Source organism: Flavobacterium sp. LC2016-13, assembly GCF_009707955.1.
Taxonomy (GTDB): Bacteria; Bacteroidota; Bacteroidia; order Flavobacteriales; family Flavobacteriaceae; genus Flavobacterium.
Window position 1 is genome coordinate 57672 of the sequence record NZ_WMDQ01000001.1, and the last position, 57671, is coordinate 115342.

Below are 57671 nucleotides of genomic sequence, written 5' to 3' on the forward strand. Positions count from 1 at the left end.
TGACACATGAAAAAAGTATTTTCTGCCAAGTTGTGCCCATTGGTAAATGCACTTTCTACCTACAGAGTCGTCTCTATAGCAACAAAAACTGATTTAAAAACGAGTGAAATACTGAGATAACTAACCGTTAAAGTTTATTATCAATGGGCACATATGGGCACAATAAACAAGCTTTATACATTTTGTTGGCAGGTCTTTAAGTAAGATGAAAACTAATTCCGGAGATAGCTATTCAGTTTACCTCGAAGTTATTAGATTTTGATTTGCGATTTATATGACGAGAATCTTCTTAATTTTGCGTACAAAAGTTTTTAATGCTAAATTCAAAACAATTACAATCAAAAAATTTAAATATGTTTGATAATCAAACCAATTAATATTTCAAATTGTGTATTTAATAAAGTATTTTTGTAACTTGTAATCAAAATAATTGGAAATGGAAAATGTATATGCAGTTGCAAACGAATTCTTGGAACTCTCTAAAAATTCCGGAAAACAATTAACTAACTTACAATTAGCCAAATTGTGTTATATAACCCATGGTTTATCTTTGGCAATATTGAATAAAAAAGCTTTTAGTGAGCCTGTAGAAGCTTGGAAATTTGGGCCAGTTATTCCAAAACTTTATCATGAATTTAAGGATTTCGGAAGTAATCCAATTGATAGAAAAGCTACTATATTTGATATAAGTGCTTTTCAAAATAAAACTCCTGAAGTTCAAGACGAAAATCTCAAAAAAATTATTTTGCTAACTTGGAATATTTATAAGGATGTTTCAGGACCTTCTTTAGTATCAATTACACATCAAGGTAATACTCCTTGGTCTTTAACATACGTTCCTAATGAAAACAAAGAGATTAGTGATGAATTGACTTTAAAATACTATAAAAAGTTTACGGAAAATTTAGAACATGAACTAGCTTAATATGGGGAAAAACAAACTTCTTGATAAGTTACTTGAAAAGTCTTCAGCTACGCCATTAGACGAAGAAAGAGTGCGAAATATTGAAGAGGAAAGTTCTCTGACATTGGAAGACATTAAAGATCGAATACAAGACAGAGAAGAAAGAAAAAAATACGCCAAACGCACTTTTTCGTTTCTAGTTGTATTTACATTTACTGTTCTTGGTATAGTTATCGCAGTTGGATTAGATAATTGGATTTGCTTTCATTTATCAGACACCGTATTAATCACTTTAATTACAACTTCATTAGCTTCTATAGTTGGTATTTTTGCAATAGTGATGCGTTACTTATTTAAACAATCAGCTAGTAATACATAATACAGTTTATCTGCTATTTTAAATTTTATACTATAAAATATTCACAAAAACTCCCATTTGGGAGTTTTCTGTTTAAACAATGGTGGCTCTGGGTATTGTTACAGCTTAGACTTTTAGTTGACTCTTCATTTATTAAGCAGCGGCCTTGTATTATGGTTGAAATTACTATAGTTCTTTATCCATATATTGCTCTAATGACAATTTCAAATGATCCAAAAAGGACGTTCTTGTTCCGGCTCTGTCTTTCATCCGGTGAAAAGAATGATGTACGTCGCCGAGCGGTACACGAAAAAGTATTTGAAAGACCAGGGTCATTTTGCGTATTCCAATCTTTCCATGCGATATCACTCCTGAAGCATGTAGCGCATAAATCAGTTCAATGAGTGCATTCTTAGAGTCTGTCCAGAAAATTTCTTTGGCAGAATCCGGATTTTGCATTAATGATCCGTAGCTATCATCAGGATTTATTTTAGTTATCAAATAGGAATAGATAAGTTCATTTGCAATAATTCGGGCTACTTTTGAATCGTAATACGTCGAAAATTGATGGTCTATTTCAAAGACATAGCTGTTGAGCCCGTCCTTGTAATTAATTTTTCCCCGAGTAAAATACTCATCATCCCTGTCATTTCTACCTGATCTATAATAGCGATAAAAATGTGATTCGCAAATATCTTCTTTAAATTCCTGTTTGAGTAGCTGAAGCTGGCTGGTAAAAAATTTCTGGTACATTTTTCCGTTTTTCACTGGGCAGGCAGTTTCAATTCGAAATAGTTTATTATAATAAATCAGCTGACCCAAAATTTGTGGCTTAATATTGCGAAAGAATTCTATTTCCTCTGCCTCATTTTTAAATCCTTCTTTTAAAACATATTCCCGGGTAGTGTGCAACAATTCTTTTAGGTACAATGTCATTTGGGAAGCCTCGTCAATAAGATGTGAAGTCTCCAGCGAAACTTTATCCTCTTTACGCCGGATTTCGGAAATAATTGCATTCAGTGATTTCATAGACATGATTTTAATGCAATATCTTTTGTCAAGACAGCAGGCGCTATAGCGACAATTCCTGTACCTAAATTATATATGAGCTTAAAGGAAAAAAAGGCGATTGTACATGCAAAAAACAGTCAAGAAAAGATATTAATGTTTTGGATTTAGTGTCATAGTATGGGATATGGTAAAGGAAACTAAATTAATGCCTTAGCTTCAGGCGATATTGGGTCGGTGAGAGTTTTGTATACTTTTTAAAAAAGATGCTAAATGATGGTAATGTTCTAAAGTTAAGTTGTTCGGCTATATCTGTAATGGAAAGATCATCGTCAGCCAGTAATAAGTATGCCTCTGAGACGATTGCCATCTCTATGAAATATTTGGCAGACATTCCTGTAATACGCCGCACAGCTTTACGCAAGTGCCCCTTGCTCACAAATAAAGAATCTGCATAAAATTTCACATCGTGATTTCCTGTACTGTACTCCTGTATCAGATCGATAAAATCCATAACAATTTTTTCTGTCCTGCTATAAATCGCCAATGCATTTTCATCTTTTTTATAATAGAGCGCACTGGTTTCATATAGTACGAGATTAAGACAAAGCAAAACCATCTCATCCTGAAAAACACCATACTTGTTGATGAAAATCTTTTTCTTTAGGAGTTCAGCCAACTGTATCATGTGTTCCATCTCATCTTTTGAAAGTGAGAGTACAAAACCGGACTGGTTGGTTATTACTCCTAAGTACCCGCTTCCATACCTTGCAATCCTGTTATTAATTGCAAATGCAATTGTACAGGATACCAGATAAAATCTTACCGGGGATACGATTGTTCCCGCTTTAGCAAAATTAGGAACAGCATAAAGTTGTCCTGTTGATAGTCGGACTGTAGAGGAGCCGACAATAAAATCTATTGTTCCTGATACCATCAGAATCATAGAAAACCAGCCGGGCTTCAAAAGTGCATTACATGCTTTTACTGATTTATATTTCGAAAAATATAGTACTTTTAGTTCCTTCGACCAGATATTATACGTTTGAATTTTCAAGATATTGTCTTTTTTTAGATTTAACTATAGAAGTCATTGAAATTAATTGCAGTTTGAAAACTTGCCGTTAGCGATCTTTGGTAATTCTGGCAAATAGCGCGACAAACACAAATAGTAGATTTAACACTATAGTGACAAGAAATATACTCAGGAAATCAGATAGATTGAAACAGTGAATCTTCTCATGGCTGAGATAACCTATTTCATCATAGCTCATAAAATCTATGATGAAGTATAGGTTAGCCAGATTAATTACAAGGAGAAGAACGCTTAGAATAATGGCAATTTCCCGCTCATAAACTACTAATATGTAATCAATCCAATTCATTATTGTGTGATATTATTGTTATGGCACAGCCCAACAGTTAGTGCCATTTTAAGTCCCAAAACCATACACTCTTCTGCACCTGAAACCGCAGCAGCAATTTTAGTAACACCTGTTTCCCAATCTTTATCTTTTCGCTTTTCGCCGTAAATTGAATATCGGGCAACCGAGGTAGTTGTCAGGATTATGCGTTTATCGTCACTTGTGAATTCCGTATTGCTCAGAATATCCGCCTCATAGGAAACTATCATCGAGTGAATATCCTCATAAGGACCATCGGAAGCCAGCACCAGAGAATTTACAAATGTCAGCAGGCTGGTTTTGGCATTTACTCCCAGGCTCGACACTGCCAGAACATCGTCGATGGCATTGTTGCTATTGACTATCCATATGATTTCTGATACCCTGGTTGACATTGTAGCATTACTCGATAATAATACCAACTCAGGAGGGTACACGGCTGAAACTGAATCGATCAAAATAGTGATCTCTTCGACGGATTGTGAATTAAAATTGGTCTGCTCCAGAGTTTCCAGGATTTCATTATGAATGCTACCTGCGATATCGAAAGGATTTGCAGTATTATCAGGTCCGATATCGGTTTTGTGTGCACTACCGGTTTTGTGTGCAGTTTCTATAACTTCGCCTGTATATTCTTCTGTACAGGCAATTGTAAACAATGGCAAGATTGCCAGACATAATTTTAAATTTTTCATGTGTACATTGTGTTAAATGTGACTGATTACTTTTTTTTCGTCAGTTCATTTTTCACCCGGGGAAAGCTGAACGAAATCTGAGAATTAATCCAGATTTTTTGCTTTGAATTCAAAGCCAAAACTAAAGGCGATAACTGACTCCCACAAATGGTTGTTTGGACATTTTCAGTATTCGGACTGTCTTTTTTCGGAAAATCGACACACTATTTTTGCACATTGCTTTTGTAGGTTTTTCCTGTTTTTATAATTATATTTGGCTTTTTACGCCTTTTTAAATCATTCATTACTAACAATATGCGTGAATATATTTTTGAATAGTTTCCTCCAAAAACCAACTTAAACCGAACCTATGATTTCAAAATATTTACTTATACTTTCATTATGCTCGATTCAACTTATAAACGCCCAGCAGTTTCACATTCCTGATTCGTTAAAGAATAAGGATTTTGACTATCTTTTTGATCGTATAGAAGACGGTAATAACACGACGGAGCGGAGGTCACTATACTTGCTATCCTTTTTAATCAAAGCAAAAGCAGAAGAAAATTGGGAGGAGCTTTCAAATGCATATAAAAACTACGTTCACTATGCGCCAGAAATGCTAAAGCTTAAATATGCGGATAGTATGGTAATAGCCGCTAAAAGATCAAAAAGCAATGAAATTATAGGATCAGCTTACCTATCGAAAGGCATTGCTTATTATGGCCAAAAACGTCTATCTGAGGCAATGGACATCTATTTGGTCGCTGATGATTATATTAAAAAAACCAATGATAAATATTTAATCTACAAAACGAAATATTATATTGGACAGATAAAATTGTATCTGGGCTACTATGAAGAAGCAATCGCGATCTTTCAGGAGTGTATCAGCCACTTTAAGAACACCAATGTAAGGGCATATTTAAACTCTCTGCATTCACTGGGCGTGTGCTATAACAAAGTTGGAAATTACGGTCTATGTACCTCTGTAAATGAAATGGGAATTGCCTACGGGATAAAAACCGGAAATTTAGATATGAAACCTTACTTCATACATTCGGAAGGAGTTAACCAAAGTATGCTTCACAACTATGCAGTAGGTATAGAAAAAATACAATCGTCATTGCCTGACATTCGCGAGAATAAAGATTTCTCCAATGAGACAGTCGGATACTTTTATATTGGAAAAAGTTACTGGGGCTTAAATGATAAGGAAAAAGCATTAGTTTATTTCGAGAAAGTTGACAAAAGCTTTATCGATCGGGGTTATATTCGTCCCGATTTAAGAGAAGCTTATGAGCTTATGATTTCTTATTACAAAGACAAAAATATGCTTCCGGAGCAGTTGCGTTACGTTGAAAAACTACTTGAGGTGGATAAGAAATTGCATGTTACCTATGCCCATCTTCAGGGAAAAATCCGCAAAGAATATGACACTAAGGAACTGGTTCAAGAGCAGCAAAAACTCAAGGATTCACTTAATAATCGAAAATATAATGATGAAATATTCATTTCTATCATTGGTGTTATGATTCTCATTATTGTATATGGGATCATTAGGCATTTTAAAAATAAAAAAGAAGCTAGAAAGAAATACGAAAAATTACTGCAAAAAATTGAAGATGTAGAAAAAGCCAGAGCCTCTAAAGGTGATGACACTGATTTTTCAATAAGTAAGAATGCTGAGGAGGCGGTTTTACAACGTTTACAAAAGTTTGAAAATAGCAAAAAATTCCTTGAAAAAGATTTAAATCTCACAAAACTGGCGAGCTATTTCAATACGAATACTAAGTATTTATCACTAATTATTGCGCGTCACAGAAACAAAAAGTTCAACGAGTACATTAATAGCCTTAAGGTTGATAATATTGCTCAAAGGATTCGAAATGATAAGGTTTTACAGAACTACACTCATGATGCTCTTGCCGAAGAGGCAGGATTTAGCACTACCAGAAGATTTGCTAAATCTTTTCTTCTCTATACCGGAATAACACCCAAGTATTTTATTGAAGAATTAAAAATGGAAGATATGCAGTCACAGTGATATGTATCAAAGCAAAGAATCTACATATTCAATTCATATTCTTCATTAACATTTTCTGCGTATTTTCTTAGTCGAAGTATTATATATTCAATTTCTTTACGCGCTTTGTTCTGTGTTTCAATTAGAATCTCAGTTAGTGATCTATACCCTTCCATATTTTCTTTCGGATCTGTCATCAGCAGTGTTCTTTGATATCCCCAAAAAACATTATGTAGATTTGAAATAATTATTATACTGTCATAATAATCAGGAAGCCTTGCAATAACGATACTTTTCAATTGAATCAGTTTTTCTAATTCATTTTCGTATTTAGTATCCCACTCATCCGGGGTTAATTTTTTTGTAGATTCAATTAAACTTTTAGTTGATGAAATATTGTGCTCGAAGTAACTTAATAATTGATATATCTCACCAACAGTTTTTATTAAATTCTCTTTATAGTTTACAGATTGTTCAAACTCTCTTTCTTCTGTTGCAATTTTCCTGTCATTTTCATATTTCATAATATCTCTTTTAGTTAGGGATTTATTATTAAAAAATGTTGTTATAATTGGAATTGCAGCTCCTGTTACCACCATTGGTAACCAACTTATTATATCTGACAAGTTCATTTTACTATTTTTTTTTTTATAAATTAAGTGTATAAATCTTATTTTGTATTATGCCCCAATTTCTAATTTTCATAGAAAATCAATCCATTCTTAACGTTGTTTTTTTCTGGATCATAACTTAGTTACAATGTGTATTAGATTTGTATGGTCATCTGTAAATATAAGATATGAAATATTAAATAACCTTCTAAAGGCATATAGACGATAGAATAAGTTATTATAATAAGAGTAGTGAGAAAATGATATGTATATTTTAACCGTATATTTTATATACAATTAAAGATAGAATATTAGTTAAAGAAGATTTAAAGAGAATTTTTTGTAAATATTCCGATCAACGGACGTCTGTTTTATTTATGTACATCTTCATTTTTTAACTCGAAGTCAAAATCAAAAAAATCTTTTGGATGCACATTCAATGCGGTAGCAAGATCGAATATAGTTTTTAACTGTATGCTCTTTTGACCTTTTTCCGTCTTACTAATTTGACTGTGATCAACATTACACATTTGCGCTAACTTTCTATAGCTAAGTTTTTTATCTGTTCGAAATTTATGTAATTGTTTGCCAAATAAAATCAAAAATTTTGAATTTTGTTCCTTTTCCATCCTATCATAATTAAGATAAGAAATTTCAATTATTTCAGAACAAAAATTGTAGCATTTAAATACTACTTAAATAATTTTTTGTTATATTTGTCTATTAATATTTATATTTGCGATTCTTCTCATAAAAAAATAGAAGCATTCGCTTTGAATCTCGTACTAGAAAATTGGCCTTTTCATAATACCACGAGACAATAAGTATGATGCTCACGTCATAGGCGTGGGCTCACTTATTTGTGGTAAGGTATGGCCAATACCTCTAGTGCAGTAAGCTGAGTTCCATGCCTTTTTTATATGCAAACTCCTCTTACATTCTTAGCACTGTTTCCTCATTTTTATATCGTCGCATTTAGATATTGTCTAACCAAACCTATATGCTTATGAATTAAAGATTAAAGCTCTTTTTACTGCCTGCACTGTCTTAATCTTTATTTGAATTAGTTCATTGCACAGTTTGCAGGCTTTTAAAAAGGCAAAATTATCAAGCTTTATAAAGCTAAAAAAAGCCCTCTAACTGGCGATCAAACAAGTTTAGAGAGCTGAATTAACAAAACTTTCGTTTCAAATTAACTAACCCAAAATTATGAAAACTTTTTCATTGAACAAAGGGTTGGCGGCACTTTGGTACCCCTTTATTTTCGGGTTCTACCTCTTTTGCACACCAACCTTAGCGCGAAATACTTTGCGGTTTTCCGCTTTACAACAACAAACACAGGTCACAGGTATTGTGACCGATGGTACTCTTCCCCTTGCCGGGGTCAGTATCTCAGTAAAAGCGCAAAAGAACAGCACGGTCACAGACTTCGATGGTAAATTTACCATAACAGCATCACCTGCTGATATTTTAATTTTTAATTACATCGGATTTAAAACTATAGAAATTTCTGTTGCCCGACGTTCAGTAATCAATGTCCAAATGCAGGAAGATGCTACATCTCTTCAGGAAGTAAAAATAAATGCGGGATATTACTCCGTAAAAGAAAGCCAGCGCACCGGAAGTATTTCAAAAATCAGTTCGAAGGATATCGAAAAACAGCCGGTGACCAACGTACTTGCTACGATGCAGGGACGAATGGCTGGTGTGAATATAACCCAAAATACAGGTGTAGCCGGTGGCGCTTTCGATATCCAAATCCGGGGACAAAATAGTTTACGTACTGATGGAAACAGACCTCTATATATAATCGATGGCGTACCTTACTCTTCTGATGCAGTAGGTTCAGATCTCACCGGAGTTGTACTTCCGGGACCTACCAGCCCCTTAAATAGTATTAACCCCAGTGATATAGATAGTATAGAAGTACTTAAAGATGCAGATGCAACAGCTATCTATGGTTCAAGAGGTGCTAACGGAGTAGTGCTTATCACCACAAAAAAAGGAAAAGAAGGCAAAACTCGCTTTACCGCAAATGTCTCAGGAGGACTTGGAAAAGTAACCCGACTGATGGATTTAATGAATACTCAGCAATACCTACAAATGCGCAGAGAAGCTTTCACCAACGATGGTATACCATATGGACCAACAGACTATGATGTAAATGGAACTTGGGATCAGAACCGCTATACCAATTGGCAGAAAGTATTCATTGGTGGAACTTCCGAGATCAATGATGTGCAGGCATCCTTAACAGGTGGTGCTTCAGGGACACAATTTCTTGTGAGCGGTAATTTCCATAAAGAAACGACAGTGTTTCCCGGTGACTATGATTACAAAAAAGGTAATTTGCTCGCAAACCTGAATCATGAGTCCCAGAATAAAAAATTCAATATCAATTTTTCAATGGGCTATACTGTACAAAAAAACTACCAACCGGGAGTTGATGTCACACAGCAGGCCATTCTCCTTGCCCCTAATGCTCCGGCATTGTATACCGCTGAGGGAAATTTGAACTGGGAGAACAGTACATGGAATAATCCCCTGGGTAATCTTGAAGGAAAATATAAGTCAACAAGTAATGACCTTTTTGTCAATGGTTTATTATCCTATGCAATCTTGCCCAACTTAATTGCTAAAACAAGTTTTGGATTTACCGATACACGATTTGACGATAGCCGCACTCAACCGTCTACTATGTATGACCCTGCCGCTGAAATAGGAAGCGAATCTTCATTTATCGATGTCAATAACACGTCACGAAAATCATGGATTATTGAACCGCAATTATCGTGGTCAAAAAAAATAGGCAAAGGAAAAACGGAAATACTCGTAGGTGCTACCTATCAACAGCAAAATTCAGACCAGCTTGTACAGGAAGCCATTGGATTCAGCAGCAATAGTCTGATTTATAATCTATCTTCTGCTTTTTCCGTGTTTAATGACACACATAGTCAGTCTATCTATAAATACCAAGCCTTTTTCGGGCGAGCCAATTTTTCATGGAACGAACGTTACATCCTTAATCTAACCGGACGCAGGGATGGTTCAAGCAGATTTGGTCCCGGCAAACAATTTGCCAACTTTGGAGCCATAGGAAGTGCGTGGCTATTTTCAAATGAACCTTTTGTAAAAAATAATCTTGATTTCTTAAGTTTTGGAAAGTTAAGGATAAGTTATGGAACAACTGGAAACGACCAGATTGGAGATTACCAATTTTTAGACACCTATGGATCTTCAGGAAATAATTATGGCGGTGTTATCGGCCTGCAACCCACACGCTTGTTCAACCCAAATTTTGGCTGGGAAATAAATAAAAAACTAGAACTGGCATTAGAAACAGGATTTTTTAAAGACCGAATTTTTATAACTGCCGGCTGGTACAGTAATCGTTCATCCAATCAACTCGTTGGGATTCCGCTTCCTTCATCAACCGGATTCAATTCTATACAGTCAAACTTAGATGCTACCGTACAAAACAAAGGAATCGAACTCACTCTTAGAACAGTCAATTTTCAAAGGCAATCCTTTAACTGGTCCAGCAGTTTTAATTTAACTATTGCCCGAAATAAACTATTGTCTTTTCCTAATCTCAAAGAATCCACCTACAAGAACCAATTTGTAATTGGAGAGCCTTTAAATATTAAAAAAGTATACCATTACACCGGAATAAATCCACAAACTGGCATCTACCAATTTGAAGATTACAATGCCGATGGTACAATTACAACGGTAGAAGATAAACAATCTATACGAGATTTGAATCCCAAATATTTTGGAGGTTTTCAGAATACGATTACTTACCAAAATTGGCAATTTGATTTTTTGTTCCAGTTTGTCAACCAATTAAATTATAACGGTGCTTACCGAACAGGATTACCCGGCAGTATGAGAAATCAACCGACTGCAGTAATCGACCATTGGCAAAATCCCGGAGATAATGCAACGTATCAAAAATATTCTACAGGGTTAAATAGTCAGGCATCAGATGCATTTAATAAATATTATCAAAGCGATGCCGTGATAACAGACGCTTCGTATGTCCGTCTCAAAAATTTGTCCCTATCGTACACTATTCCCGAGCAGTGGCTCAAAGGAGTAAAATGCCGATTGGTATTTCAGGGGCAAAATCTCTTAACAATTACGTCATTCAAAGGTGCTGATCCAGAGTCCAGATTTAGTATGAACCTTCCGCCATTAAAGGTATTTACTACTGGACTCCAGCTCACTTTTTAAAATTATAATTCAAAAATCATGAAAAAAAAATTAGTATTTCGATTTATGCAACAGCATAGAATCGAAACAGTAAACCATAAGTTTCTTATTGGATTACTCGTACTCTGCATGTTTCCCGCGCATGGCTGTGATAGTTTTGTCGAAGTTGATGTTCCTACTTCCCAACTTACTGCCAGTGCCGTTTTTGAAGATAAAGCTACCGCAAATGCTGCTATGGCAAGCATATATGCAAAAATGAGGGATTCCGGTATTCTTAGTGGTAATCTTTCAGGTTTGTCCAATCAAATGGGCAACTACACAGATGAACTGGTGTATTATGGAAGTATTACCGGTAAAACCCGTGATTTTTATAACAATGCAGTCCTGCCATCCAATGCAGAAGTTTTTAATTGGTGGAGCACCAGTTACAATCAGATTTATGCGGCCAATGCTATTATCGAGGGAGTAAGCGCTTCGACCGCACTGAATGAAGCGGATGTAAAACAGTTGACCGGAGAAGCATTATTTGTACGATCATTAATGCATTTCTATCTTCAAAATCTGTACGGTGATGTCCCTTATATTATCACCACCAATTATCAGCAAAATAAAGTAGCATACAGAATGCCCTCTGCCGAGTTGTATTCCCATATTATCAGTGATTTGGAACTGGCGGTGTCCTTCTTACCAGATGCCTATATTTCCAGCGACCGCATACGTCCCAATAAATCGGTAGCAATGGCACTGCTGGCGCGAGTGTACCTTTATAACAAAAAATGGGCAGAAGCTTCCAATGCTGCTTCATACCTCATTAATAATACACAGACTTATGCTTGGGAGACCAATCTGGATGCCATATTTCTGAAAGCAAGCAGCACAACAATTTGGCAGTTTATCCCACGCACCAGTGGACAAAACACTCAGGAGGGAGAAACATTTATATTCAACGCCGGACCACCATCACTTACTGCTTTAAGTGCCCAGCTCATAAATTCATTTGAGATGGGAGATCAGCGTAAACTTCGTTGGGTCAAAACAATCACTAAAGGTACAGAGAAATGGTATCACGTCAATAAATACAAACAAAAATCAAAGTCTCCAAGTTCTTTAGAATATTCCATTGTATTTCGTTTGGCAGAGCAATACCTGATTCGTGCTGAAGCGCGTGCTGAGCAGGGAGATCTTACAGGAGCAAAGGACGATTTGGATAAAATCAGAACTACAGCAGGACTTTTAGGTACAACTGCTACAAGCAAAGAAGATATCCTTAATGCTATCCTGCAAGAGCGACGAGTAGAGTTTTTTACGGAACTGGGAAGTCGTTTTTTTGATTTAAAAAGAGCAAATCTTTTGGACGTGGCGCTAGCTCCCGTCAAAGCAGGATGGAATCCAACAGATAGAATACTACCGTTACCGGAGTCGGAACTCGTACTCAATCCCAATCTAAATCCACCAAACCCCGGTAATTAAAATGAAATTCCATCACAAAAAATATGGTATAAATAATTGCGTTGCATTCGGATACAAAATAAAAACCTTCTTTTTAATTCTGGTTCTATTTTTCGTGTCATTTACCGGATTAAGTCAAAACAATTCTAAAAAAGTACTTACTGCCAATGATTATTCATTATGGGCATATCTCAACATTGATAAACTTTCTGAAAATGGAAAATGGGTAAGTTTTAATCTTCATTATCAAAATGGCATAGATACTTTGTTTGTTAAAAACAATAAAGGAACAAAGACCTATAGTTTCCCCGGTGCCAGTAAAGGTGAATTTCTCGCAGAGAACTGGTTTTTAATGATGAGCTCAAAGGAAGAGCTGAAAATTGTTAACTTACTGACTTCTAAACAGGAAATTATACAAGGAACACTGCGATACGATTTAGGCGCAGACCGCAGAAATGTAATAATCTTGAAGAAAACAAATGCCGGAAAAAAACAATTAGAACTAAAAAACGTAGCTAATGGTAAATCTCTTATTACATATAATGTTGACAGTTATTGGTATAATGCACAAGCTGATGCACTAGCATACAGCACAAAAGTTGACAATATTACAACAATCGCCCTGCTAAATTTGCGTGATAACATCGTCACTACCATTGCCGGTACAAGTACTGACTTTGCATTTTCTGATTTGGTCTGGCAAAAGAACGGAAATTCATTGGCGTTTTTGGAGCGGCCTTTGGATAATAAAGTAAAAACAACGCACACCAATGTCAGATACTATACCATAGCAGACCGTAAATTATATACTTTCAATCCGGTAACACAAAATAATTTTCCCGTAGATATGAAAATTATCTCCTCCTCTTTTGCAAATCTTAGCATTTCTGAGGATGGGAAAAGAATATTTTTTGGTTTACAAAAGCCGCTTACTCCTATTGATACCGCACAAACGCAAATTTGGAACACACAGGATAAGTTTCTATATACTGCCAAAGTGCAAAATGAAGGTTGGGACAGAATTGCAAAAGTAGCGGTATGGTGGCCCTTAGAGAATAGGTTTAATCGCATTACGGATAATGAATTCCCGAAAATGATGTTAAGCGGAGAACAAAAATATGCGTTTCTCTACAATCCACAGCATTATGAACCACAAACAAACCGAGAAGCACCGTTGGATATTTATATATTGGATCTGCAAACCGACAAGCGGGAATTATTGCTACAAAATCAATTAGGCGGTGAAACTGGAACTACTGTTTCCATATATGGAAAACAGCTTGCCTATTTTAAAGACAAAAATTGGTGGGTATATGATATAGAGAGTGGCGTACATAAAAACCTTACCAAAGATCTCGGTGTGTATTTTTCAGATGAAGGAACTGACTGGCCCGAAGAAGCAAGTCCTTTCGGAAATCCGGGATGGATACAAGAAAGTAAAACACTTTTTGTATATGACAAGTATGATATCTGGAGTATTGCGATCGATGGAACAAGTGCACTTCGATTGACCAAAGGACGTGAAAATAAAACAACCTATCGAATAGTTTCCCAATCAAAAGAGCAGTCTAAAAAAATGAATTACGACGGTAATTATAAAGGATTATTTGGGACAAACGAAAGGTTACTAATCAAAACCGAAGCAATAGATCATACAGGTTATTGTTTTTGGGATAAGAGAAACGGTTTACAGCCTTTGCTTGACAAAAATATGCACACCAGTCAATTTATGCCATCATCAAAGAATGGCAGTTATGTTTACAGGGAAGAAAATTATGATTTACCGCCCAGATTAATCATTAAAGAAAATTCCAATTCAAAAGAAAAAATACTTTTTCAAAGCAATCCACAGCATTTCAAATACCATTGGGGACATTCCAAACTGATCAGCTACGCTAATTCCAAAGGCACCGCTTTAAATGGTGTTCTATTCTTTCCTGCCAATTATCGCACTGATACAAAATATCCTATGGTTGTACATGTATACGAAAGGCAGTCTAAGGAATTATACAAATATGTAAATCCGTCGCTGAACAACCCCACAGGATTTAATATTACAAATTTTACTTCAAACGGATACTTTGTTTTTTTACCTGATATTGTTTATGAAATTGGAAATCCGGGGCAATCAGCTGTAGATTGCGTGGTCTCTGCTAGCAAAAAAATCATCGCCAGTGAAGCTATTGACAGCACCCGCATAGGTATTACAGGTCATTCCTACGGCGGATTTGAAACGGATTTTATCATCACCCAAAGCAATATGTTTGCAGCAGCAGTAGCTGGTGCAGCAATTAACGATTATGTCAGCAGTTATTTGTGGATCACATGGGGGTTTGAAAAACCTAATTTTTGGCATTATGAATTCGGGCAACTGAGATTAGGGAAATCTTTATATGAAAATTATCAGGGGTATCTGAGAAATTCTCCTATTTATCATGCTGACAAAGTAAATACGCCGCTGTTATCATGGGCAGGCGAACACGATGCACAGGTGCATTATTATCAGACTATTGAATTTCATTTAGCACTCAGGCGTCTTGGTAAAATAAATACCATGTTGCTTTATCCCGGAGAGGATCATGTGTTAATGAACAAAAAATATCAAAAAGACCTCACTGAGCGGATACAGGAATGGTTCGACTATTACTTAAAAGGAATTAAAAAACCCGAATGGTTTTAAAAAAACAACCTCTTTAAAAAACAATGCAGTTCCTTTTGGAACTGCATTGCCTTTCCTACTAGGAAGATAACTATGGATGGTAGATAGTGCGTACACAATCCCCAGCTGAATTTTTGCCGAATAATTGAGCACCAGACGGATTTAAATCGACTGTACAAACGACTCCATTGTTAACTGTTGAACATTCGTCATCTTGTTGTTCACAAGAATTTCCCTGTTCATTCAATTTAAGATAACCTTGAATTGGCGCCGCGGTTTTAGAGCGCTCGGTCATGGCATTGGTTGTAAAAGCTCCTGCTATCGCAAGAACGAATACGGCAACAGGTAAAACCTGTTTTGCAAATTTTGTTTTCATGATTTAAAATTTAAATGTTAGCGATCTACTCTATTACAGGTTTTCGATCTTTTCCCTGAAACTGCAGTTTATCTTTATGCTTGAATTCTATTTTTTTGTTTTGATATGAATTTATAAGTCCCTTGCTTAATTTGTAATGGACTAAATATTTGCCAATAAAACCGTAAAAATTATCATCAAGTACAGAAAAGTTCTTGAGCTTTTCATTTTTGATATGGTAGATATAGAAGCTGCCCTTATAAGAATTGGTGTTAACATCATAAATGTCAATAACACTGGCTTCTTTCCACATTTCAGCAGGTTCATATTTCCCGGGCAATACGGAATTCACAAACAATAAATTTTTACAAACAGCGCTTGCTTTATTGACTATTAAAGGAGGTGCCGCCAGTTTCCGTTCTTTTCTGCTTGTAACCTCAACAACTTTAATCTGGGCTTTACTAATGGTATCAATTGTTTTTCCACGATAGCTAAGATTAAGCTCATGATCTGCTACAATAAACTCATTACGATACAGGTAAGTGTATACCATTTTCTGAAGCGATTTGTCATAATGAAGTACGCCATCTACGTCAAAAATTCCATCAATCTGTTTTTGTAATAGATTTGGATTTAAATGTACTTTGGGTTCATTTCCAAAGTGCAGAGATCCTAAAATGCTTTCACCGTTTGTATTGCTGTTAGAGCGAAATACTAAAGTGAGCGAATCAATAAGCTCATAGTGAGAAAAAGTTGGAGTTCCGTTCCATTTTATAGCAGCCTTCCAATCTTTAACTAAACCTTTATACACTACAGGAACAGAACCGTCTATGAGATAAAAATCAGGAGGTGAAATTCGAAGCTGAGTAGACTGGAATTGAAAATCAGTACGATTAAGTTGAATCTTAAATTCACTTACTTTTTGTAAAACTGTATCCAGAGCAATAACTAGAAGAGGGGCTGTTTGATTACCTAAATATATTTTGTCGTCCGTCGAGCCTGCAAAATAATAAGAATTAACCTTTAGATCAATTTCATTCAATTTTACGGCACGACCGGGAAAACGACGCACAAAATTATTCCGATGGTCTATGATATCTTCCGATAACTTAAACAGCACTCCAACTATACCAAAACTAATCAAAACAGATAGCGCAAAAGCACTGACAAGTACGGCAGGTTTTGAAATAAGATGCGGTTTTGACACCATCCCGGCCAGTATCAGTATACCTGCCGCAGCCAGCATTATGAAAACTAAATTAAAAATAAGATGCTCCCTCCATCCTAACTTTTCAAGAATTCCTCCACAAGAGCACGGAACAAAAGAACTGTAATTTAAAATTATATAGATATATGCCGTAAACATTATCATCATACTAAAGGCGGCAAATAGGCCAATTAATCTGCATCCTTTTAGAACAAGCAGCAAGGAGATAAGCAATTCTAATATTGGCACCAGCCATGCAATCGATCCTGCAAAAGCACTTAACAAAGGAGATTGTCCCAACTGTACACGAAAGTTCTCAAAGTCAAGTAATTTACTTACTGCCGCATACACAAATAGCAGGATATAAAGAAAACAGATTGTTTCAACTATAATTCTTTTATAAGGTTCAGATAATTTCATGTTCTTCCCGTTTGAATTACAGATATAATTGACTCAATCAATTGGCATCGATAGTACCAGATCCAATCTATTTCCCTCAAATGGGTATCACTATATCTTTGAATTATTAATAAGGCTAAATTACCTCGGTTTACCTTAAGCATTGTTATCAAAAACGATCCAAAATTTACAAAAAACGATCCATTTTACTGTATACAACACATTAAACAAAAAAAATGGCTGGCATCGGCCAACCATTAAAGTTTTTAAAATATTAGAATAAAACCTTTTTTAAATGAAACTAAAAAGAAGTTAAAGGAGTTAGACTTTCGCGCCAATACTCGATTAAATTATTGATCATTGTTTTGTATTCCAGGAAACTTTCCTGTTTTTTAAAATAGCCCTGAATTTGGCATTCATATGCCTTTAGTACGTTTTCCGGATTCTTTGATGTGGACAAAAAAATATAAGGCAAGCATTTTTTCCTAATTTCCTCATTGGCAAGAATCTGTTCCCGCAACTCAAAGCCATCGATTTTTGGCATATTAATGTCCGAGATTATAATAAAAGGAAGCACTTCAGGATTTGATAAATATGGTATTGCCTGGGTAGGATCAGCAATAAATTTTATCTTATTTGGAAAATCCAGACTGTCAAATATGTCCTGAAGGAACATTTTGTCGTCCTCATCATCTTCAATTATTATTATTTCACCATTTTTTCTCATAGATAATAAATGTAACACAATTAATGCCGAAGAGCCAAAACCTGTAGCCAGTTTTGAATCAATTTTTTACGGAGATTATTATAATTATTTGTAATTTAGAGTGTTGAATAAAAATACCACATCATATGGAAGCACATACTCTTGTTTTATCCACAGCGAAGGTTGCCATACCGGAGATACTCACAATTAATTTTGTCACCAATTTAATTAATCGGGGATTAACCCAGGTGGAGTATTTTGGTGTGGAGATCGATAATCATTGTGACGTAGTCAGCGAGGACATGGAAGCAGTAAGCAAAGAAATTACGTATATTGATATGCATTTTGATTCTGAACAAAGCATTGCATATGAATCGATGAGCGAAACGGAGGTTGACCAATTTGCGCTAACGCTGTTGAAGGAATGTAATCCGGAGATCAGAGCTGACTTAAAAGACATTACAATTTATTTATAAGATGGAGAAAGAGAAAATAAAAGAACTTTTTACACAGGAAATTGAAACACTCATTTCTGAAGCGGAGCTGGCAATCGAAGAAACGGCGAGAGCTGCGCGGCTAAAAGCAAAGTATGAGTTACTGGAGAAATTTGATCTTTTTGTGAAAGCCATAAATGCAAAAATGAATTCTATACTTGACAGTAATGGTGTAGATTTTAAAAGTCAGGCCGAACTGGATGCCTTTATGAACTTTATGAGACCGACATTTGATAAAATGTATGAAAAATATACGAATCTGGGTAAGGATGAAAATTAAAGCATATATTGTATAGAGTAGAACTGATAAAATATCAGCCTGTTTTAAAAAATGATTTCAATAGCTTCCAAAGCTTGCAAAACCAAAGATGCATGACGTATTTTTGTCTGCATTCACTAGCTGGAGGATCTATGTAAGTAACATTAATTCTTTCAATATACTGGTCAATTCCACTTGGTCTGGATCGGATGATTTCTTCCCTTTTCGATTGGAAAATCGCCGTGAATTCCTCCTGCGTTAAAGTAATTCCATGGGCATACATATTGGCTTTCATCGTACTGCGTATAAAATTCAGTTCATTCTTCTGGCATCTCATTATATGTACGCCGTATTCTTGTTCTGGATCAAAAAAATCACTGGGGCTGTTGTATTGCACAAATTCCGTTACAGCATTAAGTTCAATGAAAAAACGCGAGTTAAAATCTTCGACTGAAACATTTTTAAATAAGTCCATACTGAAATTTTACAATGAGGGAAATGCTATTAGGTTCCCTTCATAAGGAAAGGCAAAATCTGTTATTTTTACCGAATGGTCCAGCCAGGCAGATTCATCCTGGCTTTTGAGCATAATTGGCATTCGCATCTTATGGTTGTGAATATATCGCATAGTATCATTGGCTTTTGTTGTAACCATGGTGTAGGTTTTTTTGATTTCTTCTGAAACTGGATCGGTCCAATGAGAATATAATCCTGCGAAGGTGAAAATTTCATCATCTTGCGAGTTGATCTGATATTTGTCTTTGCTCTTTCCTTTTTCATCATTCCAATGCCATTCATAATAGGCAGATGCTATTATGAGACAGCGGTTGTGCGTTATATTTTTAAAAGATGCTTTTTCGTCGATGGATTCAATCCTCGCATTGAGGGTATTTTTTCTAAATTCGATATCTTTTGCCCATGCCGGAAGCAGTCCCCATGTATAGTCCGTTGTAATTAAATGCGGCGATGAATTAAGGATTACAGGGATATTAGGATGGGAAAATCCATTTATAAAATCAGATTGAAGATAAGTTTCTTCATTATCCACTTCAGCATTAAAACGTCGTTTTACATTTTCAATAGCTGCTGACTGCTGGGTATAGTAACACATAATTTTTATGTCCGTTAAAGTTTAAAAAATACCTTATTTTAATAATGCTAAACCTTTTAAAGGCCCTTTGCTCAAATGTCCTGTCATAAATTTGGCATTAAAATTATTTAAAATGAGCCAGTACCAATTTGACGTAAGGCATATTGAAAGCCTCGTTAGGAAAAATACGGAAAGGAAAAATAATCTACGCCGGAAAAACAGCAACAGATTGCTAATTTATACGCTGATTTTCACCTTTATATTTTTCGCTTTATATCAAATTTAGTTCATAATTAGGACTTTACATAAATAAAAAACTAAAATTTCATTCGATGACGCGGGAGGTTGATTTCATGTTCCTGTGGATATGGTTGCCGATCCGTACTGCTGACATCTTCTTTTATTAGCTGCTGTGTTTTAAACTGGTTATTTGTATCCATGTAACGCGGATCAGGCATAAACGGCATTTTTGCCATTTTATGAACCGTAATAGTGGGGAAATGATAATCAATCTCGACTGTTCCAAGCAGCAGGTAACAGCCGCCTCCCTGAAACGGGTGTACGGCAAGACTGTCCGGGAAATGTGCAGTATCAAAGTAAGCACCTTCATTGTCTATCCAGGTTCCAAAATACATATTGCCTCTTTTGGTTGGTACCTGTTTGGTTGAAATAAGATAAGCCAGCATACGAACCTGTTTTTTATGGCAATTAACAAGATCCCTTACTTTTATATCACCTCTGTGCTTGGTTTGCAGCAGATCAAATACAGTGCAGGAAATCGGAAAACTGAGCAGTTCAATCTCATCAAAAGCATCTTCAAAAACTGATCTTTCCAGCGTCGGTAGTTTATACTCCTTCACTGGTTCCTGCAAAAGCAAAAGTCCTCTATTTTCAGGTTTAAAATTGTTAAGCAGCAGGCTTGCGATCACCAGAAGCTGGTTCTTAGTTTTTCCCGTAAAACGGAATGCACCTATAAAAATCAGGATTTTTACGCTTTCAATTCCCATTGGGATCCGGTTTATGAAATCTTCCAATGATTTGAACTCACCGTTCCTTTCGCGATCGGCTTCAATAAACTGTGCCATTTTGGAATCAAGGCTCATCAGGTGCATAAAACCCAGATACACGTCATTTCCGTACAAAGTAGTTTCAAACACACTTTTGTTGACGCAGGGATTGTGTATCACTGCGCCAGCCATGCGCGCCTCATGCACATATATCTCAAGACGGTAAAAGCCACCCTGATTGTTAATTACTGCTACCATAAAATCTATGGGAAAATGCACCTTAAGGTAAAGACTCTGATAACTCTCAACAGCATAGGATGCCGAGTGTGCTTTGCAGAAAGAGTAACCGGCAAAAGACTCGATCTGTCGGTAGATTTCCTCGCTGAGTGCCACGGGATGACCTTTTACAGCACAGCAGGCGAAAAAATTGTCTTTCACTTTCTGAAGTGCTGATTTAGACCTTCCTTTACCGGACATGGCACGGCGCAGGATATCCCCGTCAGCTGCCGGTAGACCGCCATAGTGCAGTGCAATTTTGATCACATCTTCCTGATATACCATAATTCCATAGGTTTCTCCTAACTGCTGCTCGAATACGGGATGAAAATATTCAAACTTGCTGGGATGATTGTGGCGGAAAATATATTCCTTCATCATTCCGGACTGCGCCACACCGGGACGAATGATAGAAGAGGCGGCGACAAGTGTTTTATAATTATCACATTTTAAACGTCTGAGCAGTCCTCGCATTGCAGGACTTTCAATATAAAAGCAGCCGATAGTTTTCCCTTCCGCCAAATACTTATTTGCTGTTTCCTCGTTTTTGGAAATTGTGGTATCGCGGATATTGATACGAATACCCCTGTTTCTCTCGATGATCTTTACACTCTCATCAATGTGACCGATACCACGCTGGCTTAGGATATCGAATTTTTCAAATCCAATATCCTCGGCTACGTGCATATCAAAAAGGGCAATTGGAAATCCTTTTGGAGGCATTTCCAAAGGAGTGTAATTGGTAATGGGTTCTTCGGAAATGATAATCCCGCAGGAGTGCATACTACGCTGATTGGGATATTTCTCAAGCATCATTCCATATTCCTGGACAAATTTCACAATGTTGTTGCTCTGATGGAATTTCATGGGATTTTTGGCCAGCATGTCAAGCTCTTCTTTTGGCAAACCGAAAACTTTGCCGACTTCGCGGAAAATAGAGCGGTATTTGAATTCCACGTTAGTACCACAAAAGGCTACATGCTCGTAGGTATAGCGTTTGAAGATATATTCAAGTATAATATCACGTTCCTTCCAGCTCCAGTCGATATCAAAATCAGGAGGGCTTTTACGGTTGACATTTAAGAACCGCTCAAAGTACAAATCCAATTCCAAAGGACAGATATCAGTGATACCAAGACAATAGGCAACAATGCTATTGGCACCACTTCCACGGCCGATATGAAGAAATCCCTGACTGTTGCTGAAACGAATGATATCTGCGGTAATCAGGAAATAGCCGCTAAATTCCAACTCGTCAATCACTTTGAGTTCCTTTTGCATGCGCTCGCGTGCCTGAATATTTTTTTTGCCATAGCGCCACGATAAACCCTGCTCGGCTAAAGAACTCAGCAATTCCATATCACTTTTCCTGCCGGATGTATAGAATTTTTTATTTTTGGGCGTACTAAAATCAAACGAAAAATTGCAGGAATCAATAACCTTTTGGGTATTCTCAATAATAAGCGGATACTCGCTGTAGAGTGAAAGCAGTGAATCCAGACTGATCATTTTGTCAGAAGTGGCACAGCAGTCCTCAGGAGCTAATTTGGAGAGAAGTATGTTTCTGTCAATAGCGCTAAGTATCCTGTGTAGATTGTATTCCTTTTTAGTACGGAAAGTTACCGGCTGGAGAATGACCATTTTGTCCTGTCTTTTTTTCCATCCAGACAAAATCAATTGCTGTAGTTGGTCTGGGCGAATACCGATGTATTCATTTTCTTTTAAAATATCAGGGGTGTTTTCCAGTGGATAAATTACAACTACATCTGTAAAATCCGGGGCAAAAGCAGGAAGGGCGGTCTTGTCAAAATTATGGCGGGTCAAAAAACGGTTCATCTCCGCCAGACCGCTCGCATTTTTTGCAAGACCTATGAAGCGCAGCTGAAACTCTGAGCGAAATTCCATACCCACAAGAGATTTTATACCGGCATCTTCACAGCTTTTAATAAAATCGTAAATTCCTGTTACCGTATTGATATCGGTGAGCGCCATAGCTTTAACCCCACACGCAACGGCCTGTGGAATGAGCTCGTCCAGCGGTATAGTACCATAGCGCAAGGAGTGAAAGGAGTGGCAGTTAAGGTACATGGAATTAGGGTTTTCGTTTTAGGATTTCATTTTTGTTGTTCGGTTTGAACGAGGCACCGGCGCAGCGCATTACAGCGTCAAAGCCGTAGCGACTTTTCATTTTGTCCATGGCTTGGTAGAGTGCCAGCATTTCCTCGGTATCCTGAAAAAGATCGATCTGGTAGGTACCACGGACTAGTCCGCTGAACCGAACCCCTATAAGGCGAAGGCGCATCCTACGCTGGTACAATTTGTCGAAAAGATCCTGCACGGTTTTAGTCAGGATATGGTCAGCGGAAGTGTACTGCACACGGCACTGTTTGGTTTCCGTATCGAAATTGGCGTAGCGTATTTTTATTGTCACTGTCGATGCCAGCCACTCCTCGGAACGCAATTGAAAAGCCAGTTTTTCCACCATTCCCAAAAGCACCCTTTTAAGCCTGTCAATATCGATTGTATCCTGCAGGAAGGTGTGCTCAGTAGATATCGACTTTTTCTCCCTGTAGGGTTCCACAGGATTGTTATCTATGCCGTTTGCTTTTTTCCACAGTTCTGTACCGTTTTTTCCCAGCATGTTCTCTAATGCTTCAGCCGGCATTTCCGAAAGTGTTCCAATGGTGCGAATCCCTATACGCGAGAGCAGTTGAAAAGTCTTTTCGCCGACCATAGGAATTTTCTGAATAGATAAGGGTTTTAAAAAGGACTGCACCAGATGCTCGGGGATTTCAAGGTTCTGTTTCTGCTTTCCTTCTCCTGTGCCTATTTTGGAAACAGTCTTGTTAATGGACAGGGCAAAGGTGAGTGGGAGTCCTGTTTCTTTGGTAACAGTCTGCGCAAGTTCACTGGTCCACTTGTAGCTGCCGTGGAATTTGTCCATTCCAGTGATGTCCAGATAAAATTCATCGATGCTGGCTTTCTCCACCACTGGCGCTTTTTCCTGAATGATCTCGGTAATGTCATGAGAAAGCCTGGAATACAATTCCATATCGCCTTTCATGATTTTGGCCTGCGGGCAGAGTTTCATCGCCATGTGAATGGGCATAGCCGATCTTACGCCAAAACGTCTGGCTTCATACGAGCATGAGGCAACTACACCTCTTTCACCTCCGCCGATGATCAGCGGAATGCCGTTTAAACCAGAATTTATTAACCTTTCGCAGGATACAAAAAACGTATTCATATCGATATGTACAACTGACCTTTCCATAATCTTCTCATTTTATACATGACAAAATTATTACAGATTGTAACATATTTCAAAAATATATTGTTATAATTACTAACAAAATAGTTTAGTAATAGTTTTCCGATACGTCGAAGGTGCGTAAATATTGAGATTTGCGCCAAACAGCCAAAACTAGAATTTTTAAAAATATTTTTTTTTAATGTGTTTTTTCCTAATTAAGAACTAAATTTGCATTCCTTAATTCGACTATAGGATTTTCTTCTGTAGTTTCAAATTTACCTCCGTTGTAAATTAGAAATACAATTTTGCTGCTGCAAGTTCTTTTTTTCGTTTAATATAAATTTTTTGATTATGGCTTTTGACAACCACAGTACAAAGAGATTTATTTATTTGGCCGATGACGACAGTGATGACAGGGATTTCTTTGCCGATGCCCTGTTGGAGGCTGATCCGGATGCTGTACTTAGACAGTTCCAGGACGGGATGTATTTAATGGATGCCCTGTTTACACTTTCTCATACGAATCTTCCTGAATTTATTTTCCTGGACATCAATATGCCCTGCAAATCCGGCTTGGAATGTCTGGCAGAAATAAGAAATCATGAAAATTTAAAAGATGTTCATGTAATTATGCTTTCCACGAGCAATGACCCTGAGAACATCAATAAGGCATTTGAAATGGGAGCCACATTTTACGCTGTTAAACCCAGCTCTTACGAAGAGCTCAAGTCCTTACTTGACGATTTACTGAATATAGACGTGGTTGCCACTAACGAAGAAAATAGAAAGTTTCTTCTCGTTTAGCTTGGTCTGGTCACTTATAGATATTAACCAATGCTAACAATGAAAGATAAAGCTTGGTACAAATTGAGATTGCATACACAATCTCATGTACTCATTTTACAATTTTAAAAAAATTAGCAATATTTAATTCTACCTTTAACTTTAAATACTTTATAATATGAATATTGATTATCAGGACACTAATTTTTTTAATGTGGATTATGTATATAGAATTCAAACCTTTGAAAAGTATCTGGAGAATTCAATAGCATCTGAAGAGCATTTTGCGAATTATAAAACCGGACTTATACCTAATATTTTTTATGCGCATAATTTACCAGCAGTTCTAAGTTTATTCAGAAAGGAGTTCCTTGAAGTAAAATCTGGACTGGAAAGATATGAACAAGATAATAATAATGATTTTCCCATGTTAAAATCATTTGTCAACACAGAGAGAAATCTGCGAAAAATACTGGATAACAAGCAGCTGCAGGATTATACAGCATTGCTGGAATGGTCTTTTGACAATCAGAAAATCGATAAAAATGCCGGGCCAGTCAGCCGATTTTTTTTAGCAACCCCCATATTAAACAGCTATTTATTTCAAGTTGAAAAAATATTTGGGGAAGGTATTCTTGATTGATTTTATTACTTAGCAGTTGTTAATGAATTATAGCTATTTAAATATTAATTTTTAATTTTTAACTTTACAAAAAAAATGGATAAAACGATAAAACTCCGAGTGAAAAAGGAAATAGACCAAAGTAGGGAGTTTAAAGTGTTAAAATTAAAAGGCAGTTTAATTACTAGAGGATTTACCGAAATTATTCATATTGAAGATGAAAATGAAGATTTTTATATCAATTCTTTTTCCACTTCTTACAAACATAAAAAAGAAGCAGACGATTTTATTTTAGATTATATATCATTAAATAATTTAACTGAAACCATTACTTTGCTTAGTCCCATAAATAGTAACTCGTAATAGGTAACCTTAAACTAAAAAAAATGGGAGTGCTAATATCTTCTATGATTTTAATCTAAAAATTGGGTAAAAATAACAAATCAAACAAATTAAAACAATTAAAAAAGTTGTATAGATAGTAAACATAGTACGTTTATGGCTACGTTGAATTTTAGCCAATTTTAAATTTAATTGAGCTTTTTCCCGGTCGATTATATCTTGATATCTATCATTCATAACTTCAAATATATTAAACTTTCCAAAAATATTATTACGGATTTCCATAACATACGTTTTTATTTATAATAAATTGATTGCATTTAATTCCTCCATTTTTCCAGTCATGTAAGTGCAACTACCCCGTATTAATAAAATATTTACTTGCAGTTTATTTTCTCAAAAATAGTTTTTAATTGATCCATGACAGATCCCGATTTAAAATCTTCTTTTGAAATTGCATCAATAAGTTTTGGGCAATCTGAAAAAGCTTCTCTTGACATTTTTCTGATTAATGAATCTGTTCCTATTGCGAAACCATTTGATGCTGTGGTAGCATAGCCAAATACTAATTCTTCACTATTTTTTTTACCAAAAAAATATGCTGTATTGGCAATAGTAACTACATTACCTGTACCACCTGCATTTGGTCGACTGACACCTTCCGAGGCAATGCCACCTATTTTTACGTTTTTATCATAAACGATGTAGAACCAATGTTTTTTCTTAGATCTTGAAAATTTGCCTGTTAAAAGATTAGCAGTTGTGGTATATAAGCGTTCTGCTATGTACTTTTTACTTTCTCCATCTTCATATTCAATCTTTTTGACATTGACACTTTCAATTTTTTCTTTTTTTGCTTCTTCATCATTTTTGAAATAGACCTTAGAATCATCACTTTCAACCATTTCGGCAAGACCTTTTTTTGTTGATCCGTCTTCCATAAATAAAACAGCTTTAATAAATTTAGCGTGTCCAGCTGTTGCAAATAAAAGCGTGATTACAAGTAACATTATTCTTTTCATATTTAAATGTTTTAACAGTAAATATATACTCTAAACGTTCCAAAAAATTACATATTCAAATTTCCTTTTCTCCATTCACTTAACGTAGTTTCTGCAGTAAGTGAATGTATTCCAGATGTTTTTTCAATAGTTTTCAAGACTTTTAAGGCCTCTTTTTCATTAGAGGTCAATAAATAAATAGCGGACCATAAGCGAACACCAATCGATTCATGTAATAATAAATTTTCTAATTTGTTGATGAGATTTTCATCTTTTAAAAAATTTGTAGCTAATACAATTTTAGCATAAAATTTATTTGCTGTTTTATAATCTCCTGTCTCTGTTGCTTCCGGTTGTTTAATGGAAGCTTCTTCAAAAATTGATAATGCCGTTTCTACGTTTTTTATCTTCATTAATCTATACTAATTTTTTAATCCTAACGTCAAAATCATATATTCTTGAAAAACTTTTTGCAGTTAGCAATTGGTCTAATTAACTACATTAAAAAATATCTACAAGTTGGATTATTTACACAAATTTAGAAGGTTACGATCTTATAACCCCATACTTTGTTAACCTTTTTTGACTACGTTACCTACTTTGTCTGTTATATATGGTTTGTGTAATTCATGCCATCTTTTTACAAAAGAGTCAATATTAGCCATATCTTTTTTTACCAAATCGCTCAATTTACTGACTTCTTTGTCGAAACTACTTTGACTATTGATTTTTCCCAGTTTATATTCTGGTAGAAATAACATATAAAACAAAGGAGGACCTTTATAATCGTCGCTTCTTAATCGCATAGTAGTTGAATTATTAGGCGGAAGATGAAAGTTTATTCCTTCGCTATCTTTCAATTCATCAACCGAATTTAATTTTTCGCTGAGTTCAAAGAGATTCAAAGTGATTTTTATACGTTTCTCGCCTTTAAACATAATAGCATTAATAAAATGCAGCTGATTTTGATCTGTCAGCTTGCATAATTCATACGAGTATCCACGAATATTAGAATCGTATTGTCCAAACCAAGAAGTTTTAAATGGCGATTTTACATAACCATTGTCTTCGAGCTCAGGAATTCCATAATTTTTAAAAATAGTATTTCTTGTATCTAGAAGGTTTTTATCTGATATTATAAAATTATCTTTCATATTTAATAATAAAGAAAAATGAATTGATTGACTAGTGATAATTTCTATCCTTATTTTATTTAATTACTGATAATTAAAACTTTTACGTCACTACTTTTTGATTACATTACCTTCTTTGTCTGTTATATTTGGTTTATGTAATTCATGCCATCTTTTTTCAAAAGAGTCAATATTGTCCATATCTTTTTTTACCAAATCCCTTAATTTTCTAACTTCTTTTTCAAAACTGCTTTTAGATTTGATGTTTCCTAATTTATGCCAAGGTAAAAACAGTATATGAAACACAGGCGGCCCCTTATAGTCATCATATCTTAATTCCATAATAGTTAAGTCGTTTGGCGGCAGCTTAAAATTTATTCCATCACAATCTTTCAAGTCATCAAGTGAATTTAATTTTTCGTTGAGTTCAAAAATATTCAAACTGATCTTTATCCTTTTTTCACCTTTAAGCATACTAGCATTAATAAAATGCAGCTGATTTTGATTTGTCAACTTGCATAATTCGTAGGAGTATCCACGAATATTCGAATCGTATTGACCAAACCAAGAAGTTTTAAATGGCGATTTTACATAGCCATTCTTTTCCAACTCAGGAATACCATAATCTTTAAAGATAGTATTCCTTGCATCTAAAACTTCTTTATCTGATATTTTGAAATTATCTTTCATATTTAATTTTTTGTGTTTCTTTGAGCAGCTACACCACCTCCTGCGCCAACGGTTGCTGTTTTGGCAGCATTCCCGAGGCCTTGGCTTGTAGTTCTGTCTATTATAACATTAGTTCCTCTATTAATTACAGTCCTTTGATTTCTGGTCAATCCAGATGTATTGAACTTGCTTTCAACAATTATTTTTCTACCCGTAAAAATATTTCTCAGATCATGGTCAAATATTGCTTTTGCCTCCCTGCCTGTCGGAGTTCTTCCCCCGGTCAAAACTTCAGCTTTACCCGGTCGAATATAACCACGTCCTTTATATTTTATTTCGGTAATCGCTTCTCCTAATTTTCCTTTGACACTTCTGGACAAATTGTTTGTTGAATTTTTAACAGCATTACCAACTAATTTACCTCCGGCACCTAAAACAGCACCTACAGTACCATCAACAACTACATCTCTAATTGTTGTTTTTTGTCCTTGAATAGCTCTGCTTGCCGCGCCTCCAACAGCATTAGCCCCTCCTGAAACACCAGCTGTTACCAGTAAACTTGCACCTCCGGTAAATCCGGCAGCACCTCCTACAACAGCACCTTGTACAGCAGCACCACCGACAGCTCTCCAATTATCTACTTTTCCATTTTTGTATAATTGAGTTCCTGCTTCTATGGCTCCACCAATAATTCCTCCTATCAATGCTCCTGCTGCAGCGGTTGCACAATTTGGGCATTCTCCATCCGGATCGATGTATTTTACAGGATTATTATATGAGAACGTATAAGATGCTAAGTTAAATGAATTAAATGCACCTCCGTTTGTAGATTCAGGCTCATCAAAAAAGTCTTCTTTCATCATTAATGGATCGACATTCAGCCATAAACTTGCCTTCATATCCAAATATCTCGCTCCATAATAACTTAAGTTTGTTTCCCTGTCTAGCTCCTTACCATTAAATAAATAGGGACTAGAAAACGAACTTGAATGCTCTTCAAATAAAATCTCACCAAAAGCAATGTACTCCACATGCTGTGAAATAGAACCGTTTTTGGCTGTAATATAAGAAGTACTTCCCAAATGATCGGCGTGAAAATAAAAAATATCATTCTCAGGCATTCCGATGCCTGTAAAACCTTCTCCGGCTTTTACAGTTGTTGGCTCTATTGGCGGACCAAATTGCACAGGCGGTCCAGGAACATCTCCCGGCGCATTAAAAATAGGATTTCTTGGCCATCCTTCCGGAGGCTCCTGATTTTCCTCAACAGGCTTAAGCACCTCACTAGGATATGGATTTCCGGTAAATTCCGGCGTAGCATAAATTCCTTGTTGTGTTGGAGGTCCCGGCGGTAATCCAAGACTTCTCACATAGGCATCTAGAGCTTTTTGCTGTTCAGCAGTAAGATTAGTGTAATTAACTCCTCCTGCAGTTAAACCTAAAGGTTGTGCAAAAGTTCCGTTACCAAGTTTACTAACAAGACGCCCGCTTCCTTCAAAATAATGTTTGGTAAATTTACCTTTTGTTATAACAAAATAAGGACTTACATAGCCCGTATAATCGTCAGTATGTATAATTGTGGCAGCATTTTCACCATTGATTGCCACGTTCTGAGAGTCGCCTGAACTTTTAATTACACGTTCTCCGTTACTATCATAAGAATATTGGTAAATTCTTCCATTATCGTTAATACCCATTAAACGGTTTTCTTCGTCCCATGTCATTTTCCTGAAACTTTGAGTTTCTGTATAACTTATTGGGTTTCCGTTTCCATCGTATACATATTCTCGCGAATCTTGTTTTGCAGCTTCTGCAATTTTATTAGGCGCATGCGGATGCAGTTCGTTATCGTAGTTGTAATCCAAAACGTAACCTTTTTGCTCGTTATTTACAGTATGCAGCAAATCTTTTTTCGTAATACTATGTATTTTATTATACGTCATATTAAGCTCATAATTCGCTTTTGTAAATTCACCCTGATAAGTTCCTTTTGCAGATTTTAATCTATAAAAATCATCATACTGGTATTCTTGTGAAGATGTCCCTCCTAAGGTATTGTTTATTATTGGAGCAGTATTTTTAATATTCAATACGTTTCCAACCAAATCATAGCCATATGAATTGTTTATGACTACCCTGACACCGCTTTTTACCTGAAGCTGTTGTAATCTTCTCATTACAGCATCATAGGTATAATTGGTTTCTGTATCGTTACCGTACTTTAGATATTTACGTTGCTCGAATTCATCATAACTTAATTGTTTGATATAATCGTAGGAATGACTTTCTTTTTTACCTTGCATGCTTTGCAGATTTCCTGCACGGTTATAAGTATATTCTACAACCTCTCCATCTGGATAAGTCATTTTTTGAATTCGATTCCACGTATCATATTCAAATTGCGAAATGTAAGTCTGCACGTCGGTAGCCGTAATGCGAAGTGTACGTATTTCTTTCTCTATCTCGCCCAGTTTTCCAAAGAAAAATTCCTGACCTCCCGTTGCATCTTGAACAAACCATAGCCTGCCGCGTCGAGATGGAGTTCCGTCGGCTTTACCATAATTATACTGTACATTATTCTGAGGGTTTTTAGGATATTTTATTGTTTCCAGACGGTTATAATTATAAACGTATTCTATCGCACCGCCATTTGGAACTGTGTTTTTTAAATCTTGGGTTATACGTTTGGTTAAGTTACCTGCCAAGTCATATTCCATGGTTGTTGTTCCCGCATCAGGATGTGTAAAGTCAATTCGTTTTCCTATCCAGTCGTAACTAATTTTGGTAGTATGATCCATAGCGTCAATTACCTTAATTATTTCTCCTAACGCATTAGTTTCAATCTTTGTAATTAAATCATTTTGTATAACCGCAACATTTTGGCCCGTAGCATCTGCATAAGTCTGGCTTGTTCTGTTTAAAGCATCTGTTTGCGTAGTGCTTAATACAGGCAGTCCCTCATAATTTAAAATAGCATAAAGAGTTGTACTAGTACTTCCGTCTGGCAATGTCACTTTTATAGGCCTCCCTACTTCATCATAATCTGTTTTAGTTGGAGCTATATTTGACAGCGCTGTACTAAAGTTGTTATCTATTGTAGTAGTCGTTGTTGGATAATAGGTCGCTATTGGTCTTTCCAATCCATCATAAACTATTTTTCCTGAAACTACATGCGCTTCCTGATCCGGACTGCCTGGCTGTGTAAATAAACTTGCGGTTTTTTTAACTTGCAAAGGTCTTCCTAATCCATCTGTATAAGTATATGTTTCAATGTCTTTACCTAGTTCAGGATCATAATTTCTAGTTTTGGCATAAGGAACTTTTGCTTCTGGAAAATATTCGTAAGCAATTGTATAGGGTCTCCCAGAAGCAATTTCGTAAGGTGCTTTAATAGTCGATGTTCGTCCTTTAGCATCAATCGTATAAATAGTACTTTGATCATTACGATCTGTCGTTTTAAGCGGTGCGCCAAAACGATAATCAAATTCTACTTTATTTTGGTAGCCAAACGCATCTTTTATCTCGGTCATGTACTGATGATTTTCTGCATCATGTACATACTCTAATGTCATACGCTGACCCTTGTGGTTTACAGGTCCGGTGATTTTTTCGAGGTTACCGTAAGTATCATAGGCGATGTCAGTAACGGCAATTTTATCTGCTGCAATATAATTTTTAATTTGCGTTACTTCTGCTGTTGTGGTATTGATTGTTGTGGCTCTTTTACGACGTAAACCTTCGGTAGTAAAAACTTCTAATTGTTTTGCTATACCACCGTAATAAGGTGTTGTACTTTCATAATAACTTATTTTTGCTGTCACCTTATCAGCAGCAGAACCGTTTCCTAGATCTTCGTACTGAATAATATTTCCATTAGCATCATAGGTATTAAATGTATTTGTTTCTAAATATTCACTTCCTCCTTCGTATATTTTTTGATTGGCATGAATTAATCCGACAAAAATACGTTTGTCATCACACGAAGGCAAATTCAATTCTGAAACCGGGATATTTGCCTGGGTCGTCACATCAATTAAACTGTACTCGTTTTCAGACTCTTTACGCATTTTTCCGTTCTTGTCTAAAGTATAACTATGTTTTAAAAGATTCTTTCTGAAATAATCCTGATTGTAAAATTCCTGAACTGTTGTAGAGAAAAGTGAATTATCAGCAGCATCAATTTCCTCTTCAATTACTTTTTCAAAACCATAAAATTCTCTTTCACGACGATCCTGATACCCATTTTCATATCTAAATTTACTGATTGAATGATCGATACCATCACCAACATGTCCGTCAAAAACATCAACAGATTGTAAAACCCATTTTGCTGAAGGATTTTCATAACTTGGCTTTAATAATTCATAATCTACAACATAACTATTTCCTGCACCGTTTGTAACACTTTTTAGTTTGTTGGTTCTTTTGATATTTGATAATTGTGCAGTTAAGTGACCATCATCTTTTGAAACGACATAATCCAAATTTCCATCACCATCAATATCCGTAAAAGTACCTTCAGATCGGTTTGTACTCCATCCCTTACTTCCTCCAACAGTTGGAGTAATACGAAGTAGCCAAACGATAATATCAAATGAAAAATTTGCATTCATTCCGTAGCTTACTCCTTTATTTTGGTTCATTTCGGCGAATCTTGGGTAAACAATTGGCGCATCAAAAGAACTCCCTAAGTTTAACGAAACCAAAATGGTATTGCCCACATATCTTATTTTATCGGCGAGCCCGTCCCCGTTAATATCCATAAAAGATTCATCACTATCTGATTGAGATCGGGCATAATTAGCCCCTCCGGAAATCGATCCCTGTTTAATACTAAAACCTAATCCGGCGCTCCAATCGGTTGAATTACCTTTATTTAAAGTATTAAAATTCCAATTTTCTACTGGTAAAAAACCATATCCTGTATTTAAAAAAACATCTCCAGAGTCTAATATTTTATCGGGTAATCCGTCGCCATTAATATCACTGTGTAGCATTGTCGAGCGGTCTTCACCTTTCCCTTGAGAAGCACTTACAGAAATACTGTTTCCTCCTTTTTCAGCTTCTTTTGAAGCTGTTCCTTCTGCTGAATCTTTTTTAACGCTTGCTTTTCCAATAGTTACACTCAGTGAATTGGATGGTGCACCATGGCTATAACTTCCGCCAAAATTAGGTCCTTCAGAACTTGTTTTAGAATGACTGAAATTGTCTCCTAAATTAATTACTTCATCAGAAACAGTTCCAACAGGTATTGTCAACTGGACATTTTCTCCTCGTATATAATCTGGGAATCGGTCACCATTAAAGTCGCTCATGGTCTGGGTTACATACGAATCGCCATCAATAGATTTACTGTAACCTAAATTACCCGGACCTACAGAAACCCCTGCTGAGATACTTTTACTTTTGCTTTCGCTGATCATATCAAGCGCCGAGGTGCTTCCGCCCGCCAAAGTTGGCAAAGAAAAGTCCGTATAATCTGAAATATCATCTTCTCCTAATCTTGAAGTTCCAATCATTGGTCCTTTTATAAATATAGACTCTTCCAATCCTTCCAATTTCGTTTTTGCATACGAAGGATTTAAAGAAACAAAATAGCTATCGGCAATTTCGTATCCTTTTCCATCATAATTTTCAGGATCTGTATTATTTAAATCAGGTTCTGTATTATAAGGATCTGATTGTTTTAGTTTATTCTGGTCTATTGTATTTGTAGCAAGATTTCCGTTTATAACAAATCCTCCCCAATTGCGTTGATATAGACCTAGTGTTCGTTCATCAGGATTTAAAAGGCTGTATATCGCAAAATCGTTTGTAGCAGCATTCCACACCACATCATCTGTCAGATTTGCTATATCTTTTAAATCAATAACCTGAACCTGAAGATTAAGGGCATTTATTTTTGGATAATTTCTAAGAATATTTACAGAAAGCGGATTTGAAACTGTGGTTTCTAACTGAATTGGAATTCCTGCCACCGCATCAGGGTAAACCACTGCATTATCAAAAGTATTGATTACTTCTGTCAATGTTCCAGTGGTGAGCTGGTAGCGTTTACGCGCTAACAGAACATTATTTTGTTTGGCCGAAATAATTACTTCTCCATTATAATTATTAACGGTTCCGGGAGGAAAAGGAGATGCCAGCACTAAATCCTGTGGTAATATATTTAGTTTAACTTTTCCGTTAACCGTTGAACTAACGCCTGGAATGTTATAATTTCCTTCTCTTTTGTTATACAGCAAATGAGAAACTTCCATTGGAACTTCCTCCGCAACTCCACCCGGAATGGCTGGTACTGTAACGCTTGGAGCAAAAGAAATGCTTTGCCAATTGATATTGGTTTGCGTTTCTAATGCCATGGTCACCTGTGTTTGAGTTTCAAAGGCAGGCAGATTTATAGATGCTAAATTAAAAGCAGCAACTTCATTTGCTAGAAAAGTCTTTTCAAATAAAATTACCGGAGGGCTGGTTTGTTCCAAATAATTTTTAGTTATCACAAACCTAATATGATCTGACGTAACGGGCTTATTTAATATTCCTTTAAACAAAACATTTCCTGCTACCGGAATAGCTTTTCCTGCCATAGAACTGCTGAAAAAATCAGAACTCGCCTTATATGTTGCTAGTGAATATAAATTGGCATCTTTTAGCGCTACAGGAACTGGAAAATCTGCATTAACTAAATTTCCATTTATATCCCTGTCGAATTGCTTAACCGTCGAATAAGTAATAATCGGGTCCCAAATAACCGCATCAAAATTTCCGTCTCGTACAGCACTTACCCTAAAATACAAACGCTCTCCTTTTTCGACAGAAACTGCAGTATTTTGCTTGGTTTTGATATTATAATCTGTTGCACCAATGGCTTCGTTCCAAAGTAATTGTGTTCCTTTTTGAAAGTATAAATGAACACCGTCTGCTTTATCTTCACCGGCATTGTTGATATATTCTGTCCGAGCTTTTATTCTTTCCGGCGTTGATTCCTGCACTAATTGATATTGATGCGAAATAGAAATAATTCCTTTTACAGGAGCTTCCCACATACGCACAACATCATGCAGCGGATTTTGTTTTTCTATTTCTTCAATCGGAATTGTACTTACACCCGGAATACTTACGTTTCCACCGCCAAAAACAGGTGACGGAGTACCAGTACTACTAGTCTTAAAGGTCGGGATTCCGTTTTCTAATCGGTTATAATATACCTGTCCGTTTCGCACGAAATCTATTAGTCCGTCTCCATTAAAATCCATGAAATAAGCCTTGGTTTTATTGGTCGAACGCTGCTGGTCGTAACCAATATTTCCAAATTTTAAATTTAAATCGACACCCCAATTGAATGAAGTAGACTTAGAAAATCCAACATCACTAATATTAATTTCCTGCAATTCTCCAAAAGCCAACTGCCCTGAGCCTGCAAGATTTTTTCTGTAGTAAACTCCATTTTTATTTTTGAATACTTTATCCGGTAGTCCGTCACCGTCTAAATCTTCTAATGTAACAGTAGTATCAGATGTTCCCCAACTATTTCCTCCGTGCCCTCCAACAGTAAATCCTTTAAGGCTTCCTGCATTGGTTGCTAAACCTATTCCAAGTCTGTAGCTGATACCTGTCGTTGAGCCCTCGGTACTACTTACTAATGAGTGTTTTCCAGAAAACAATGCATCACTGAATGATGGGATTGAACTGTTCTTCAAATTATCGTTTGGTACACTCCAAGTCTGTTCCGGTCCAAAAGGATTATATTTTCCTGAAGCATCTCGAATATCATCAAAATAATCTAGTTTATTGGTATAAAATAAGTTTGACTCCGAATCATATTCTGAAATTGATTCTAGTAAAGTCTTTTTAAAAGCACCTTCTTTATACTGCAATTCATAACTGCGAATCATTTCATTTTTAAATCGTACTTCTATTTTTCGTAGTAATTGATTGTATAACTGTTTGAAACCTAATCGCGCTGAAACCTGAACGTCAGGGCGATTTGCTTCTCCCAAATCCCCATTTTTTACAAACGTGACACTGTAATTTCCTTTTTGAGAACCAAGCCCTGTATAATAGACTTTTTTAAGATACATCCCCCCATCGCGTTTGTCATACTCGTATTCTACAGTATTTCCATTTAAATCAACCTGAAGACAAAGTGCCCAATATCCGACATTCCCGTTTGCATCCTGCAAAATACCATTTGTTGCAAGTCCTGAAGTTGTACCTCCATAATAGCTAGCAGTACCACTTTTATCTTTTACTATCCAATAATAGTTTTTAGGTGAAGATCCTTTACGGATGATCTGCTGAAAAGCGCTTTCACGTCTTGGATAAAATTGTTTGTCAGTAGTTCTTCCAGTCCATTCTGCTCTGTGTGAATTCGGAATCAAGGCTTCACCCGCAATCGAATATGTTTCTGTTTCTTTAGCGGCATCGTATCTTGGTGCTCCCCAGCGGGTTTCGATACTTACTGCCGGAGCCGAAATATCCCAGCCCATACCTGTCCAGCTGTGCCCGCCGTCACTATCATATTGCAGATTTAATGATGGATGCATTCCGCCTCTACCGCTTGGAATTACAATAGAAAAAGCTGTACTTGCTGTTCCTCTTCCATTTGCAGAAGGCGTCTCTATAGACTGAATCCCAACGAGCGGACTTGCCGCTTTTAGATCTTTGATGCTCGTTGAAGTATAACCCGAAGTTTCTGGAGATTCAGGCATTTTTACAATACCAGCAATAAAATCGGTAAAATGTGTTGTTTTTGCCTTAATTATTCCCTGTTTAATATCCAATGAATCTTTTGCAATTTCTTGCCAAAGACGTTTGTTTTCATCAAAATAAAAAACATTAATATCTTTCTCTGTATATCCTTCCGGAATTGTTTTCTTATCATACGGTATTGATAAGGTAACGGCTTTTTCAAAAATAGTTCCATGTGGCAATAATCTAAAACCTGCATTTATTCCGGTAACATTCACCATTGAAGAGTTTAGCGGTGCAATGTCTATTTTTCTTAAACCGCTAACAGATACAGTTATATTGTTTTTAAGAGCTCCAACAGGAAAAATAGCTAAAAAATTTCTATACAAAAGTGTATTATTAGTTTGAAAATCAATAGTTTTAAAAATGCGTTCTTTTGCATTTTCAATAGGTCTGAAACGATCCACCTTGGAAAAATGCTTTAATTCTAATTTTTCTTTAACGATAACTCCCGTAGTTGTTTCCTTAGTAACCACAATTGATTTTCCTATTGTTGCTGCATCAAAAATTAATTCAAATTCCGGTTGATTAGGATCAATATCAATTCCGCCAATACTAATTTTTTTTATCTGAGAAGGTATATTGGTTCCTTTGATGTATAGCTTATTCTCGAATCTTAATAATGTAAAATCACTTGAAGGAAGTGCTGTTTTATAAACAATGTGGGCATTCCTGATTTTATATGAATTTGAACTACCTTCAGGAGCGGTAAATAGCAAAACGTTATCTCCGGCACGTAATAATTTTTCAGAAAGTAATTCCGATTGTTTTGTCCAGTTTTTATTTTGAGATAAAAATTGACCTCCAATACTGGGCTGATTGTTTAAACTTCTTGAAATCGAAGCTGCCTGATCGTATCCGTATAATTCGTATTCTAAATAAGCACTCTCTCCATTTGCAGGTAAAGCATCAACTTTAAAATGAAAAACGTTATCATAAGCATCATCCGCATCGGATGCGTCAGCGACACCAATGATTCCTTCTGTAATATCTGCCGAAAATGATTTTACAGTTTTATTTTCAGTCTTAAGAATTGCTGTTGAATCTGTTTTTGAAACCGCTGATTCTTTTTCAGAAGCATTTTTAGTAAAAAAGGAAGCTATCTTATAAGGTCCAAAATTTGCTGCGAACAAAAACGAACCAATTAAAAATACAAGTATTATAATTTTATTTTTCATAAAGAAGATAATCAATTTACCCAAACGTTTATTTAAATCATTTCTACAAAGTTTATTTTGCCAAAATGGAATGAATTATTTCACAATAACTTTAAAGGTTTTTGTGCCAAATTCTGAACTAACAGACACCAGATACATTCCCGATGAACTATTGATAGTATCATCATACAAATAAGTTTCTATTTGAGTAAGGTGTTTTTGTTTTATAATAGATCCTGTCAGAGAGTAAATACTAATATTTACATCTGTCTTGTGTGGATATTGCATAGCCACAGAAAAATGACCATCTGTAGTTGGATTAGGATATAAAATAATTACACTCGAATCGGTAATTTCTTTTCCATCTGTAGCGATAGCAATCTTGGTCGCCGTTTTACATTCCTGACCATTTAATAGTCGTAGTTCGTAATTACCCGGCTGATCGACTAGAATTTTAGGATTATTGTCTATAAAATCGCCTTCATAAAACCATTGGTATTCATAATTTCCTGCTGGTAAACCTGCACTTGCATCAAGGGTTATGGCACTTCCACCCGTCAATAAATAATCTGATTTTAAATTGGGGAATGTTCCTTGCTTATCAGCCACAAAAACGGTTTCCGAGTATAAATTTCCTTTTGCGTCACGAACAATATAATCATAAGTTCCAGATGAAAGCTGTAATCCTGTAGTGCTTTTTGCAGCCTGATTCCATTGCTTTACAACCACATCGCTTCCGTCTTTTTTAACGGTAACGGTAAAGGGAGCTTCGCCACCTTCAATGCTATAATTTAACTGACCGGATCCTGATATGCCACAAGTAGCTTCCGTTATCCAGACCCTGCTAAACATTTCCGGCGCGACCTTTAGCGTAAATTTTGCTTTACCTGATTTTTGTTTGTCCCAGTTAAAATCTTTTAGAACCAATTTTTCTGTAGTTGACGTGCTTGCCAAACGAACATATTCTGAATCTTTTTCGTTATAGGTTCCTTTACCGGAATAATCAACCAACAACCAGTAATAGGTATCTTTGGGTAAAGTGCCTTTTACAAAAGCAGGGTTAAAAGACCAGTCAAGACTAAGGTCTGTTGGATTTGTATAATCCAATTGCCATTGTCTTGTAATACCAATTGGCTCTCCCTGTTCCTGTTTTTTGACCAAGAGATTTTTTCCGTTATCACTCCAAAAAGAAAAGTAGTTATTGGGTATTGTGCCCGATTTACTTTTAAGTTCTATTGTCAAAAGCCCTTCTTCGATCATGTTGCTGCTCTTTAGCTGCAGTAATCCGCTGGCATCATCTCTTCCAACTCCGGTAATTGAGGAGTCAAAATTTTTATGATGGCCGATATCCCAAATAGTTTCTCCCTGACTGTTGAGGTAGTTTTTATTTTCAAATTGCGAAAGCGAAATACCATATTTAATTCCGAGGTAACTGGCTACTTTTTGTGTTTCTTTGCCAGATAAAACCCTGTTGTAAACTAGAATTTCACTTATATTTCCTTTAAACTCTTCAGGAGGTAATTTCTCAAATTTAGATTTTTGCCCAATCGTTAATGACGATAGCTTTGCAACACTATCCGTTACATTCTGTTGAAAAAAGTGAATGTTCGCTTTACGAGGTTTTATCTTTTCCTGATAGGATTGGTAAGAATATTTTTTTAGATCAACCAAACGTTTATTGGTTGCAACTGAAAGTGTTTTTTGAGGATCGTTTATCGTCCATAAAAATTGCTCTTTCAAACTGTCTTTTACTTTGTAAACTATAAATAAGGTCTGACGTCTTTTACTTTCTATGCCCAAAGGTAAGATCAGGGAATCCTGAGCAGTATCAAAAACAATACTCGGGTTAAAATTGAAAGCCGTTCCGGTCTGTTTTTTTTTGGATATTTTCCCTTCCATTTTAGTGAGGCTTTCCCAGTAATAGGCATCTGCGTTGTTTCGGGTTTTAATCCAAAAAGATGGGTCTTCGACTGCTCCGGGTAATACCTTTTGCTGTGAAAAGACCAGGTTATTTGCCGATAAACTTATAAAAACCAATGCTGAAAAAATCTTTCTATACATAATTCTCTATGTTTTAAAATGAAATCGACTCTTAGAAATTGGCCAGATCATCAAAGTCAAATGAGTAACCAATAATTAATGAAATACTATTGATTTTGTTTTTATTTTCGCTGTAGCGATGCCCGTTTTCTTCTGTTGTTAAAGCATCTGTAAGACCTAAAGTGTAGCGGGCTCCTACGGAAAGATTCGATTTAAATTCATAACCCAGAGAGAATATTCCCGAGAAATAATTTTTACCGGTAAGAGATTCTTTTAGTACTTTTTGTACATTGGCATCAGGTTCAAAATAAGTCCCTGAATTAGCAAATATCTCTTGCGCATTAGAAGTATATTTTATATTATCACTCGCAATATTAAAACTAACGTATGGTCCCGCGCCTATATAAAATCCTTCAACCGGATAGTATTTGAATTGTGCACCAACGTTAATATAGCTGTAACCAAAAGTCATTTTGTATTTCAAACCTTTGATGTCTTCATAATTTAAATCAGTACTTTGACCAGAATAGGATATTTCGGTCTGTATACTTACTTTGGCATAAGGATATTTCCAATTGATTACCAGACCTGCCGTACCTCCAAATTTACCTTCTTCTTTTAAAGTATATCCTTCATAAATTCCTTTTGGTACTATCACATCTGGAAGATTTGACATTTTTGAATAAATACCGCCACCAAAAAAACCATACGTAATTTCTCTGTCACCTTGTGCAAATAGGGATTTTGTGCTCACTACTAGTAGTAGCAAAATAATTTTTTTCATGTTTTTTATTGAAATTACCATTGATGAAAACTGTAGCCTAAAGAAAAACTAACTACTCCGCTTTTGTTTTGATTTTCGATAAACTGAAAAGAAGATGCATTACTTTTCACCACATCTTTTACCCCTAAATAATAGCGTAAATCGAAGTGAATACTTTGGTGCAATTCATAACCCAATGCAAAGCACAATGAAAAATCGTCTGCGCCGTCAAGACCATCCTGATAGAACTGTCTGGTGGCAACATCGTACATTCCGCCAGCTTCGTTAGATTTATAAGTAATATTGTTAGGAGATAAACTGATGCCGTAGAAAGCGCCAAATCCTAAATTTAAACCTTCGTAGGGATATACTTTATATAAGGCTCCAATCTGCAGATAGGAATAATTTAATCCTAATTCAAATTCCTTGCCTGTAGTATCGTGATAATTGACAGTTTGAGAAGACTGTCTGAATAAAAGTTCCGGCTGAATTGCAACACGTGTATCGTAAAGTTTACAGTTTAAAAAGAAACCTCCTTCGATTCCGTAGCCACCTTTGCTTTCCATAACACTATTATCAAAAGTGTTATCTCTGCCTTTAATACATTCGGGTAAATTACTGATTTTAGAATAAATTCCTCCGAGTTTTAGTCCGTAGGTAATATTAGTTTCATTTTGCGCGCAAAGATTAGTGTTAAAAAAAGAACAAAATATTAATAGGTGTAATAGTACTTTCATTAATAAAAATTTTTGCGAATATATGTATTAATTTCTGATTTTTATCTCTAATAAATCGATAAAACTAATTAAAATCTTACGTTATAACTTTACCTATATTTAAAACTCCAGTAGGGAATACAGTAAAGTATTTTATGGGTTTTTTAAATTTTTAAACTAAAGAACATTTCACAGTTATTGTTATCCGACATTTACTATCTTGTATGCAGTGGATTTTAAAAATGTTTTTTTTTTTAAAATCGTTAAATACTTAATGTATTTATCTAAGCGAAATGCTAGGAATTAGTTTCTAATCCCTATTTCTCTATAAGATCAAAAGCTTAAAATATTTTCCTTGTGAAGCACTAAATTTAGCGAATCAAATCCTGGTTCTAAGCTATCAACAGGCTCTAAAATGGGAATAAGGCACTCGATTGGAACGAAATCATCTCAACTAAGTCTTTTTTAATAACAATTAGCATTTCAAACAATAATAATAAATTGCTCATATAAAAGCTACGAAAATGAGGCGCTATGAAGCATTTCTTGTGATAGGAATGCTCAATAACTTTTCTAAATCTTCCAAAAAAAAGTTCGACATTTGTTCGGGCGGGGCTACAGAGAATAACCCATCAAAATTTTGATGGGTTTTTTGTTTTTTAGCACCTGCTTCAACCCTTGCAAACGTTGAAACTAAGGCAAAAACTAGGTTCACTTTACCGGTTAGATACTGCCTGTTTTCAGCCCTAATTGACAATCCCTCAGGAAATACCAAGTTTTGCATTCTGATTTTACTATCAATATTTCCTTCTTTCCAGTATTTACTGATGTTAGAGACTTTTTCCACTACCTTATCGATATGTCTGCTGTGGTTAGATATTTTTTTTGCATTCAAGTGTATATGGGTTTCAATCATCTTCAGTTCAGTCTCAAACTGAAGCGCATATCTATTATATTTTTCATCTCCAAAATTTGAGTTCTCAAAATAGCGTTTATCCAAATTCTCAATTTTAGTTTCAACATCTTTTTTCTTTTCAAGTAAGCTTTTCATTTCTTCTTTAGCTTCTGTGTTTACATCTTCAAAAAATTTATTCAACTGCATTTTAAAAGGCTGTACAAATCGTGAGTTTAATGTATATTTTGACAATAACCTTTCGAAAGAATCATTCAACCCTTCCGTTTTTGATTTTTGGGTAGTCAGAGCATTAAAACTGGCATTTTTACACTTCTGACATTTGTAATAATGTGCTTTCTTTTTTCGAACCTCATAGCTTGTAAGAAGACATCCACACTCGCATCTTAAAAATCCTGTAAGGGGTCTAAATTCATTAACTTTAGTTTTACAATATTCCTTAACTGCAATTACGTTGTTTTCAGAAAGCATGTTATCCACTTTCAGGAAATCTTCCTCACTAACTAAACCCGCCCAGTTTCCTTTCACAGGTTCTTCAATTAAAGAATTAACTAAGATTCCGCAATAAAATGGATTACGCCACATAGAACTCATTCCTTGTTTTGAAATAACCAGATTCAGTTTTTCAAGTTTCTCTCTGATCACATAATCTCTTTGTCCTTCCAATTTCCACTTCCAAGCCTTTCTTAAAACCTCTCCTTCCTGATTGATGGTAATAGACTGCGTATCCTGCATCAAAGCGTAGTCCCCTACTTTTCTCCCTCGCATTGTATAACCTCTCGGAGCTTTACCCAGCCAGTTCCCTGATCTAAGCAGTGCTTTCATGCCTGGAATTGTTTTTTCTAATCTATCCATGTTTTCTCTTCTGGCATCTAAGAGCTTACTGTAAATATCCAGTTTACTATATTCATCATTGGTGCAGAGTCCTGACGATGTTTCAATCAAATGAACTCCCAGTTTATCCACCAGTTCCTGCACAATAGTAATAGCATTGCCTCCTGTTCTGGAGAACCTGCTGATAAATTTGATAGCTATTGCAAAAGGTTTCTGCTTTGCGCTTTTAACCTCTTCAAATAATTTAGTAAACTCTTTTCTTGTGAAATCTCCCGAAGCGCTCTCATAAGTACCTCCAAGTATATTTTTAAGTGAATAACCATTCTTAGATGCAAACTGGACAATTTCACTCCTCTGCTCTTCAAGACTGTTGTTTACTAGCTGAAGTTTAGAACTTACCCTTGTGTAGCCCCAAATTTCTTTTACCTCAGCCTTTTGAGCCAATTTTTCTTTTTGAAATTTTTTGAAATTTTCAACACTCATATATTTAGCTTTAAAAATTATAAACTATTACTACTAACTGAAACAGGCTTTCAATTATCTCCTGCCCTTCGGATTCTGATATTGTTTCAAAACCTTTACAGCTTCTTAATTCTTCAATAGTTAATTTTACCTGATTCTTTTTAACTTGTGGCTGTACTAAGGCAGTTTCTGCCGTGATTCTACTTTTAACTGTTTCATTATTTTCCATTCTGCACCTTCAGCTTTAAACAGCAAAGACCGTTTTTAAGGTCTTTCCTAATTATACATTTTTACACTTTACTAAATATAAAAATGTATGCTCTAAATGACTGCGATAACAGCACTGCTGGTGCTCTTTGTCTTTTAATGTCGTTATCTCTATACAATTGAAGGTAGACACTCAATGCAATAAATTAAAAGCTGTGGCAGAACATAACTGAAAGTTGTATTTTTTAAAATAAATAGTAATTAATTAAATCTCACGGATGTATACTATCAATTCTTTATATACGGTACATTGAAAATCGTGTTTCATACATTTGATGTAAATTAAACATTCCAGAAACGTACTTAAGGCTTTGGTTTTCTGCGATTAGCCTTTCGTTTCAACTGGTTGGCAAAATCAGTTTCCTGAAAATCTTCTCCCTGAGCTTGGGGCAGTAAGCTTCCAAATGTTTCAACAACATTATTCTCCTTCTCGCTGTAAGGCGTATTTTCCTTTCCCAACGAGTCAGGTTGATTGTTTGAGTTATTTATCTGACTACCTTCACGAAAAGTCTCCCTTGCAGTAGCATTATTTTTTAAAGGCATATCTATTTTGTTACCGTTATTCCACCAGTCATTAAATACATTAGCCGAAAGGTTTTTAGCCAGCTCTGATCCGTTCCACACACTTCGGGATTTGTGATCAATAAAAGTGATGCCGTAAATACAACCTCCAGCATTTCGTCTTACAACAATATTAATCCTTTCATCCATTAGCTTTTTCCTAAATTCAGATTCGTTTGATGCAGTCCGCATTACTGATTCGATCCTGTCTTTAACTGATTCCTTAGCGGAATTGTCCTTTAGTTTTATTCTGTTCTGGTTACATTGGGATTGCAGTTGTAGATACCCTGCACTTTTGCCAAACAGCGAAGCCTTAAAAGGATTACTTACTTTCTCTCCCTTTTCATTTAATGCAAAATATACCAGTCCCTGTTTCAGAATTCCGTTATATTCCCCTTTCACTTCTTCGGCAGTAATATTAAAAAGGGAAAGCACGGCATTATATGCCCCAAAAGTTTGAAACTGGTAATATGTAGGCAGATAGCGCAGTACCGAAGCCATCTGGCTTTTTATATCTCCTGCCTTATAGTCAACTGGTTTAAATGTTGGGGTGTTTGTCTCTTGCTTTTTCTCTACAGCCGATATAAGACCGTACTGTTTTTCTAATGCCCTACAGACCGCCATTGAACGCCTTTTTTCAAATTTGTCGGATATTTTCCTGCCGTTTTCATCCACGCAGACAGACACTATATGAATATGAGTACGGTCTATATCAGTATGTTTAAATACCACAAAAGGCTGGTTTCCATAGCCCATCTGCCTCATATAGTCTTGTGCCATATTCTCAAAATCAGTATCGTTTACATTGTCTTTCGGATCAGGGTTCAGAGAAATATGAAGCACAGGTTTCTCGGTTTTACGATTAGCCAATAAGTGCAGTTCAAAAGAGCGTGAAAGCTGTTCCATTTTATAACTCCCGTCAGGGGCTTGGATTATCTTTTGGGTAAACAAAACCTGTGCATTTTCTTTTTCAAGTTTGTGATAATTATAGGCTAATGCTCCATACAAACTGCTTCCTCTTCCTATTTTTGCTATCACTTTTTCAGGTATTTTTCTTCAAATTCCGCTGTAAGCTGTATTATCTTTTGAGCTAATAAAGCAAATTCCATTGTTTGATTTACCAATTTGTAGAGATACACTGGAGCTTTCTTTTCGGAAAAATTACGGTACATAATCTTCACAACCTGATTGTAATTAACCCCAATAGCACGGAACTGTCCGAATAAGGCAGTTAGAAGTATGTAATAATCCATTGTTGCTTTATCGATCTTGACTGTTTTTATACCTTTTTGAAAAATACAAGCCGTAATAAAATGTGCCATTACATTCATGCCCGAGCTCTCAAAAAGGGTTAGAAACCTTGCATTTTCCTCAGCAGTAAGACTAATCGAATAGCGGTGGACAGCCGGATCTATTTTGGGATGCCTGCCTCCTTTATGTCGATTCTTTTTTTCTTCATTATCCATGACTTCAATTATTGGTATCCTTTTAAAAAAATTAAATCCAATATATTTTATAATCAGCATTTAAGCTCCAATTTGGAAGTTCTTGGAAATGTTTGGAAGCATTTGGCTTATTTGTTTTCTACAAACAGTCTTGAGCCTTAATTATTTGACATTCCCTGCCAAATAAAGCCATCAGAAGACACTCTTAAAGAGATGACCTTTTTCAGAATTAATTTTTCTGAAAATATAAAATCATGCTTTATAAAGAAACTGTTACCCAGGAGATGTGGGAGCTTCTCCAAAGGCTGATGAAAGACGAAAATTTAAAAGATTACATACTGGTCGGCGGTACAGCATTAGCTTTACGATTAGGACATCGCTTATCAGTAGATATAGATCTTTTTACAAAAAAAGATTTTGATTCGCAGATCATGCTCAAATATCTGCAAGACAATTATGGTATAGATCAAGAGGAAAGCCAATTCTTCCCTAATACAGTTCTTACCTACATCGATAATATAAAAGTCGATATTGTAACACATAATTACCCTCTTTTGAATACCGTAGAAACTATTGAAGGAGTCCGCATAATTTCGAATGAAGACATTGGTGCAATGAAACTCCATGCCATCCATCAGAGCGGAGACAGGTACAAGGATTTTGTCGATATTTACTTTATGCTTGAACAAGAACCCCTAAAGTTCTACCTTCAAGCTTACGAGAGAAAATATGGTAAAGATCCTTATTGGGCTTGTATAGGGCTGAATACATATGACAAGATTACCACCTTTGAAGCTGTAGATATGCTGAAAGAGAAAGAGCAAAATTGGAAAAAAATCCAAAGACGGCTGGAACTGGCAGTAAAAAATCCTTTATATAAATTTAAATCCGAAAGTCAGGATTTACCAGATAACCCCAATAAAAAGAGAGGTTTTCGCAGGTAATTCAGTAGAAATTGCTTATATTTGATACTAACCCAATTTTAAAAATTATGAAAGCATCAGCTGAAGATATACCTAATCTTCATCCTAAATTTTTCTGGGATTTTAGATTTGATAAGATTGATTGGGAAGGGGGATATAAAATGGTAATTGCCCGTATTATAGAGCGTGGAGGTCAATTGCAGATTGACGAAATCGTGCGTTTTTATGGTCGCGAAAAAGTAATTACGGCTGTGCGTGACGAAATTTACTTTCTTCCAAATTACGGCATTGAAAATGCCCTTAAATTCTTTCCCGAACTCAAAAAGGAAGAGATGTACTGCTACCTCAACCGCAAGGATAAACCCTATCACTGGATTTAGTCCTGCTTCTTTATTAAACACAAGATTCTTTTTACTTTATATTTTTACCAAAAGAAATAAAAAGAAAACAAAGGTATGAGGGGCTTTTTCAGTCTGCCAAAAAGACTACGGCATAATGTTTTGCTCGTGCCTCACAAACCACCCTTCGGGACTTATTCCGTTTCCTTCTTGTCTGCCTGCATCCCGTCATATGAAATTGCTTTCTTTTTCTTTTTTCCGGTTTTTCTGTTTTCTTTTGGAAATATACTTTTATTGGGATTGTGCAGGTTTAATTATTTTAAAGTTTGCCTGATATAAAATTGCAAATTTACCGGAAAAACCATAAAAGCATTTTTACATTTTTATGCTTTTAAAAATACTTATACAAATAAGTAAATGCTTGCAGGCTTGCACACCTGAATGCCAGAGTGCTTGCATGCCAACATACTTGCCTGCTTACATTCCTGCATACTTGCAAACCTACATATTTGCTTGCGCACAGTACAGCATACTTGAATGTCTGCATCTCCTCTTACTTACTTGCAGTCCTGCATACTTGAGCCCTTGCTTATAAGTAAGATCTAAGTTAATTATTGTGCTAATATATCTTCCCGAAATCTGCTAGCTTCACCAAAAAAATACTTTATGATCAGGCTGTGTTATACGCCTGCATACTTGCATATTTCTAAAATAAATTACTTGTAAAAATTACAATATAAAAAGGGCATCAAGCCCTTTCAATTAAAAATCATTGGTAATAATATTTTCGAGAGAAAATAGCAAGTTGTGTTTTGAGATGCTTGAAATGAATTCAGCATCTCAAAACAACTTGCCCTGCGGGGCTGAAAAACGCCTCCGGAGTCGGTGTTTTATAAAGATTATAAATAGACATGAATCAGTCTGCACTGATTTTCTTCTTTTCTTTTAAATATCTGCTGTGAAGCATGTCCAGCAGATCTCCTTCTTCCAGCGGAATCATCATTTCTATAACCTTAAGAAGACTGTAAATATATCTTTCAGTCTGCTTGTGATTATTCTCACTTATTTCAATCCCTTCCAAAGCCAGCATTCCTGCTTTTAGTAAATCCATAATCATGGTAAAAAGATCAGAATATCCACTAACATTTATGTTCAGATTGTATATATCTTTTCTTGTTTTTGACGCTGGCTTGAGCATTACAAAATAATGTTCGGGATTCTCAACCATATCACTTAATTTGATTTTATTCTTTTTCATATCACATTATTTTTAGTTAAACTGGGCATTCTTGAGAAGATGTAGTAATATCAGCATTCGGCATTATCTTTAGGTTCTTTAGATTTTTTTATCCGTTCAAGACCTCTTTCCTTCATCAGCTCTCCAGCATCCAGCATTTTTATTAAATGGATATACGGAGTCGCAAGGTCAATGTCCCCGTCTCCTTTGCACGGAGACAGCGAAAGGCTTACTATTTCAGAGAGGAAAAATTCAAACTCCTTAAGGGTTTTCTCTGCAAATGCCTTTTGAAATACTGTGAAAGGATTGTCATATTCCTGCTTTGTCAGCGAAGTGAGATGAAATACATCTTCGGTGCGCACTGACTCTTTCACTTTCCATTTACTGCTTTTTTTATGCAGGCAGTAGTATATTTTCAAAAATGAGCATACAGCTTTATAGAACACAAAAATATCGCCTGGTCTATCATTACAGCAGATTTCCTTTTTAAAGCTGTACAATACTGCCTGCGTTAAATTTCGCTTGTAGTAATCAAGGTGCGCAAAATCAAAGAGGGCATCAGATGCTTCAAATGGATTTCCCGCCTCAAACCCAGCCCAGAATTTGGTCTTAAAGTTTTTTTTCTTCTTTTTCATGATTTAAAAAATTAGTTATCCATTTGTTCATTTTTATTTTCCTGATTGATCTCTAAATAAAGCTTGTGCAGTTTATCCAGTCCTTCTGCCTCACAGCATGGCAGGAGCTGTATCGCAATTTCCAGAATGCTCGTAAGATGGAAAGCGGGATCCTCAATCTGGCTGGAGTTTTCCAGATCGGAATTCTCCAGCGCATGAAGTGCTATTTTCATAAGATTTTGTACCGTGAAAATCAGATTTATGTAGCTCGTAAACTTTATGTCGGCATGGTAAATCCCGTCTTTCCCTCTCTGCGGGGTCAATGTTCTAAAATAAAAACTGCCTTTCAGTTCTTTGATAAAATCATCCGCCTTTTTATTTTCATTAGTTTCCATATTCTTTAAATATTTGTTTGGTCTGCTCAGCGTACTGCTGATACATTGTTTTTACTTCACTCATCAGCCACTGCATTTTTTCAAATGCTGTCTCAACAATTTCTGCAGTTAACGGTTCAATTTCTTCTCCCCACTGTACAGCTTTTCGGGCAAGATCAAGCTTTGTTAAAACTTCTTTCTCTTCTTTATTATCTAAGTCAAAAGTTCAGCCTAAGACACTATTAAATTTCGCAATGCGCTCCTGCTGGTCTGAAATGTTTTCATCTGCCACCCATTCGCCCGTTAAAATCCATGAGGCATTAATAAAAAGATATCGAAACTGCTCATGTATAACATACATTGCCATCAAATAATTCCCATTCCCACGGTAGTATTTTAAGTCCCTGCCAATAGTATTGGCTTCTGATATCCACCTTTGATAATTGTCAGCAGTCTTTTTTAAAAGCCGTCTGATATTTATTTTTTTTATATCCAGAACAGGTTTTCCTCCAGCATTTCTATAAACAAGATCTGTTTCTTTACAATTGAAAAGAAAAAATAAATTTCCTTTTCCGACTTCTCTCTTTATACACTCTCTGTCAAAAAAACAGAATGAAAAATTATTGTAGTTTTCAATTACTTTCCATAAATGGAAGACAACATCGTCATAGTAATGGGGGCTTTTTTTGCTCACAACAATTGTCAGAGTTCCTGTTTTTGATTCTACAGCAGAATCCGAAAAGTAAATACAATCAGCTTCTACAAACTCTACTAAGAGTTTCAATATTTTCTTGACTGCCTGATATTTGGGATGGTCTTTCTGTGTTAAAATATTATAATACATGATCTGTATGTTTAAGGTTCAGCCGAAATCAGCTTCTCAGTACGTCTTAATTCATCTTGTACCACACCTGTGCAGAAACCAGCAAAATCATTGTATCGATCCTGCAAAAGATTCATATCCAGTTCAGAAAAAGTATCTGCACCGCTGTATCTCAGCGAAGCATAGGATCTGCTTAATATCGTAAACAAGTTTCTGTCCTGTTCTGTAACCCTCGGGAAGTAACTGCTTATTTCAGGGTTAAAATGATCGCAGATTTCCAATAGATAGGAAAGGGAAAAATGATTTGGAGAATACCCCATAAACAAGCGGATCATTCCAAGACAGATTTGTTCTGCCATAGTATGGAGCATCAAACCTTTAAGGGGAGCATAACAAGCCCATTCATAATCTCCCTGCCAGCTTTCCATATAGTTTACCACAATATTTCTATAGCTCAGGTATTCTTTCGCTGATGTTATACAGCGGACTGGCAGATTTACAGTTTCCAGAACGGCAGACTCTTTTTTAAACAAAGCCTTTCCATTTTTTATAATATTCAAAAAGAAAAACTTCTGATCGCCTGTTGCGCTCTTAAGCTCTGAAATATTATGAATCAAAAGTGTTGCCGTGCACTGCTCTTTAGTTCTGCTTTTAATAACATCAGCCAGATCATGCACTGCATTTAATTTATTTTCTTTAACCAGTACTAATAGATAAAAGTGTCTTACCGTTTTTTCCAATGTTCCAAAACAATAAACCGCCTCAGTCTTAAGATAAGATGTAACGGTATCACTGACAAGCTTCTCATAGTCTATTACCTCATCATTTAAAATTTCTGGATTCTGTTTCGGTTCAATAAAAAGAGCGGACTTTTCTTCACAGTAAGAAAGCTGGTCTTGGAAGATCTTTTTAGTTTCTTTTAAAATGCGGTAAAGTTTGTTCTGTGCTTCTTTAACCCTTTCTTTCTTAATCTTTGTTTTGCCTGCGTAAGGAAATTCAATCCTTGCTCTATCAAGCAAATCAGCAATTTCTTTATCCTTATCATGATCAGTATTGAACACCTGCTTCAAAACGGGTGCATAGTCCTTAATCGTGTCTAAGTGGCTTAATGTATAGTGATTTGAATGAGATTTTCCCATGACCAGTCCTCCTATGATACCAAAAAGCAGGTTTACTGCCTGATGTATTGTATAGAGTGCCATAGAATGGTTATTTGTTCCTTCATAATGCTGGGAGCCTCTTCTTAATGATTCCGCTTTGGCTAAAAGCCCGCTGTTTTTCTTTACTGCTTTTTTAAGCAGAACAGATACAGCCGGAATATCTTTTTTTATCTTAAAGTCAAACTCATCGTTTTTAAACAGGCTTATGTTTGATAAATACCATTTTAGATAATATAAACACCCATTCTTTAAACGATGCAGTACATCCCATAGATTTATAATCACATAAGGAACGGATGGATATTTTTTCAAAACCTTATCTGCCCATTCATACATTTCCGATGCAATCTGCTGTGAATCCTCCCTTAAGATTATGGTAAGTATATGACCGCTTTTACCTGCGGTCTCTGCGTGATGCAGAGTGACCGCTGTAATGTCCATAAATGATTGGAGCTCTCCCACGGCATTCTCCAATTCTTTCTGCTTTTGAAATTGAATTTCACTCATAATTTTTCTTTTTTTAATTAATACTTGTCTGAAAAATTGTATTTTTGTTTAACACACAGGCAAGTAAGTGATTAGTCGTACTGTACCGTATCAATTTGTATTGTACCGTACAAGACTAATTTCTATATTGCACATAGGACTTACTTTTTTATTCTTAATTATTATCTTTGAGCTATGAGTACAGTAACAAAACCAAATCACATAGGACGAAAAATTAGTCGTATTCGTGAATTAAAAGACATGAAACAAGAAGCTTTAGCCCAGGCTATGGGAACAAACCAGCAGGCGATTTCTATTATGGAAAACAGCGAAACGATAGAAGAAGAAAAACTAATCGAAGTAGCAAAGGCTTTAGGAGTAAGCGTAGAGGCAATTAAGAATTTTTCGGAAGAAGGTGTGTTTAACTATTTCAATAATTTTTACGATAATAGTCAGGGAACTGTTGGGAATTATCACTGCACGTTTAATCCATTGGATAAATTGATCGAATCTCACGAACAGCAAATCAAACTATACGAACGTCTAGTTCAAGCCGAAAAAGACAAAGTCGAATATTTGGAAAAATTACTAAAAGCGAAATAAGCTTTTATAAAAGATATATTAATTCCAAAAAGAGACTTTCGAGTCTCTTTTTTGTTGCTAAATATTATCTATTTTTTACATAATTCAATATTATCATTGAATTAAATTATTTTTCATGAATCCTCCCCATCAACCATTATTTTGTTTCTCAGGTATACCAAAAAACTTCTTCAATACTGAACTGCAAAAAATTTATGTGTATGATAGTATTAAAGACAGAGTCTACTTTAAAAAACCGCAAAAACATTATTTAGTGAACCGAAACTAAATTCTAAATTTAAAAAGGGAGAAGTTGATCATTATTCTATCGAAAAAGAATTGAATGATTTAGCTCGTCTTGAGCAATAAGTAGACTTTTCTCCAAGCGATATAAGAAATATTTTTACTGCAATTTATTTAACCTTTTTTGACAAATAGAATCATTACCCTCTACCCTCTCATTAAAATTTTCTTTTAACCTTGTATAAAATGATTATTAAGGATCTGAAAATTTATATATAAAATTGTGGGAGATAAGAATTTGGAACCAAGTTAAGTTATAAAAAATTTATAATCTGGAACCAAAAGCTTATCAAAAAATTAAATCATAAAAAAAGCGACCCTTGAGAGGCCGCTTTGAATGTTTTCACAACGGAATAATCCTTATTGTGAATTGCTTCAAATTGTACTGCAATTATACAATTAAAATTCTTCTACTTGATTACGGTTTTCCATAAAACTATTAATTTTCTTTTGAGTAAATTTCGAAATTAATTTTTTGAGATATGAAAAAAATATTAGGATTGGATTTGGGAACAACATCAATCGGATGGGCATATATAAATGAAGCAGAAAATAATGATGAAAAATCAGTTATAATAAACTCGGGAGTTAGAATTGTGCCCCTTACTACAGATGAAGAAGCCGACTTTAAAAAAGGAAACACAATTTCTATAAATGCAGATCGAACATTAAAACGTGGAGCTAGAAGAGGTTTGCAGCGTTTCAAACTAAGAAGAGCAGCTCTATTAGAAACTTTTTATAAAATAAAATTTATTACTTCTGATTTTGTTTATGCGGAAAAAGGCAAATCAACTACTTTTTTATCTTATCAGTTAAGAGCAAAAGCAGCCGTTGAAGCAATTTCTAAAGAAGATTTTGTTCAAGTTCTATTGATGCTTAATAAGAAACGTGGTTATAAAAGCAGCAGAAAAGCAAAAACCAGTGAAGAAGGTGATGCGATTGACGGAATGAAAATTGCTAAGGAGATTTTCGAAAATAACTTGACGCCAGGAAAATGGGTTTATAACTCATTATTAAGTGGTGGCAAATTTATTCCAGATTTCTATAGGTCAGATTTACAAAAGGAACTAGAGAAAATTGTACTCTTTCAAAATCAATTTCATCCTGAGCAAATAAATTATAAGCTATTAGAAGAAATAAAAGGAAAATCACGCACTTTAACTTCTCAATATTTCACTCGGATTTTAAAAATAGAACTTTCTGAAAATAAAGGATCAAGAGACGAAACCAAATTGCAACATTATAAATGGAGAAATGATGCTTTGACAAATGAACTTGATTTAAAAGTTTTAGCTTTTATCATTACTGAAATCAACAATCAAATAAATCAATCCAGTGGTTACCTTGGCGCTATTAGCGACCGAAGTAAGGAATTATATTTTAATAAGGAAACTGTAGGGCAATTTCAATATAAACAACTTGAAAAAAACGCACATGCAAAACTAAAAAATCAAGTGTTTTACCGTCAGGACTATTTAGATGAATTTGAGAAAATTTGGGAAACACAAACAAAGTTTCATCCAGAGTTAAATGAAAAACTAAAATCTGACGTCAGAGACATTACAATTTTCTACCAACGAAAATTGAAGTCTCAGAAACATTTAGTAAGTTTTTGTGAATTTGAAAAAGGTCATAAAGCCATTCCAAAATCATCTCCTCTATTTCAAGAATTCAGGATTTGGCAAAATTTGAATAATGTTCTCGTTAAAAATGAAACTACAAAAGAGTCTTTTCTTCTAGATGAAGATTTAAAAAAACTTATTGCTCAGGAATTACTGTTTAAAGAAAGTATGTCAGATGCTCAAATGTTGACTTTTTGTGAATTAAAAAAAGGAACACATACTGTTAATTTTAAAAAACTTGAAGGAAACAGAACTAACACTTCACTTTTTAAAGCATTTGAAAAAATTTTAGTCTTAGAAGGTTATGATGATTTAGATCTTTCAAAATTAGACGCAAATGATACAAAACAGATAATCAAAACCGCTTTTACAGATCTGGAAATAAATATTGACATTCTTGATTTTGATCCCACTATAGAAGGTAATGATTTTGATAAACAAGCGTATTATCAATTGTGGCATTTATTGTATTCAGCTGAAGAAGACGATGCTTTGAAAAATAGTTTAATCGGAAAATTTGGTTTTAAAGAAAATCATATTTCTTATCTTTTGAACATAAACCTGCAAGCCGATTACGGAAATTTAAGTGCTAAAGCCATTAAAAAAATATTGCCTCATTTAATGGATAGCCATATTTATGATAAAGCGTGTAAGCTAGTTGGATATAATCATTCGTCATCATTAACAACGGAACAAAATAATGATAGAATTCTAAAAGACACTTTAGAATTGCTTAAAAAAAACAGCTTAAGAAATCCTGTCGTAGAAAAAATACTTAATCAGATGATTAATGTTATTAATGCTATTATCCAGGACCCGAAAATGGGCAAACCTGATGAAATTCGTGTAGAGTTGGCTCGTGAGTTGAAAAACAATAACGAGCAAAGAAGCGAAATGACAAAAGCTATAAATAAAAGTACAACCGAACATGAACAAATCAAAAAATTATTGCATAACGAATTTGGAATTTCAAGAGTGACCAGAAACGATATTATTAGATATAAACTTTGGAAAGAAACTGACGGTATTTCGCTTTACACAGGAAAAGCAATTGAACCTTCTAAACTATTTTCGAAAGAATATGATATTGAACATATCATTCCAAAATCACGACTATTTGATGATAGTTTTTCAAATAAAACCATTTGCGAACGTCAATTAAACATTGACAAAAGTAACAAAACAGCCTATTCATTTTTACAAGAAAAATTATCTACTGAGGAATTTGACCAATTCGAAAAAAGAGTAAAAAGCTTTTTTGGAAAAATCAGCCGAACAAAACAGAATAAACTTTTGATGGCAGACAATGAAATCCCTGAAGGTTTTATTGACCGTCAATTAAGAGAAACACAATATATTGCCAAAAAAGCTAAAGAAATTTTACTGGAAGTCTCCAGAAATGTAACCTCGACAATTGGAAGTGTAACAGACAAACTTCGTGATGATTGGGAGCTGGTTGATGTAATGAAGGAACTCAATTGGAACAAATTTGAAAAACTTGGTTTAACTTATATTGAGGAAGGAAAAAACGGAGAACGACTTTATAAAATTAAAGATTGGACAAAGAGAAATGACCATCGTCATCATGCTATGGATGCCATTACAGTTGCTTTTACTAAACCTGCTTACATTCAGTATTTGAATAATCTTAATGCAAAAACAAAAGGCGATAAGAAAGCAGATTCTATTTTTGGAATTGAAACAAAATATTTAAGAAGAGATAAAAACAATAAGCTTCGGTTCATAGAACCAATGCCTAACTTTCGAGAAGAAGCCAGAAAACAACTTGAGGCTATTTTGATTTCCTATAAAGCAAAAAACAAAGTGGTAACTAAAAATAAAAACATCACTAAAAAAAGTGGTGGAATCAATCAAAAAATTCAACTTACGCCTCGCGGACAATTACACAAAGAAACTACTTATGGAAAGCTGCACCAATATGTTACCAAAGAAGAAAAAATAAGTGCAAATTTCACAAAAGAATACATTCAAAAGATTGCGAGAAAAGAGTATCGAGAAGCTCTTTTGAAAAGATTAGAAGAAAATGACAACGATCCTAAAAAAGCATTTACAGGAAAAAATGCGTTAAGCAAAAATCCAATTAATTTAAAAAACAATTTTGTTGTTCCTGAAAAAATAAAAATAGTTTGGTTTGAAGATGATTTTACAATAAGAAAAGATATTTCTCCAGATTTAAAAATTGATAAAGTAATTGATGTTGGATTGAAAATTATTCTTCAAAACCGATTGAATGAATTTGGAGGAGATCCTAAAAAAGCTTTTGTCAACTTAGACGAAAACCCAATTTGGCAAAATAAAGAAAAAGGAATTGCAATAAAGAGAGTTACAATTAGTGGAGTCAGTAATGCGCAAGCTTTACATACCAAAAAAGATCAA

At 35.3% G+C, this 57671-nt stretch carries 44 protein-coding genes (1 of these 44 only partly in view); 15 read left to right on the plus strand and 29 right to left on the minus strand.

Annotation, left to right across the window (positions count from 1 at the left end; translation table 11 throughout):
• Nucleotides 1-436: 436 nt before the first annotated feature.
• Both GKZ86_RS00255 and GKZ86_RS00260 read left to right on the plus strand, forming a co-directional pair.
• Nucleotides 437-925: a Panacea domain-containing protein gene (locus GKZ86_RS00255; protein ID WP_154781143.1), complete on the plus strand. Its 489-nt coding sequence runs from the start codon at nt 437-439 to the stop codon at nt 923-925.
• 1 nt (nt 926) lies between these two features.
• Entirely contained in the window at nt 927-1283 is a 357-nt protein-coding gene (locus tag GKZ86_RS00260) for a hypothetical protein (protein WP_154781144.1), read from the plus strand.
• A gap of 165 nt (nt 1284-1448) precedes the next feature.
• On the opposite strand, the gene GKZ86_RS00265 is transcribed toward GKZ86_RS00260, so the two are convergent.
• The 3 genes from GKZ86_RS00265 to GKZ86_RS25395 all read right to left on the minus strand — a co-directional run bounded on the left by GKZ86_RS00265 (nt 1449) and on the right by GKZ86_RS25395 (nt 4368).
• A complete protein-coding gene (locus GKZ86_RS00265) occupies nt 1449-2297 on the minus strand; it encodes an RteC domain-containing protein (RefSeq protein WP_370456744.1) in 849 nt (282 codons plus the stop codon).
• Between the two features lie 178 nt (nt 2298-2475).
• Nucleotides 2476-3327 (minus strand): AraC family transcriptional regulator, encoded by an 852-nt coding sequence (locus tag GKZ86_RS00270; RefSeq protein WP_154781146.1) that lies wholly within the window; start codon nt 3325-3327, stop codon nt 2476-2478.
• Nucleotides 3328-3654: 327 nt separating this feature from the next.
• Nucleotides 3655-4368, minus strand: coding sequence for a hypothetical protein (locus GKZ86_RS25395; RefSeq protein WP_230328230.1), 714 nt, complete (start codon nt 4366-4368; stop codon nt 3655-3657).
• Between the two features lie 349 nt (nt 4369-4717).
• Between GKZ86_RS25395 and GKZ86_RS00280 the strand changes: the two genes are divergently transcribed.
• Nucleotides 4718-6394 carry a tetratricopeptide repeat protein gene (locus GKZ86_RS00280; RefSeq protein WP_154781147.1) on the plus strand — a complete coding sequence of 559 codons (1677 nt, stop codon included), beginning with the start codon at nt 4718-4720 and terminating at the stop codon, nt 6392-6394.
• Nucleotides 6395-6414: 20 nt separating this feature from the next.
• Here the strand turns inward: GKZ86_RS00280 and GKZ86_RS00285 are convergent, their stop codons facing one another.
• Both GKZ86_RS00285 and GKZ86_RS00290 read right to left on the minus strand, forming a co-directional pair.
• Nucleotides 6415-7005: a hypothetical protein gene (locus GKZ86_RS00285; protein WP_154781148.1), complete on the minus strand. Its 591-nt coding sequence runs from the start codon at nt 7003-7005 to the stop codon at nt 6415-6417.
• A 350-nt stretch (nt 7006-7355) separates the two neighbouring features.
• Nucleotides 7356-7613, minus strand: a complete 258-nt coding sequence (locus GKZ86_RS00290) for a helix-turn-helix domain-containing protein (RefSeq protein WP_154781149.1) — start codon at nt 7611-7613, stop codon at nt 7356-7358.
• Between the two features lie 580 nt (nt 7614-8193).
• On the opposite strand from GKZ86_RS00290, the gene GKZ86_RS00295 reads away from it, so the two are divergent.
• The 3 genes from GKZ86_RS00295 to GKZ86_RS00305 are packed head-to-tail and all read left to right on the plus strand — an operon-like array spanning nt 8194 to nt 15328.
• Nucleotides 8194-11220 carry a SusC/RagA family TonB-linked outer membrane protein gene (locus tag GKZ86_RS00295; protein ID WP_154781150.1) on the plus strand — a complete coding sequence of 1009 codons (3027 nt, stop codon included), beginning with the start codon at nt 8194-8196 and terminating at the stop codon, nt 11218-11220.
• Between the two features lie 18 nt (nt 11221-11238).
• Entirely contained in the window at nt 11239-12669 is a 1431-nt protein-coding gene (locus tag GKZ86_RS00300; RefSeq protein WP_230328231.1) for a RagB/SusD family nutrient uptake outer membrane protein, read from the plus strand.
• A 1-nt stretch (nt 12670) separates the two neighbouring features.
• Nucleotides 12671-15328, plus strand: a complete 2658-nt coding sequence (locus GKZ86_RS00305; RefSeq protein WP_154781151.1) for a prolyl oligopeptidase family serine peptidase — start codon at nt 12671-12673, stop codon at nt 15326-15328.
• Nucleotides 15329-15398: 70 nt separating this feature from the next.
• Here GKZ86_RS00305 and GKZ86_RS00310 read toward each other — a convergent pair whose 3' ends face one another.
• From GKZ86_RS00310 to GKZ86_RS00320, 3 genes are all read right to left on the minus strand, one after another.
• Nucleotides 15399-15683 (minus strand): DUF6520 family protein, encoded by a 285-nt coding sequence (locus tag GKZ86_RS00310; RefSeq protein ID WP_154781152.1) that lies wholly within the window; start codon nt 15681-15683, stop codon nt 15399-15401.
• Nucleotides 15684-15708: 25 nt separating this feature from the next.
• Complete coding sequence (locus tag GKZ86_RS00315; RefSeq protein WP_154781153.1) at nt 15709-17289, minus strand: MauE/DoxX family redox-associated membrane protein; 1581 nt, start codon at nt 17287-17289, stop codon at nt 15709-15711.
• A 280-nt stretch (nt 17290-17569) separates the two neighbouring features.
• On the minus strand, nt 17570-17995 hold the full coding sequence (locus tag GKZ86_RS00320; RefSeq protein ID WP_154781154.1) for a response regulator: 426 nt from the start codon (nt 17993-17995) through the stop codon (nt 17570-17572).
• Nucleotides 17996-18120: 125 nt separating this feature from the next.
• On the opposite strand from GKZ86_RS00320, the gene GKZ86_RS00325 reads away from it, so the two are divergent.
• Nucleotides 18121-18450: a hypothetical protein gene (locus tag GKZ86_RS00325; RefSeq protein WP_154781155.1), complete on the plus strand. Its 330-nt coding sequence runs from the start codon at nt 18121-18123 to the stop codon at nt 18448-18450.
• A 1-nt stretch (nt 18451) separates the two neighbouring features.
• Complete coding sequence (locus GKZ86_RS00330) at nt 18452-18748, plus strand: hypothetical protein (RefSeq protein WP_154781156.1); 297 nt, start codon at nt 18452-18454, stop codon at nt 18746-18748.
• Nucleotides 18749-18782: 34 nt separating this feature from the next.
• Here the strand turns inward: GKZ86_RS00330 and GKZ86_RS00335 are convergent, their stop codons facing one another.
• From GKZ86_RS00335 to dinB, 4 genes are all read right to left on the minus strand, one after another.
• Nucleotides 18783-19202 (minus strand): hypothetical protein, encoded by a 420-nt coding sequence (locus GKZ86_RS00335; protein ID WP_154781157.1) that lies wholly within the window; start codon nt 19200-19202, stop codon nt 18783-18785.
• A 9-nt stretch (nt 19203-19211) separates the two neighbouring features.
• Nucleotides 19212-19838 carry an SOS response-associated peptidase gene (locus GKZ86_RS00340; RefSeq protein WP_154781158.1) on the minus strand — a complete coding sequence of 209 codons (627 nt, stop codon included), beginning with the start codon at nt 19836-19838 and terminating at the stop codon, nt 19212-19214.
• Between the two features lie 296 nt (nt 19839-20134).
• Complete coding sequence (locus GKZ86_RS00345; protein ID WP_154781159.1) at nt 20135-23188, minus strand: DNA polymerase III subunit alpha; 3054 nt, start codon at nt 23186-23188, stop codon at nt 20135-20137.
• A gap of 4 nt (nt 23189-23192) precedes the next feature.
• Complete coding sequence (dinB, locus tag GKZ86_RS00350; protein ID WP_154781160.1) at nt 23193-24374, minus strand: DNA polymerase IV; 1182 nt, start codon at nt 24372-24374, stop codon at nt 23193-23195.
• A 330-nt stretch (nt 24375-24704) separates the two neighbouring features.
• On the opposite strand from dinB, the gene GKZ86_RS00355 reads away from it, so the two are divergent.
• From GKZ86_RS00355 to GKZ86_RS00365, 3 genes are all read left to right on the plus strand, one after another.
• Nucleotides 24705-25157, plus strand: coding sequence for a response regulator (locus tag GKZ86_RS00355; protein ID WP_154781161.1), 453 nt, complete (start codon nt 24705-24707; stop codon nt 25155-25157).
• A 157-nt stretch (nt 25158-25314) separates the two neighbouring features.
• Nucleotides 25315-25779, plus strand: coding sequence for a hypothetical protein (locus tag GKZ86_RS00360; protein WP_154781162.1), 465 nt, complete (start codon nt 25315-25317; stop codon nt 25777-25779).
• Between the two features lie 75 nt (nt 25780-25854).
• A complete protein-coding gene (locus tag GKZ86_RS00365; RefSeq protein WP_154781163.1) occupies nt 25855-26121 on the plus strand; it encodes a hypothetical protein in 267 nt (88 codons plus the stop codon).
• Nucleotides 26122-26477: 356 nt separating this feature from the next.
• On the opposite strand, the gene GKZ86_RS00370 is transcribed toward GKZ86_RS00365, so the two are convergent.
• The 12 genes from GKZ86_RS00370 to mobA all read right to left on the minus strand — a co-directional run bounded on the left by GKZ86_RS00370 (nt 26478) and on the right by mobA (nt 46833).
• Entirely contained in the window at nt 26478-27122 is a 645-nt protein-coding gene (locus tag GKZ86_RS00370; RefSeq protein ID WP_154781164.1) for a hypothetical protein, read from the minus strand.
• 47 nt (nt 27123-27169) lie between these two features.
• The gene (locus tag GKZ86_RS00375) at nt 27170-27514 is read right to left on the minus strand and encodes a DUF2019 domain-containing protein (protein ID WP_154781165.1); all 345 of its coding nucleotides are present in this window, start codon (nt 27512-27514) and stop codon (nt 27170-27172) included.
• Nucleotides 27515-27673: 159 nt separating this feature from the next.
• On the minus strand, nt 27674-28255 hold the full coding sequence (locus GKZ86_RS00380) for a hypothetical protein (RefSeq protein ID WP_154781166.1): 582 nt from the start codon (nt 28253-28255) through the stop codon (nt 27674-27676).
• Between the two features lie 90 nt (nt 28256-28345).
• Nucleotides 28346-28924: a hypothetical protein gene (locus tag GKZ86_RS00385; RefSeq protein ID WP_154781167.1), complete on the minus strand. Its 579-nt coding sequence runs from the start codon at nt 28922-28924 to the stop codon at nt 28346-28348.
• A 2-nt stretch (nt 28925-28926) separates the two neighbouring features.
• A complete protein-coding gene (locus GKZ86_RS00390) occupies nt 28927-38832 on the minus strand; it encodes a SpvB/TcaC N-terminal domain-containing protein (RefSeq protein ID WP_154781168.1) in 9906 nt (3301 codons plus the stop codon).
• A 75-nt stretch (nt 38833-38907) separates the two neighbouring features.
• Nucleotides 38908-40872, minus strand: coding sequence for a T9SS type A sorting domain-containing protein (locus GKZ86_RS00395; protein WP_154781169.1), 1965 nt, complete (start codon nt 40870-40872; stop codon nt 38908-38910).
• 31 nt (nt 40873-40903) lie between these two features.
• Nucleotides 40904-41635 (minus strand): porin family protein, encoded by a 732-nt coding sequence (locus tag GKZ86_RS00400; protein WP_154781170.1) that lies wholly within the window; start codon nt 41633-41635, stop codon nt 40904-40906.
• A gap of 14 nt (nt 41636-41649) precedes the next feature.
• On the minus strand, nt 41650-42351 hold the full coding sequence (locus GKZ86_RS00405) for an outer membrane beta-barrel protein (protein ID WP_154781171.1): 702 nt from the start codon (nt 42349-42351) through the stop codon (nt 41650-41652).
• Nucleotides 42352-42862: 511 nt separating this feature from the next.
• Nucleotides 42863-44560, minus strand: a complete 1698-nt coding sequence (locus tag GKZ86_RS00410; protein WP_154781172.1) for a recombinase family protein — start codon at nt 44558-44560, stop codon at nt 42863-42865.
• A 10-nt stretch (nt 44561-44570) separates the two neighbouring features.
• Nucleotides 44571-44768 carry a hypothetical protein gene (locus GKZ86_RS00415; protein ID WP_154781173.1) on the minus strand — a complete coding sequence of 66 codons (198 nt, stop codon included), beginning with the start codon at nt 44766-44768 and terminating at the stop codon, nt 44571-44573.
• A 341-nt stretch (nt 44769-45109) separates the two neighbouring features.
• Nucleotides 45110-46405, minus strand: coding sequence for a conjugal transfer protein MobB (gene mobB, locus GKZ86_RS00420; protein ID WP_194632586.1), 1296 nt, complete (start codon nt 46403-46405; stop codon nt 45110-45112).
• Nucleotides 46402-46833, minus strand: a complete 432-nt coding sequence (gene mobA, locus GKZ86_RS00425; RefSeq protein ID WP_154781174.1) for a conjugal transfer protein MobA — start codon at nt 46831-46833, stop codon at nt 46402-46404. The genes mobB and mobA overlap by 4 nt, the downstream gene beginning before the upstream one ends.
• 233 nt (nt 46834-47066) lie before the next feature.
• On the opposite strand from mobA, the gene GKZ86_RS00430 reads away from it, so the two are divergent.
• Nucleotides 47067-47756 (plus strand): nucleotidyl transferase AbiEii/AbiGii toxin family protein, encoded by a 690-nt coding sequence (locus tag GKZ86_RS00430; RefSeq protein WP_154781175.1) that lies wholly within the window; start codon nt 47067-47069, stop codon nt 47754-47756.
• 47 nt (nt 47757-47803) lie between these two features.
• On the plus strand, nt 47804-48115 hold the full coding sequence (locus GKZ86_RS00435) for a hypothetical protein (protein WP_154781176.1): 312 nt from the start codon (nt 47804-47806) through the stop codon (nt 48113-48115).
• Nucleotides 48116-48989: 874 nt separating this feature from the next.
• Here GKZ86_RS00435 and GKZ86_RS00440 read toward each other — a convergent pair.
• The 5 genes from GKZ86_RS00440 to GKZ86_RS00460 all read right to left on the minus strand — a co-directional run bounded on the left by GKZ86_RS00440 (nt 48990) and on the right by GKZ86_RS00460 (nt 52788).
• On the minus strand, nt 48990-49331 hold the full coding sequence (locus GKZ86_RS00440; protein ID WP_154781177.1) for a hypothetical protein: 342 nt from the start codon (nt 49329-49331) through the stop codon (nt 48990-48992).
• Nucleotides 49332-49381: 50 nt separating this feature from the next.
• Nucleotides 49382-49945 carry a hypothetical protein gene (locus tag GKZ86_RS00445; RefSeq protein WP_154781178.1) on the minus strand — a complete coding sequence of 188 codons (564 nt, stop codon included), beginning with the start codon at nt 49943-49945 and terminating at the stop codon, nt 49382-49384.
• 11 nt (nt 49946-49956) lie between these two features.
• Nucleotides 49957-50319, minus strand: coding sequence for a hypothetical protein (locus GKZ86_RS00450; RefSeq protein WP_154781179.1), 363 nt, complete (start codon nt 50317-50319; stop codon nt 49957-49959).
• A gap of 205 nt (nt 50320-50524) precedes the next feature.
• A complete protein-coding gene (locus GKZ86_RS00455; RefSeq protein WP_154781180.1) occupies nt 50525-51142 on the minus strand; it encodes a hypothetical protein in 618 nt (205 codons plus the stop codon).
• An 11-nt stretch (nt 51143-51153) separates the two neighbouring features.
• On the minus strand, nt 51154-52788 hold the full coding sequence (locus GKZ86_RS00460; RefSeq protein WP_154781181.1) for a hypothetical protein: 1635 nt from the start codon (nt 52786-52788) through the stop codon (nt 51154-51156).
• 174 nt (nt 52789-52962) lie between these two features.
• Between GKZ86_RS00460 and GKZ86_RS00465 the strand changes: the two genes are divergently transcribed.
• Both GKZ86_RS00465 and cas9 read left to right on the plus strand, forming a co-directional pair.
• Complete coding sequence (locus tag GKZ86_RS00465) at nt 52963-53370, plus strand: helix-turn-helix domain-containing protein (RefSeq protein WP_154781182.1); 408 nt, start codon at nt 52963-52965, stop codon at nt 53368-53370.
• Between the two features lie 764 nt (nt 53371-54134).
• On the plus strand, nt 54135-57671 hold the 5' portion of the coding sequence (gene cas9 / locus GKZ86_RS00470) for a type II CRISPR RNA-guided endonuclease Cas9 (protein WP_154781183.1). Its footprint extends 495 nt past the window's final position; the window shows 3537 of its 4032 coding nt (coding positions 1-3537); the start codon lies at nt 54135-54137; its stop codon lies off the right edge, out of view.

Excerpts from the sequence above, each read along its gene's own strand:
- GKZ86_RS25395 (WP_230328230.1), bottom strand. The coding sequence starts at position 4,368 with ATGAAAAATTTAAAATTATGTCTGGCAATCTTGCCATTGTTTACAATT.
- GKZ86_RS00265 (WP_370456744.1), bottom strand. The coding sequence starts at position 2,297 with ATGTCTATGAAATCACTGAATGCAATTATTTCCGAAATCCGGCGTAAA.
- GKZ86_RS00445 (WP_154781178.1), bottom strand. The coding sequence starts at position 49,945 with ATGAAAAAGAAGAAAAAAAACTTTAAGACCAAATTCTGGGCTGGGTTT.
- GKZ86_RS00335 (WP_154781157.1), bottom strand. The coding sequence starts at position 19,202 with ATGGACTTATTTAAAAATGTTTCAGTCGAAGATTTTAACTCGCGTTTT.
- mobA (WP_154781174.1), bottom strand. The coding sequence starts at position 46,833 with ATGGATAATGAAGAAAAAAAGAATCGACATAAAGGAGGCAGGCATCCC.
- GKZ86_RS00435 (WP_154781176.1), top strand. The coding sequence starts at position 47,804 with ATGAAAGCATCAGCTGAAGATATACCTAATCTTCATCCTAAATTTTTC.
- GKZ86_RS00370 (WP_154781164.1), bottom strand. The coding sequence starts at position 27,122 with ATGAAAAGAATAATGTTACTTGTAATCACGCTTTTATTTGCAACAGCT.
- GKZ86_RS00460 (WP_154781181.1), bottom strand. The coding sequence starts at position 52,788 with ATGAGTGAAATTCAATTTCAAAAGCAGAAAGAATTGGAGAATGCCGTG.
- GKZ86_RS00305 (WP_154781151.1), top strand. The coding sequence starts at position 12,671 with ATGAAATTCCATCACAAAAAATATGGTATAAATAATTGCGTTGCATTC.
- GKZ86_RS00300 (WP_230328231.1), top strand. The coding sequence starts at position 11,239 with ATGAAAAAAAAATTAGTATTTCGATTTATGCAACAGCATAGAATCGAA.
- GKZ86_RS00375 (WP_154781165.1), bottom strand. The coding sequence starts at position 27,514 with ATGAAGATAAAAAACGTAGAAACGGCATTATCAATTTTTGAAGAAGCT.
- GKZ86_RS00415 (WP_154781173.1), bottom strand. The coding sequence starts at position 44,768 with ATGGAAAATAATGAAACAGTTAAAAGTAGAATCACGGCAGAAACTGCC.
- GKZ86_RS00255 (WP_154781143.1), top strand. The coding sequence starts at position 437 with ATGGAAAATGTATATGCAGTTGCAAACGAATTCTTGGAACTCTCTAAA.
- GKZ86_RS00455 (WP_154781180.1), bottom strand. The coding sequence starts at position 51,142 with ATGTATTATAATATTTTAACACAGAAAGACCATCCCAAATATCAGGCA.
- GKZ86_RS00390 (WP_154781168.1), bottom strand. The coding sequence starts at position 38,832 with ATGAAAAATAAAATTATAATACTTGTATTTTTAATTGGTTCGTTTTTG.
- GKZ86_RS00260 (WP_154781144.1), top strand. The coding sequence starts at position 927 with ATGGGGAAAAACAAACTTCTTGATAAGTTACTTGAAAAGTCTTCAGCT.
- GKZ86_RS00380 (WP_154781166.1), bottom strand. The coding sequence starts at position 28,255 with ATGAAAGATAATTTTATAATATCAGATAAAAACCTTCTAGATACAAGA.
- GKZ86_RS00285 (WP_154781148.1), bottom strand. The coding sequence starts at position 7,005 with ATGAACTTGTCAGATATAATAAGTTGGTTACCAATGGTGGTAACAGGA.
- GKZ86_RS00340 (WP_154781158.1), bottom strand. The coding sequence starts at position 19,838 with ATGTGTTACTATACCCAGCAGTCAGCAGCTATTGAAAATGTAAAACGA.
- GKZ86_RS00400 (WP_154781170.1), bottom strand. The coding sequence starts at position 41,635 with ATGAAAAAAATTATTTTGCTACTACTAGTAGTGAGCACAAAATCCCTA.
- GKZ86_RS00330 (WP_154781156.1), top strand. The coding sequence starts at position 18,452 with ATGGAGAAAGAGAAAATAAAAGAACTTTTTACACAGGAAATTGAAACA.
- GKZ86_RS00280 (WP_154781147.1), top strand. The coding sequence starts at position 4,718 with ATGATTTCAAAATATTTACTTATACTTTCATTATGCTCGATTCAACTT.
- GKZ86_RS00410 (WP_154781172.1), bottom strand. The coding sequence starts at position 44,560 with ATGAGTGTTGAAAATTTCAAAAAATTTCAAAAAGAAAAATTGGCTCAA.
- GKZ86_RS00325 (WP_154781155.1), top strand. The coding sequence starts at position 18,121 with ATGGAAGCACATACTCTTGTTTTATCCACAGCGAAGGTTGCCATACCG.
- GKZ86_RS00365 (WP_154781163.1), top strand. The coding sequence starts at position 25,855 with ATGGATAAAACGATAAAACTCCGAGTGAAAAAGGAAATAGACCAAAGT.
- GKZ86_RS00430 (WP_154781175.1), top strand. The coding sequence starts at position 47,067 with ATGCTTTATAAAGAAACTGTTACCCAGGAGATGTGGGAGCTTCTCCAA.
- dinB (WP_154781160.1), bottom strand. The coding sequence starts at position 24,374 with ATGGAAAGGTCAGTTGTACATATCGATATGAATACGTTTTTTGTATCC.
- GKZ86_RS00295 (WP_154781150.1), top strand. The coding sequence starts at position 8,194 with ATGAAAACTTTTTCATTGAACAAAGGGTTGGCGGCACTTTGGTACCCC.
- GKZ86_RS00405 (WP_154781171.1), bottom strand. The coding sequence starts at position 42,351 with ATGAAAGTACTATTACACCTATTAATATTTTGTTCTTTTTTTAACACT.
- GKZ86_RS00395 (WP_154781169.1), bottom strand. The coding sequence starts at position 40,872 with ATGTATAGAAAGATTTTTTCAGCATTGGTTTTTATAAGTTTATCGGCA.
- GKZ86_RS00320 (WP_154781154.1), bottom strand. The coding sequence starts at position 17,995 with ATGAGAAAAAATGGTGAAATAATAATAATTGAAGATGATGAGGACGAC.
- GKZ86_RS00440 (WP_154781177.1), bottom strand. The coding sequence starts at position 49,331 with ATGAAAAAGAATAAAATCAAATTAAGTGATATGGTTGAGAATCCCGAA.
- GKZ86_RS00315 (WP_154781153.1), bottom strand. The coding sequence starts at position 17,289 with ATGAAATTATCTGAACCTTATAAAAGAATTATAGTTGAAACAATCTGT.
- GKZ86_RS00360 (WP_154781162.1), top strand. The coding sequence starts at position 25,315 with ATGAATATTGATTATCAGGACACTAATTTTTTTAATGTGGATTATGTA.
- GKZ86_RS00345 (WP_154781159.1), bottom strand. The coding sequence starts at position 23,188 with ATGTACCTTAACTGCCACTCCTTTCACTCCTTGCGCTATGGTACTATA.
- GKZ86_RS00355 (WP_154781161.1), top strand. The coding sequence starts at position 24,705 with ATGGCTTTTGACAACCACAGTACAAAGAGATTTATTTATTTGGCCGAT.
- GKZ86_RS00310 (WP_154781152.1), bottom strand. The coding sequence starts at position 15,683 with ATGAAAACAAAATTTGCAAAACAGGTTTTACCTGTTGCCGTATTCGTT.
- GKZ86_RS00450 (WP_154781179.1), bottom strand. The coding sequence starts at position 50,319 with ATGGAAACTAATGAAAATAAAAAGGCGGATGATTTTATCAAAGAACTG.
- GKZ86_RS00385 (WP_154781167.1), bottom strand. The coding sequence starts at position 28,924 with ATGAAAGATAATTTCAAAATATCAGATAAAGAAGTTTTAGATGCAAGG.
- GKZ86_RS00290 (WP_154781149.1), bottom strand. The coding sequence starts at position 7,613 with ATGGAAAAGGAACAAAATTCAAAATTTTTGATTTTATTTGGCAAACAA.
- GKZ86_RS00465 (WP_154781182.1), top strand. The coding sequence starts at position 52,963 with ATGAGTACAGTAACAAAACCAAATCACATAGGACGAAAAATTAGTCGT.